Here is a 56,466-nt window from a genome sequence, read left to right as displayed (position 1 = left end):
CGCCGCCCCGCAGGCCGCTATTCCCGTTGCGCCGCCGGCCACCGCCGGGACACCGAGAGCGTCGGCACCGGCCGCGGCCGCACCGGCGACCCCCCCGGCGCCGGCGCCCGTCCCCGCGACGTCCGGGACGATCCGTGAATTCCTGCAGTCGAAGGGTGTCAAGCTCGAGGCGCAAAAACCGCAGAGCTTCAAGGCGCTCGACATCACCTTGCCGCTGCCCGCTCGCTGGACCCAGGTACCCGACCCCAACGTGCCCGACGCGTTCGCGGTCATCGCCGATCGGCGCGGTAGCAGCATCTATTCATCGAACGCCCAGGTGGTGGTGTACAAGCTGGTCGGCGATTTCGACCCGAAAGAGGCGATCACACACGGCTACGTCGACAGTCAGAAGCTTCTGGCGTGGCAGCCCACCAACGCCTCGATGGTCGATTTCGGCGGCTTCCCGTCGTCCATCATTGAGGGCACCTACCGCGACGGGGACATGACGCTGAACACCTCCCGACGCCACGTCATCGCCACGTCGGGGCCCGACAAATACCTCGTCTCGCTGGCGGTGACCACCGATCGTGCGGTCAGCGTCGCCGACGCACCGGCCACCGACGCCATCATCAACGGCTTCCGGGTCACCGCCCCCGGCGCGGCCGCTCCGGCACCCCCCCAATCTCCGGCTGCCTCGCCGGTCGGGCGACCCGCCCAGCCGCCCGCCGTCGCGCCCGCCGCTCCGGCACCCGCTGTGGCTCCGGCCGCCCCGGCACCCGCTGTGGCTCCAGCGCCCGCCACCGCTCCGGTCGCACCGGTCGCACCGGCACCCGCCACGGCCCCGATCGCACCGGCACCCGCCACGGCCCCGTTGGTGCCCCTCGCCCAGACGGCACCTGCGGCACCCGTGGCCCCGGCCCGGCTCCCCGCGCCGACGTCGCTGCCCAACCAGCAGCACACGCCCAGCCTGCTGGCCATGGTGCCGGGCCTGCCCCCGCTGCCGAACTTTTCGTTCCTCCAGCACTGAGTCCACCGGCGCTCGCACCCGCAGAGCCGGATGAGCGGGCCGGTAACCGGGCTCGTATTGTGAGGCCATGCTGATTGCGGGCGTGCTGTGCATGTGTGCGGCGGTGGCCTCGGCGGGGTTCGGCACCTGGTCGCTTGCGCGCAACCGGAATTTCGGCGCCACAGCGCTGGCGCTGCGCGCCATGGCACCCACCCAGTTGGCGGCCGCGGTGATGCTGGGTGCCGGTGGCGTAGTGGCCCTGGCCGCGGTCCCGCACACCGCCGTGGTGGTGCTGATCGTGTGTGTCGCGGGGGCGCTGGGAACGCTGGGCGCGGGCTCATGGCAGAGCGCGCGTTTCGCATTGCGCCAGGAAGCGACGGCGCCGGCGTGCGCGGGCAGCTGCGCCGGCTGCACGCAGTCGTGCCACTGACCTGAAGCGGGGAAGCGCTAGTTCCGGCTGATGTCGATCGGGTGCGTCGCGAGCAGCGAAAGCGGCAGCGGCTGCCGGCGCAGCACATGGCCCCACAAATCTGACCTCGGTCCGACGAGAACGTCGGATGGCAAGGCGGACAAGACAATCCAGTCGTCGCGTTCGATTTCGCCTTCGAGCTGACCGATGGTCCAGCCGGAGTACCCGGCGAAGATCCGCACGCCCTCCACCAGTGGTGCGATCGCGTCGGGGTCGGCGTCCAAATCGACCATCACCACCCGGCCGTCCACATGCCGCAAGCCCGGCACGTCTTGCGGATCGGCACCGACGCGCAACGTTGCCAGGCACAGCGCGGCGTCACGCTTCACCGGGCCACCGATGAACATCGTCTTCGGCTTCGCCGTCAGGTTGGTCCACTGCGGCAGCACGTTGTACACGGCGGTTTCGCTGGCGCGGTTGAGCACGACACCCAACGTGCCGCCATCGTTGTGCTCGACGATGTAGATCACACTGCGCCGAAACGTCGGTTCGAGAAGGTCGGTGTTCGCGAGCAGCAAAGTGCCCGCGCGCACCCGTTGCGCGGCGGGTGCGACATAGTCCTCTGGATCCTCCGGCGGGGGCACCTCCCCATCATCGCATCTGGCCGATCGCGGCCCAGGGCAATCTGAAGGGCGGGCCACGGCGATTTGTACTGTTGTTGGGACACCTCTGAGCGTGCGAGCTTGCCAGCCCCAATTGTGGAAGTCGGTTTCCGTGATCCCAACCCGGATGCAGTCCAGCGCACCCGTCGAAATCTGGCGGTCGGTGCGCGATTTGCCGGACTTCTGGCGGCTGTTGCAGGTGCGGATGGCGAGCCAGTTCGGTGACGGCCTGTTTCAGGCGGCGCTGGCCGGGGCGCTGCTGTTCAACCCGGATCGAGCGGCCGACCCGCTGTCCATCGCGCGCGCCTTCACGGTCTTGTTTTTGCCCTACTCGCTACTGGGGCCGTTCGCTGGCGCCCTGATGGATCGGTGGGACCGGCGGCTCGTCCTCGTCGGCGCCAACGCCGGCCGCTTGATCCTCATCGCCGCGATCGGCACGATCCTGGCGGTCCGGGCCGGCGACCTGCCGCTGTTGCTGGGCGCTTTGTTCGCCAACGGCTTAGCCCGGTTCGTCGGGTCCGGCCTGTCGGCGTCGCTGCCGCATGTGGTGCCGCGCGAGCAGGTGGTGACGATGAACTCGGTGGCTACAGCGGTCGGGGCCATCGCGGCGTTCGTCGGCGCAAACTTCATGCTGGTACCGCGGTTCATCCTCGGCGCCAGCGACACGGGCGCCGCGGCGATCGTCTTCATCACCGCGATTCCCGTGTCGCTCGCGTTGCTGCTGTCGTGGCGGTTCGCCGCGCGGGTGCTGGGCCCCGACGACACCCGGCGCGCGATCCACGGACCCGTTGTCTACGCCGTGGTCACCGGCTGGCTGCACGGCGCGCGCACGGTGGCGCAGCGCCCGACGGTCGGCGCCACCTTGTCCGGCCTGGCCACGCACCGGATGGTGGTCGGCATCAACTCGCTGCTGGTCTTGTTGCTGGTCCATCACATACCCGACTCCGACGGTGGGGGATTCGGCACCGCGCTCCTGTTCTTCGGCGCCGCGGGCCTGGGCGCCTTCCTGGCCAACCTGCTGACACCGCCCGCGATCCGCCGCTGGGGGCGCTATGCCACGGCAAACGGCGCGCTGGCGACCTCGGCGATCATCGAGGTTGCCGGCGCCGAGCTGCTGGTCCCGGTCATGGTGGCCTGCGGCTTTTTGCTCGGCGTGACCGGGCAGATGGTCAAGCTCTGCGCCGACACGGCGATCCAGATGGATGTCGACGACGCTCTTCGAGGGCATGTGTTCGCGGTGCAGGATGCGCTGTTTTGGGTGGCGTTCATCGTCGCGATCACGGCGGCCGGGATATTGATTCCCGACGATGGGCACGCGCCCGCGTTCGCACTGTTCGGCTCGGTGCTCTACCTGGCCGGACTGGCGATGCACAGCTTCATAGGGCGTCGCGGCGAGCAGACGAACGATCGTAAGGTGACGACGTGATTTGTGCGACGCCCGCCGCCGACAGGAGAGGGCCCCGATGACCGGTCCCGTGCCCATGGTCGAAGACCTGCGCGCCGAAAGCGACGCGCTCGACGCGCTGGTCGCCCCGTTGCCGCCCGAACGCTGGGCCGATCCGACGCCCGCGGCCGGCTGGACCGTCGCGCACCAGATCGCGCACCTGCTGTGGACCGACCGGGTCGCCCTGCTCGCGGTCACCGACGAGCCAGGATTCGCCGACGTGCTGGCAGGCGCGGCCGCCGACCCGACGGGCTTCGTCGACAAAGGCGCCGAAGAGCTCGCGGCCACCGCGCCGGCCGAGCTGCTCGCCGACTGGCGCGCCACCCGCGGGCGGCTGCACGACGAGCTGCTCGCGGTCACCGCCGGTCGCAAACTCCCGTGGTTCGGCCCCCCGATGAGCGCGGCGTCGATGGCCACCGCGCGGTTGATGGAGACGTGGGCACACGGTCTCGACGTCGCCGACGCCCTGGGCGTCACGCGGCCCGCGACCGAGCGGTTGCGGTCGATCGCTCATCTGGGGGTGCGCACCCGCGATTACGCCTTCGTGGTCAACAATCTGGAGCCCCCGGCCGAGCCGTTCCTAATCGAGCTTCGCGGACCCGGCGGTGACACCTGGTCCTGGGGACCGCCGGACGCTGAGCAGCGGGTCAGCGGCTCGGCGGAGGACTTCTGCTTCCTCGTCACTCAACGGCGCCCGCTGAACACCCTCGATCTCGCGGCCCAGGGCGCCGACGCGCGGCACTGGTTGCAGATCGCCCAGGCTTTCGCGGGGCCTCCCGGCGCCGGTCGATGAGCGCGCGAGGAGCCGGGCCCCAGCAGCTGAAGCGCCGGTCGGTCAGCGCGCCACGTCTGTCCCATGTGACGCTCGCAGCCTGCGCACCCCTTTTGCCCGCCTCATAGCGACAACATTGCGCACCGCGCTGCGTGTCCACCGAGGGTCCCCAACGTGTCGCTATAAGGCGGGCACAGGCATGTCGACTCTCCGAGAGACGTACGACCGTCTTCAGTGCAAGGGCCCGCCGTAACTCGCCCGGTTCTCGGCCTCCGCTTCTTCTCGCAGCGCGGTAATCGCCAGGTTCAGCCTCTCGGCCAACTCGCCGTGGCCGTATCCGGTCATCACGCCGGGGTGCAACGTCAGTTTGATCAGCCGACCGTCGGAATTCGCCACGGCGTAAACGTCGCCCAGGTCGACGCTGTAGGTCACGGCTTCGGCCTGCGCCACAAGGGCTTCCCACTTGTCCGCCGCTTCGCTGAGTTCCCGAAGAACCGAGTCGACGAGATTCTTGTCGCTGAGATTCGCGCGACTGCCCGAACCCGACACGAGGGACAGTATCGTCGCCCCCTGCGACCAGCGTCAATTCATACGCGGCGGGTTCTCAGCTCAGCTACCGGGCGTCGGCGCGGCGAGCTTGTGATACCAGGCGAGGTGGTAGTTCGCGGACACCGTGTCACCGCTGGCGATGCCTTCGGTGGCGGCGATCAACAGGCACTTGAGCAGCAGCGCCGGATTGACATTCGGATACTGAACCAGGAGCTGATAACGGGCCGTGTCGAGATGCACCCGCAGCACGTCGACCTCCTGATCGACCACAACCGTGCCCGCGGCCGCGGCCCCGGCCAACCGCGCGACGATCTTGGGTAGCTCGGCCCGCGCCCGGGTGACCTGGCTGAGCACTGTTGCCAGATCATCGATGGCAGGCAGCTGGCGCGGTTCCACCGACGATCTTGTCGCGGCGAAGTCAGCCGAGCGGCGCAGCGAATCACCGGGAGTGTAAGTGACGACGCGGGCCGTTTCGCCGACCAGCGCGCCGACCCTGCCACTGCGTCGCTCGGGTTCCAACAGCCGCACTTCTGCCGGAAGGTTGATGCCGGAAGGGATCCAGCCGTGAGCCAGATCGGTGACCAATACCGTCGTTCCGTCGGCGCGGTCAGCGATCGCCCAATTCAGCCGTGGCTCTTGCCGGACCACGAACTCGAGCAGCCGGTTCAGCCTGTCATTGTCGGATCCTGTTGGGGTTACGGTTTTTTCGGTGTGCACCTGCGCCGCCGCCGGCCCGACCGCCGGCGCGTGGTGGCGACCGCTGTCGACGGATTCGTCAACGGGCTCAGGCACACGGTCGGCCGGCGCCGCCTCGACGACGCGCTCCTCCTCGGTGACCACCGGAATGACCTGCGTCTCCTCGAGATGCGACGCATCAGCGGTCCCGGCCACCTCCTCGTCGGGGGTGGCTTCCTGCCCGGGCGCGGCCGGCGCGTCGTCCACGACCGGCTCGTCGTCCACGACCGGCTCGTCCGCAACCGCATGGTGACGGCCGCTTCCGGGTTCGTCGGCCGGATCAGGCGCACGGTCGGCCGGCGCCTCGACGACGGGCTCCTCCTCGGTGACCACCGGAATGACCTGCGTCTCCTCGAGATGCGACACATCGGCTGTCCCGGCCACCTCCTCGTCCGGGGTGGGTTCCTGCTCACGCGCCGGCGGCTCGTTCGGGCGACCGCCCGGGTCGTCCGTGGGGCGGCGACGCCATCTGGGCGGGGCCTGGGGTGGCTCGGCGACGTGATTGACCTCGCGGATTGCCGGTAGCACTTGGGTTGTTTCCAGGTCTGCACCCGAAGGCTCGAGGGCCGGTGGGGGTGCAGCGGGGGTCTGGGCACCACTCTGCACCGTATGCAGGTAGCGAATCGTCGATTCGACTCGACGCACGGCACGTGCGCGGGCTTCCTCGATGACTCGCGCCTCGGCTGACTGCCGCGCAGGGTCGGTCATTCCCGCTCGCTTGAGCATCTTGAGTTGGTCGTTGGCGCCGTTGGCAATTCGCTGCAGGTCCGCCTTGAGATAATCTGCGAGAGTGGCGGTTTCGGCGGTGACGGTCGATAATTCGGCAGGCCACAGCCCGCCTGTCACCCAGGGGGTGCAGTCGATGGGAGAGCTGAAAGCCGGGATCGCCAGCGATTCCCGGGTAGCTCTCCGGAGGCGCTGACGCGCCGTCATTCGACCGAAGATCGCCACTGGCTAAGCGTACCGGCAGCGGGCGAGCGACTTGTGCGGTCAGTGAATTGTGCGCCCGCGAAGGCCTGGGTAGCGTGGGGACATGGCTGAATCTGCACTGCAGCAGCAACTCGACGAGGTGCGCGCCTTGCTCGCCCGCGCGCGAGAGTTGTTCGGCCCCAATCCCGTAGAGCCGCCCACGGGCATCGCTCCCGATCCCAGCGCGGCTAAGCCGTGGCTGCGTTAGGCCGACGGCACGGCTGAGATCCGTGCAGGCCGGCTAGCGCCCGCCGTTGCGGCGACGCAGTTTGTGCGCCAGCAACTTTTCAATGGCCGCATCGAGGTCCCGGAGGGTCGGCACCTCGGCGGAAGGGGTGTGCCCTGCCGCGACGATCTCGTCGCGAATTTCCAGCAACGCCTTGAGGCACGACACATCGGCGGTGAGCACGATGCCCTGCGCCAAGGTCTCAGCGTCGGTTTCCATCGCCTCTTCGCTCAATGCCACGCTGTGCATATATCCGCCGCGGCACGAGCGGACGAGGATGTGCCCACTCGGGTGAACGGTGTCGAAAGCGGGATTCGCGTCGGTCATCGACCGCGGTCGACGATGTCGCCGAACTTGCCTGCAGCCTCCTGCTCGTGCTGTTCCCACATCGTCGCCGATACGGTCAATTGGTCGGCCAAATCGGCGTGGTCAGCAGCCTGCTGCTCATAGCACTGGCGTCGCAGCTCGAGCAGTTCGCGGCCGGCATCGCGAAGTTCGCTAAAGATCGGCCCGAGCGAGTCGAGGCTCTCCTGGATCGCGGCGTGCGACGACGGAACGGTGCGCAAGTACTCCGACGTGTCCTGGTGGTGCGCGGCGGCCTGACGTAAGTGCGCGGGCACCACATGAATCGAATCTGCCATCCGCTGTCTCCTGTTGACGACCGCCGTACGTGCCGGCGAGTTCATTTTTGTCAGGTGGTCGACGACGTTGCCGGCCGGGTAGGTGTCGGTGGTTCAGGCTTAGTCGGCGTGGTCGCGGTCGCGGCCGCCGCCGGCGGATGCTCCCAGCCTAGAAAGCTCGGCCCGCTCACGGTGCCGATGTGCTGAATTTGGCCATCGAGAAGTGCCTTACCAGGGCCGAGGGCAAGGGCGTGACGATCCGTGAACATACCGATGTCGCCAGGAATTACCTGCAGGGCATCGATCGGGTTGACCACCGTCGTTCCCGGTGGGGGAATGGTCATTCCCTGGTGTTGGAAGGCTTCCGCGATCGGCGTTCCGTCGACGGCGGCCTGGATCGCCGCGGCCAGCTGCGGGCTGGCGGCGGTCACGGTTTCCCCGTCGGGCAGGGTCACCGGCGTCGGTCCCGTCGCGGGCTCATCGGATGACACGCTCTGCGGATCGCCGGGGCCGTCCGACGCGTCCTGCGCGCTCGGGTCTTCCTCTTGGGCATCCGGTAGGTCTTCATCGGCCACATCCTGCAGCGTCGGATCGATCCCTTCGCCGTCCCGCAACCCCGAGAGGGGAAGGCCGCCCGGCGCTTCCCAACCCGCCATGGAGGCGGGCATGGTGCCCAGACCCGGGAGCGGCCCGCCCCCGAAGTTGGGCATCGCGGGCGCCATCGGAGTTTCCATCGCCGGCGCGCCGGGGGCGCCCGCCATCGGATCGGACCCCGGGGTGTCTCCGGGCAGCAGTTCGTCATCGTCGGCCAGCAACGAGTCCAGCAGCGGATCCCAGTCGGAGTCCATATCATCGCTCGGTTGATCGGCCGTGCGGGCCGCGGGTGGATCCCCGACGGACGCCGCGGCCCTTGGGTGTTCACCGGGCCGAGTCGCTTCGTTCTTGGACGCGTCGTAGAGCGACGTCCATGCGGCCATCAGCGCCGATTTCGACGTGTCGTCCAGACTGGCGTTCAGGACCACTGTGCGAATGTCTCTGAGCTTGCCGATGAGGAAGCGTTGGAAATCGCGCGCTCCCGCCGGAGTGTCCAGGTCTGATCTCGTCCGCACCGCGACTTCGGTTTCTCGTTGCAACTTGGTGAGCGCTTCTCTGCCGTCGACGGCATTCAGGTGTGCGTTCAAAATGGCCGAAACCACTTGCATGTCCAGTTGTGAGCTCGCCGAGTTCTGCTGTGCGAGAGCGGCTTCGGCGCTGGCGATGGCGTCTGCCGCCGCACCCGATTCGCGATCCGGCGGGGTCGCGGCGCCGAACACGTCAGCATGCTGTTGGCGGATCTTGCGCACGATTGCCTCGAGTCGCTCGGGGCGCGTGGTCGGGGTGGCCACAGCGGAGACTTCGGTCGGCGCCAATCCCGTCTGCCACGCGTTTGGATCGCCGGTGCGGTCTCGGACCGATTTGACCGCGGCGAGCAGATCGTCGTATGCAGACATCAGTCCAGCCGGCAGCGCTGCTGCGGACCCTGTTGCGGGAAGTGGCGCGACCCCTCCATGCCCGGCGACAGTAGTCAGGGGCGTTCCTGCCGACAAGTCAGTGAGCTGCATGGTTGTGGACTAGTTCTGGCTAGCTGCCGCCGGCGGTGTACTGCGCCCGAAGGTTCTCCAACACAGCCCTTTTCGCATGAGCGAGCTCGCGCGCCCTGGTCACAACCGTGGCGATCTCGCGTTGCTTGTCCAGCAGAAACTTCTGAAACTCACGCGCGCCCATGGGCGTATCCACGGCGAGGGCCGCTTGCTGCACCACGGCGTGGTCGATCTGTTCGGCGATGGCGTCCAGCCGGCGGACGCTCTCGCGCGCTGCGGTGTGAGCGGTGGTCAGCACGTCAGTGAGCAGGCGGTCGGCTTCGGACGCGGTACCGTGCTGACTCGCCAGCGCCGATCGCCGTGCCTCAGCGGCCTCTAGGGAGGGCTCGGGTTGTTCCGTCATCGGCTCACCCTTCTCGTGGTGCCCGCGTAGCCGGGCGAAGTCGGCGCGTCATATCGGTCGGCGTATCGCAACGTTGTTGCCCAGTCGGCTAATTCGCACCGACGCGCCCGCGTAGGGCGCCTCGACAACCAGGTTGTTGCCGATGGCGAGCTGGACGTGTCCGGCGTGCGGAAACACCAGATCGCCCGGTCGCACCTGCGAACGGGGCACCGGAACGCCATCGTTGATTTGCTGATATGTGGTGCGGTCCAAGTGAATACCGGCCCGTGCGTAGCTCCACTGAACCAGCCCGGAACAGTCGAACTGATCGGGGCCGGTCGCGCCCCAGACGTAGGGCCGGCCCAGCCGTGACAATGCGGCCCGCACCGCGAGCGCGGCACGGGCGTTCGACAGGCCTAAGCCGAGGCCACGCCCATGCCCGAGCCGGTACCGCAACGCCAGCAGTGCCGCATGGTGTCGTCGAGCGCGCAATCTCGCCGATGCGACGTGGGCCCGTTGCGTACGCAGTCGCGCCGCGCGGCGACGCATAGCCTCTCGATGTGCCAACGGGGTCGACGGGGTCGCCAGGGCATCGGCGCGGGCCGCGTCGAGGACGTTTCGAGTCAGGTCGTGGGCCTGCGCCCGGTCGTGGTGGGCGCCGGCGAGCACATCGGTGACGGCAGCGTCGGTCGCGGCCGTCGACGTGAGGCGTTGCCGGCTGTGGTCGACCACGAGTTGGTAGCCGCCGTGCGCCAATCCGTCGTTCAGACGGGCGGTCCGCCGCAACAGGCTGCGGTAGTGCACGGCGTCCGCATCCAGGGACGGAGGCGTCGTGCTGCCGGCGAAGAGTTGATGTGCGCGGCTCAACGCCTCGACTTCGCTGTGGCTCACTGTGCCCCCTCGGCGCTGTCTTGGCTCGCCTGTTCCTGGCTCGTCGACTCGACCGCCTCGGTGAAGGCACGCACACGGGGGAGTGCGCCCGGCGAAATGACCCCGCGATTGCGGATGTCCCATATCTCCTCGACGTCGACGCCGACCAGCGCGGCGATGATCGTTTCCGGCAACGAGGACTGGGCGCACGCCCGGTCGAAACGCGCGCTCAGACTGGTAGGCATCCGCTTCAGCAGGGCCGTGCGCGTCGCCTCCAGGGCCTGCAGGTGCTCCATCAGCCGATCCGTCGAATCGGCGCCCGCGCTCACCGCCACCCGCCAGGAACTGGCCGCGAGCATCTCCGCCTTCACGCACTGAGCGATCACAGACAGAATATACGTCTCATATTCGTTTGATGTTGTCGCCGGCAGCCGATCGATGACGGATTTGAGGGCGTCGAGCTGAGCTTCGGCATAACCTTCCAGCACTTCGGTGTCGCTGTGGCGGTCGACCACCACCGGCCCGGTGCGCCGCGTCGGCATCGCGGCCGGTGGCTGCGCGGCCATCAGGCGGGCCAATTCGGCGTCCGGATCGGCGGCCACCAGTAGTCGAGAGTAGGTGCCCGGCGGCAGGCCTAGCCCGTTTTCAACCTTCTGAACTGTGCTTTTGTGTGGTTTACGGGCGCCGCGTTCCAGAAAGCTGAGCCCCATGATGCTGACCCCGGTCGCGGCGGCGAGGTCGGCGAGTGACCAGTCCCGCGATTCGCGCAACGCGCGGATAGCCGCGCCGGCCGATTCACGGCTCACCACACGCTCCGGCCATAGGCCGGATAGTACACAGCCGCACACTCGGATATGCGTATATACGTTTTTGTCGACGTTTCCCTTGCATTGCGCCGCGGTCGCCGTATACGCTTTCACCTACGTTTCACGCTCGACAAGGAGACCGACATGGGACACCCCTGCGCAGCCAACCCGGAACTTTGGTTCGGCTATCCCGACGACGACGGTGGTGACGGCGCGGCGAAGGCGCGCGCATACGAGCGGTCGGCCACCGAGGCGCGCCTTCAATGCCTGCGCCGCTGCCCACTGGCGCAACAGCGCCGCTGCGCCCAACACGCCATCGCACACCGCGAGGAGTACGGCGTGTGGGCGGGCGTGAAGCTGCCCGGCGGCCAGTACCGCAAGCGTGACCAGCTCGCTCACGCGCACGATGTTCTCCGGCGTATTGCTTCGGGCGAGATCAACTCCCGCCAGCTGCCCGAGAATGCGGCGCTGCTGGCACGGCACGAGCACGAGGCGATCGCGGTGTCCGCGGTCGTGTTGCACCTGCCGCTGGCCCAGGTCGGGCCTCGTTCGGCTGCCTGAGGCCTCGCCAAAATCCCAGCTCGACAGTTTGTTGAACCAGTCAACGGGGTAGTCGGGGTCGGCAAGACCAGTCTGTCGACCTTGAAGGCGCACCCATGACGTTCGACCTGACCCCGACGGCGGCACAACACGATCTGGCCCGACGAACGCATGAGTTCGCCGAATCCGTAATACGCCCGGTAGCCCTCGACTACGACCAGCGACAGGAGTTCCCCTGGCCGGTGCTCGAGGAGGCGGCCCAGCAAGGCTTCTACAGCCCGCTGTTTTATCGCGACCTGATCGGTGACCCGACCGGCATCTCCTTGCCCATGTTCATGGAGGAACTGTTCTGGGGCTGCGCCGGGATCGGGCTGGCCATCGTCATGCCGGCGTTGGCACTGTCTGCGATCGGACAGGCCGCGTCCCCGGAACAGATGCTGGAGTGGGCACCCGAATGTTTCGGTACGCCAGGTGATCTCAAGCTCGCCGCCCTGGCGATCTCGGAGCCCGAAGGCGGCAGCGATGTGCGCAACCTGCGCACCCACGCGCGCCGCGACGGTGACGACTGGATCATCGACGGCCATAAAATGTGGATCGGTAATGGCGGCATCGCCAATGTGCACGTGGTCAACGCGGTGGTCGACGAGGAACTCGGCCATCGGGGTCAGGCGCTCTTCGTGGTGCCCGGCGGCACGCCCGGGCTGAAGCTGCTGCGAAAGCTCGACAAGCTGGGCTGCCGAGCCTCCCATACCGCCGAGTTGCTCTTCGAAGGTGTGCGGGTACCTCGCGCGAATCTGCTGGGTGGGGAGGAAAAGCTCGAACACAAACTCGCCAAGGCGCGAGAAGTCGTGTCGGGTGGAAAGCGTTCCGGTTCAGCGACGTTGGGCACCTTCGAGCAGACCCGGCCGATGGTTGCCGCCCAGGCAATCGGGATCGCCCGCGCGGCGCTGGAGTACGCGACCGCGTACGCCACCGAGCGTGAGGCTTTCGGCGGGCCCATCATCGACAACCAGGGCATCGCGTTCCCGCTCGCGGAACTGGCCACGCAGATCGACGCAGCTCGGCTGCTCACCTGGCGCGCCTCCTGGATGGCGGCCAACAACGTTCCCTTCGAGCGGGGGGAGGGCTCGATGTCGAAGATGGCCGCCAGCGAGGTAGCGGTCAAGGCCACCGAGCGCGCCATCCAAACCATGGGCGGCTGGGGCTACATCACCGATCACCCGGTGGAAAAGTGGTATCGGGATGCCAAGCTGTACACCATCTTTGAAGGCACCAGCGAGATCCAGCGGATGGTCATCTCCAACGCGCTGGGCGCTGCCGTCGGCACCCCGCCGCTGCATGTGGTGCTCGAGCCGTCCGGGGGACCGTTGAACCGCGTTTTCGGGCGGGGTACCCCATTGCGGTCCCGCGTCGCCGACACCGCGCTGTCGATGCAGGATCGTGTGCCCGAGCCGGTCATGCGGCTGGCGATGAAGGTACTGCGGCCCCCGGGCAAGTGAGTCGGCCGGGTACGGTCGCGGATGACGGACCCGCTAGAGGGCCGTGACGGAGGGTGAACGATGAGCAACCTTGAAGCGGCGCCGGCCGAAGTCGCCTGCGCCGCTTCGCAACACATGGGCACTTCGGCCGCGGTGGAGGTGCTGCATTCGCGAGAAGTTCCCTTGGGTGGCCCGAGGGCGATCCGTGTGCAACGCGCGCTGCCGCAACGAGGGCGTTCGCTGATCGGTGCGTGGTGTTTCATCGACCACTACGGCCCGGTCGCGGCGAGGATGGATGTCCCGCCGCACCCGCATACGGGACTACAAACCGTCAGTTGGTTGTTCAGTGGGGAAGTGGAGCACCGCGACAGCGCCGGCGTTCGTGCGGCCGTTCGGCCCGGCGAGCTGAATCTGATGACCGCGGGCGCCGGCATTTGTCACTCCGAAGTGTCGGTTCACGCGGGGCCTGTCTTGCATGGCGTCCAGCTCTGGGTGGCGCTTCCCGCTTCCGACCGGGACACCGGACGAGAATTTGTCCACTACACGCCCGTTCCGGTCTCGCTACCGGAAGCCGAAGTGCGCGTGTTCCTCGGCGAACTGGCCGGGAGTCGTTCGCCCGCACCGACATTCACTCCGTTACTGGGCGCCCAACTCGACCTCGACGCCGGAGCCAGCCTGGACCTCACCGTCGAGCCCACCTTCGAGCACGGAGTGCTTTGTAATTCGGGCGCCGTCCGCGTGGATGGGTCGCCGCTGGCGATCGCCGACCTGGCATACCTGAGCCCCGGCCGCTCGCAACTGCCTCTGCACAATGGGGGAGAGCGGCCCGCGCGGGTGCTGTTGCTGGGCGGCACCCCGTTCGCCGAAGAATTGGTGATGTGGTGGAACTTCGTCGGACGAAGCCACCAGGACATCGTCAACTACCGCCGACTGTGGGAGGACGGCGACGACCGGTTCGGCGCCGTCCAGGGATACCGGGGCGCGCTCGCCCGATTGCCCGCCCCGCCGCTGCCGACCACTCGGCTGCGGCCTCGACCGATACCCCAACGAAAGGAAAGCGCAAATGACAACCGATAAGACCGGTGCGGAAACCACGGTCAGCCTTCAGGACGGCAAGTACACGATCGCCGTCGAGGGCAAGACGGTGGGCCTAGCCGATTTCGCCGACCGCGGCGACCAGCGCGTCTTCTACCACACCGAAATCGATCCCGCGTACGGCGGACGCGGCCTCGCGACCATCCTTGTCGAGGAAGCGCTCAACGAAGCGCGCGGCGAGGGCAAGCGCATTGTTCCGGTGTGCTCGATGATCGGCACGGTGCTCAAGAAGCACCCCGAATTCGATGACATCACCGACCCGGTCACTCCGGAAATCACGCAGTGGGTGCGGTCTTAGGGGAAAGCTAAAGCTCGACGAGCCCGGCCTTCGGATCATCCGGGCGTCGCGGTGACCATCTTCTCGATCTCATCCACAGACCTGTCCATGAGGTGACTGAAAATGGTGGCGTTCACCGCAGATAAGATTGCGCAATCATCGTTGGAGCAGATTTCGTATTTGGTGTCGACTTGGGATACCTCTACATTCGAGGCAAATCCTTGTTTGGCAAGGTCAGCGCCCAGTGGCCCAGATGCGAGGTCGGTGCGCACGGTTGTGGCCCAGTCCCAGATGAGGTACTTCTCTGTCAGTTCAAAATTCGATAGCTTGGCGACGCCGTTGTGTCGCTGCCCGCGATTGTTAACCGTATCTACTGTCCACCAATTCCCGTCGTCACGAAGATGGACAGAATAGTCGTCGGTCCTGAAGCAAATCAGGCAGTCTGCGCAGTCGGTCGTGACAAATATGTCGCCTCCGCCCATTCCGGGCGCCCAACGAAGCCAATTAGCTGATAAGCGAGAGAAATCTGGCATTACGCGTGCAATCCGTTAGTCGATGGTTGGCTATCAGCTTGGCCCGGGCGGGGGCCCTACACGGAGCGCTTGCCTATCCTTGCGGCGGACCAAAGTACTTTATTGCGAGTGCCTTTGCGAGATTGATGAGTTCCTCGCACGAGTGCTCGGCTTCTCCTTCAACAAAGAGTTGCTCGATACGGTCGCGGTTGCTCCGAATCCACGCCACCGTCTCGTCCGGAGATACAACGTTCGTCTCGTCGTAGTCATCAAGGTACTGTCGGATCAGCGTGGCCCGAAACCAGTTATCTGGTGACTCCGCTAATGCAGTTGGTGCAATAGCGAATCCAAACTGTCCCCTGTCATTAGTCAACTCCAAGCTGATCAGCGGACCGGTGAGAGTCAACGATGCATTGGTCGTTGGGTCGCCGGACGTCGTCGAGTCGGTGACGTGATATCGAGGGTCCAAATACAAGAAGTCCAAATAGTGAAGAAAAAATTCCAGCAAGCTTTTCATTATTTATCTTGCTCCTTCGATTGGCGGCATCAACATATTTTCGCCTATGCGCCGATAGCCATGTGCTTCGAGGTATCGGAGCTCCGCTGCCGTGTATGTATCTGGGGCAACCCTGTGAAAAGGCACCGACAACGTAATCTTATCTCGATTTGCGATTGCGATGTCGAGTACGTGCTGATTGGCGGCCAGTTGCTCTGTGGGCGTGAACGAATTCCACGCGTCGCCAAGGCTGAAGTAGCTGGCGCCGCGGTCGTCTGCGACTTGGAGGTAGGAAGGCCCGCCGCCCGGGGGCCTGAACGGTCCCAGGACGGTTTCACCACTTCCGGTCAGATGTGCTTCGGACATCGCTCGCAGTTCGGGTGTCATGTAGTGGAGCGGGTTGTCCAGGTGGAATTCCGGATGAGCTGGATCAACCACGACGGGCGGTGCGCTGTCGGGCAACGCCGGCACGTGCGGTCCCGCGGGCGCATGCTCGACGGGTATGTCGCCGTGCGCGGCGGGCGGTGCGTGTTCGACCGGGGGTGGCTCGAGGGGGTGAGTGCCCGGGACCGGGTCCCCGGTTAGCGGGGGGTGGGAAGCCAGGTTTCGTTCTGCGACTTGGAAGTGTTCCTCGGCTCCGGCGAGTGCGCGTGGGAAGACGTTGTCGGCCGTGAGACCCTCCAACATCTCGCGGCTGAAAAGCATCTTCACGCCCTGAATGGCCGCCTCGCCGCCAGCCTTGAGCGCTGGAGCCCCGACCGCCAGGGTGACGGCGGTAAAGAGGGGTTCGGAAGTCGCTTCCACCTGCCCGGGATCCGGTGTGCGCATGCCGGTCAACTTGCCGCCGTTGAAGGTGTAGTACGTGCCGGTGGCTTGGTCGAAGAACTCACCGGTGCCGTTCTTGAGCTCGCCGAAGGCCTGTACGGGCTGCCCGTTGACGTTGTAGGTGAACGTGAAATGCCCGTCGGGGCCAACATTTATCGACGCGGGGTCAATGCTGTTGTAGTCGGGAATCTTGCCCAGGTCGTCGAGAGCACGGGCGAGGTCGGCCTTGAGCTTGGGCAGTTTGGCACTGGCCGCCTCGCCCTCCGGCGAACCCGGGCCATGGGTATAGAGGTCGGCCGCGGCTTTACTGAGCGCCTCCTGCGCGGCACGCACCTTGGCCATCTGGTCCACGACGGCCTGGTTGGTGGCTTGGCGAATGTCAGCCAACGCGGCCTGTTGGGCGGGAGATGGTGGGGCGACGCCGTCAGCGTCGGCGCCATGGAGCGGCGCGCCGTCGTACCCCTCGGCGTGCAGGTTATTCAGCGACTTCTGAAGGCTATCGGAGTAGCCGTTGCGAATTGATTGCAGCGCGGCGAGCGCGGATTTGGTGTCGCGCAGGGCGTCATCCTCGCAAGTGTTGATGAGGGCGTGCAGCGCATCGCGTTCCCCCGCACTGAGGCTCTTGTCGTTGTTCAAGATGGCGACGGTCTGGCTGACCAAGTCCGAAATATTCTTCAACTGGGCATCCAAGGTGGCGATGCGCGCAGCCCCGGCCTTCTGCGCATCGGCCAGCGCCGCCGCGATGCTCTCCAGGTCCGCGGCGATCTTGGGCAGCTGCAAGGACTGCGCCCCTAGGGATTTCGTGACCCGCTGAACTTCGTCGGAGTCGTTGATGGGATGGCCCCCATCGTGCTGGTTCCAGGCGGCCTCGAAGCGGGTGCGGGCTTGCTGGAACGCGTTGTCGGCCTCCGCGGTGCATCGTCCCGCGCGATGAAAGGCGCCAGCAAGATTGGAGATCTGCAATGGGCTGCCCGCTTGCAGGCTGGCATTGATCGCCCAGGGGTCGCCACCGGCCTCGGCGATCAGCGCCTGCTCATCTATATACGGAAGTGCCACAGCACCGCTCGTGGCCGCGCGGCGCTTAACGTCAGTCTCCGCGACGGTATTGCGCGCATTTCCAACCCTCCCTGAGCTAGCTCATAAGGGTACTGGCGCCAACGCGCCCGTCAATTCATGACAGATTGCGTATCAGCGAAACATGATCGGCACACCCAGGCGCTGGCCGGCCGAATCGAACGGCCCTCTGATCGCGCTCAGGCGTCAGGCTTGTAGTTGGCTGCGGACCTCCAGTCGTCTGAGCTTGCCCGAGGACGTGCGCGGTAATGATCCGGGCGGCATCAAGACGACATCGGTCGGCGTCACCCCGCACACCGAGATGACCCGCTTGATGACCGCGCTGCGGACCACATCGTGATCCGACCCCACGAATTCGGCGGCGATGAGTAACCGCGACTGGGCGGCACCAGATTTCGAGCCGACCGCAACCACGCCACCGTGCCGCACACCCTCCACTTGCCCGGCCACTTGCTCGATTTCGGTGGGAAAGATGTTGCGGCCGGCAATCGTGATGACCTCTTTGGAGCGACCACAGATGACGAGGGCGCCGTCGACCAGGTAACCGATGTCCCCGGTGCGGAACCACTGCGCACCGCGATCAGGCTCGATGGTCGCATCGCCGAAGTACTTCGTCATCATCGACGATCCGCGGATCTCGACTTCCCCCACGCGATCATCGGAGGCGTGATCGGCCGGGCTTATGCGCAACTCCATACCGGAGATCGGGCGACCCAACAGTGCATACCGTTGGCGTGTACCAGATTCGGTCCGCTCATCGATGCGCAACCCCTCCCCGCAGGCAGGCATCGTCACGGCGCAGGTTGACTCGGCCATCCCGTACGCAGGGGTTGCCGCCGACGCCTGCAATCCAAACGGAGCCATCGCCGCGGCGAATCGCTGAAACCCCTCGCAGTCAACGGGTTCGCCGCCATTGATAACAATTCGCAGCGCCCCCAAGTCAACGTCGGACACCCGGCCCGAGTAGCGACCGAGCATGGAGTAGCCGAAATTGGGCCCGGCGGTGAATGTTGCCGCGCTGGCGGAAAGCCAATCCGCCCAGCGAAGCGGTGCCGCAGAGAACGCACCCGTCGGCGCCTGCCATAGCGGTGTCCCACTCAGAACAGCGGTCAGCAGAAGAGCCAAACCCATGTCGTGGTAGATCGGCAGCCACGAACACGCCCGGTCGGAGGCGCCGTCGAGCTGTAGCCGCTCGATGAGGCCACGCATGTTGTTCAGCACCGCGCCCGGCGCCAAGACCGCCGTCCGGGGATCACCGGTCGAGCCGGCGGTACCCTGCAGAATCGCGGCCTTCGAATCTGATTGAGCCTGAGGCCTATTCGATGCCGGGGTGCGGGCGGCCTCGGCAAGCCCGCAGACCGACAGGGTCGACTCCACATCGCCCAACGTGCGCAGGGTGGCTCCGTGACTGAATACCGTGCTGACTCCAATTCCACGGAACCGGCTCAGTGTGCTGCGCGCCCACTCAGCCGGGTCGGCGCCGCGTCTAGGGCGGGGGAGAATCGATACGGCGGCACCCGCCAGCCACGCTCCCTGAATGGCGGCGACCAGCTCGACGGTGGGTTCGCCAACGAGACCTACGGCGCCAAGGTGATCCTGCTGGAGCAGATGCGTCGCGATGCTTTCGGCCATCCCGTGCACTTCGGGCCAGGGGCGGGTTGTCCAGCGGTCGGTTTCTTTGTCCAGGATGACCAAGTCATGCGGCGATCGCGTCATCGCGTCGCGTACGGCGGACGCGAGAACGTTCATGCGCCGACCCCGGCCCCGATCGCGGCTTGCAGGTCACCCACGGTCGTGCAGGTCAACAGGTCTTCCTCGCTCAATTGCGTGCCGAACCGTTCTTCGATGGCAACCAGACCGGCCGCAAAGGCGACGGAGTCCATTCCCAGGTCCTCTATCAGACGTGTTGTGGCGGTGACGGATTCGAACTTGAGGTCCAGGTCATCGCGAAGGATGCTGACCAACTTATCGTCGACGGTGCCGGGCACAGGGGGATTGGAGGGGGAGGTCATGAACCGCGACCCTACCGGCTTAATTTAGGTAAGGCTACCCTCATCATTAATGTGTGGGTTGCCTCACCGCCGAAGCCGATGCATTGGGTGGCCCTGCTGCCGTCGGCTGGGTGCTGCCTGCCGGCGCCGACGATTGTCCCACAGGCACAACAACTTTGAATCCCGCGCGATCGGCGGCGAATGGCCGGCCAGCTTCATGCTTGCCTCCGCTGAAATGATGGTGCCGTGACAGAACCTTGCGCAGGGTGCGGTTTCGGCTATGACCTGCGCCGAGCCGTAACCGCCGGCGATGACATCCAGGCGTTGGCGGCGGAAGTCGTTGTACTTCTGTCTAACAACGAAATTGATGTGAGGTCCCGCCCACGGCCCGACGTATGGTCGCCGCTGGAATACGCGTGCCATCTGCGTGATGTGCTGCTCGTGCAACGCGAACGGGTGCTGGCAGCCCGGCGGACGAATGGCGTCGACTGTGCGTCCATGGGGCGGGAGGAGCGGGCCGAGCACGACGGCTACAACGCACAGGACCCGACCGAGGTGGCTCGCCAACTTGCCGACGCGGCAACGCTATTCAGCAACGTGCTGGCTCGGTTGTCCGCCGATGACTGGGATCGGACGGTGATCTACCACTATCCAGAGACCCACGAACGGTCGCTGCGTTGGGTCGCGGTACACACCGCGCACGAGCTGCGGCACCACCTTCTCGACATTCGCCGCCAACTGTGACCGGAGCAGGCGGAGCGCACGGAAGCCGCTGGGCCGCCGAATTCACCCGCGCACATTGCCGTCCATGAATGTCGATGCGGTCGCCTTCTCCAAACGATGGGCACAACACTGGAACGCCCACGACGTCGACACCGTCCTCGACGACTTCCATGACGACGTCGTGTTCACGTCCCCCGTGGCCGCCAAGCTCCTGCCGGAAACACAGGGCGTGGTGCGCGGCAAAGCGGCGCTGCGGCGGTACTGGGTTGCCGCCCTTGAACGCATTCCGGACCTCCGGCTCACCGTCGAAGGCGTCTACCAAGGCGTCAACACGATCGTCATCACCTACCGCAACCAGAACGACGACCTCGTCAACGAGGTCTTGATCTTCGACGGCGACGTGATCGTCGAGGGCCACGGGACTTACCGCACCGCCGACTCATAGGGCCGTTGGTTCCCCAACGCAAAAGTCACGACCTCTTGCGAGGTCGTGACTTTTCGTAACACCGCTCAATGTGGGCGAAGGGGGACTTGAACCCCCACGTCCCGAAGGACACTGGCACCTGAAGCCAGCGCGTCTGCCATTCCGCCACTCGCCCGGAAAAACAACCGGTGGACCATACCACTGTAATGGCCCGATTCCCGAACCGCCGCAGCGGGCCGGAAGGCCCTACGGCGCCGGGCATTCACCTGCGGGCATGCGTCTGAGCTGCAGGTACGCGGTTCTCACAATTTCGACAGTGCCGCCGCGCCGCGAAGTGCCGATACCATGCGGAAGTGAACCAGCACGCGTGTGATTCGTTTGCCGCGCACCGGCAATACCTTCAGGCAACTGCGGGCGAACGGTAGGACATGAGTAGCCAACGAGGGCTGGCCGCGCGAATCGAGCGCAAGCTCGAGGCGACGGTGGACAATGCCTTCGCCCGCGTATTCGGCGGATCGATCGTCCCGCAAGAGGTAGAAGCCCTGCTATGCCGTGAAGCGCGTGACGGCATCCAGAAGCTTCACGGAAATCGGCTTTTGGCCCCCAACGAATACATCATTACCCTCGGTATGCACGACTTCGAGACGGTGAGCGCAGATCCGGATCTCACGTCGAGCTCTTTCGCGAGGTACTTGGCTGACTACATCCACGAACAGGGGTGGCAAACGTATGGTGAGGTGGTCGTCCGGTTCGAGCAGTCGTCGAACCTGCGTACCGGTCAGTACCGCGCCCGTGGTGCTGTCAACCCGGATGTCCAGCCCCGCCCGACGGCCGAAGACGCCGTCCGGCCACAATCAAATAACGCGTTCGGCGATGAACGAGGAGTAGCACCAATGACTGACAATTCGAGCTACCGCGGGGATCAGGGGCCGGGGCGCCCCGGCGACGAGTACTACGACGACCGCTACCGGCGTCCCCAGGACGACGACGGGCGCGGTGGCCCGGACCCGCAGGGTGCACCCGACCAGCGTGGGGGATATCCGCCTGAACAGGGCGGCTACCCACCTCAGCAGGGATACCCGCCGCCGCGCCCGCCCGAGCAGGGTGGCTACCAGGAGCAAGGCGGTTACCCCGATCAAGGACAAGGCGGCTACCCGCCCCAACAGGGATACCCGGACCAGCGCGGCTACCCCGACCAAGGCCAGGGCGGCTACCCGCCCCAACAGGGATACCCGGACCAGCGCGGCTACCCCGACCAGGGGCAGGGCGGCTACCCACAGTCGTACGAGCAGCGCCCTCCCGCGCCTACCGGGTACGGGGGCGGCCAAGGCTACGACCAGGGATACCGCCAGGGCGGTGGCTACGGCCCTGCCGGCCAGCCGGGCGGTGGCGCGCCGGGCTACGGCGGCGGATACGGCGACTACGGTCGGGGGCCGGCCCGCCAGGACGAGGGCGGCTACGCCCCACCAGAGCAACGCCCCGGCTACCCCGAGCAGGGCGGCGCGTACGACCAGGGCTACCAGCAGGGCGGCGGATACAGCCGTCAGGACTACGGGTCCCCCGAATACACCCAATACGCCGAGCACGCGCAGGGCGGGACGTACGGCGGGCAGGCCGGCGGCTACCCCGAGGCGGGCAGCCCCGAGTACGACTACGGCCAGCAGCCCGATTACGGCCAGCAGGCGGACTACGGCCAGCCGGCCGACTACGGCCAGCCCGCCGACTACGGCCAACAGGCGGGCGCCTACGGCGGCTACGGCCAGGGCGGCTACGGCGCCGCCGGCACCGCGGTCACCCTTCAGCTCGACGACGGCAGCGGCCGCACCTATCAGTTGCGCGACGGCTCCAACATCGTGGGCCGCGGGCAGGACGCACAGTTCCGGTTGCCCGACACGGGCGTGTCACGGCGTCACCTGGAGATCCGCTGGGACGGACAGGTCGCGCTGCTGTCGGACCTGAACTCCACCAACGGCACCACGGTGAACAACGCCCCGGTCCAGGAGTGGCAGCTGGCCGACGGCGACGTCATCCGTTTGGGCCACTCGGAAATCATCGTCCGGATCCACTAAGTCACTGGGCTCAACGCTGCCGTGCTTCGCCCCGTGTCGACCACCGTCCAAGTATCGTGACGTAGCCGATGTGCTCGGAGTCACGGGCGCCGGGGACACGACGCTAGGACGGAAAGGACGCCAGATGCAGGGATTGGTACTGCAGCTGACGCGCGCCGGATTTTTGATGTTGTTGTGGGTATTCATCTGGTCCGTACTGCGAATCCTGCGGACCGATCTCTACGCGCCGACCGGTGCTGTCATGGTGCGTCGCGGCTTGGCGCTGCGCAGCACGCTGCTGCCGTCGCGTCAGCGCGGGCGTACCGCCCGCTATCTGGTGGTGACCGAAGGCGCGCTGGCGGGCGGGCGCATTACTCTCAGCGGCCAGCCGGTGCTGATCGGACGGGCTGACGACTCCACCCTGGTACTCACCGACGACTACGCCTCAACGCGGCACGCCCGGCTATCTCAGCGCGGCTCGGAGTGGTACGTCGAGGATCTAGGATCGACCAACGGTACTTACCTCGACAGGGCGAAAGTGACGACTGCGGTACGAGTCCCGATAGGAACGCCGATTCGAATCGGCAAAACGGCGATCGAGTTACGCCCGTGACCCGCGCCAGTGACGATGGTGTCGGCTTGGCAGATTTTCCGGCCGGGATCGAGGAGTGGCGCCCGTGACCCTGGTCCTGCGATACGCCGCCCGGAGTGACCGCGGCCTGGTGCGCGCCAACAACGAAGACTCTGTCTATGCCGGCGCCCGGCTGCTCGCTCTGGCCGACGGCATGGGCGGTCACGCCGCCGGCGAGGTGGCGTCCCAGTTGGTGATCGCCGCCCTGGCCCATCTTGATGACGACGAGCCGGGCGGCGACCTGTTGGCCAAGCTCGACAACGCGGTGCGCTCAGGCAACGCGGCCATCGCCGCGCAGGTCGACGCGGAGCCCGAACTCGAGGGGATGGGCACCACTCTTACCGCAATCCTGTTCGCGGGCGACCGAATTGGATTGGTGCACATCGGCGACTCACGTGGTTACTTGCTGCGCGACGGCGAACTGAGTCAGATCACCAAGGACGACACGTTCGTTCAGACCTTGGTCGACGAGGGCCGGATCACCCGGGAAGAGGCCCACAGCCATCCGCAGCGGTCGCTGATCATGCGCGCGCTCACCGGTCACGAGGTCGAGCCGACGTTGACCATGCGAGAAGCGCGTGCCGGCGATCGCTATCTGCTTTGCTCCGACGGGTTGTCGGATCCGGTGAGCGACGAGACCATCCTCGAGGCGTTGCAGATTCCCGATGTCGCCGAGGCCGCCTACCGCCTCATCGAGTTGGCGCTGCGCGGCGGCGGTCCCGATAACGTCACCGTCGTCGTCGCCGACGTCGTCGACTACGACTACGGGCAAACCCAGCCGATTCTGGCCGGCGCGGTGTCGGGCGACGAGGATCAAATGACGCTGCCCAACACCTCGGCTGGCCGCGCGTCGGCGATCAGGCCGCGCGACGAATCCGCCAAACGTGTTGCGCCACAACCGGAGACGACGCACCGGCCGCGCTGGTCCCGCCGACGGATGGTCGTCGTCGCCGCTTTAGCGGTGCTGCTGGTGATCGCGGGCTTCACCGTCGGGTGGTGGGTCATCCAGCGCAACTACTACGTCGCCGAATACAACGGCCGGGTCTCCATCGTGCGGGGGATCCAGGGGACGCTGCTGGGGTTTCCGCTGCAACGGCCGTACCTGGTGGGCTGCGTCAACGCGCGCAACGAACTGTCCCTGGTCAGCTATGGGCAATCCCGCGGCCACTCCAATTGCCAGTTGATGACGCTGCAAGATCTGCGCCGTCCCGGACAGGTCCAGGTCCAAACCGGGCTGCCGGGCGGCAGCCTGGACCAAGCGGAATCGCAGCTGCGCCAACTGATGGCCGAATACCTGCTGCCGATCTGCCCGTCGCCGCGTGCCACCTCCCCGCCCGGTTCCCCACCCACCGGCGGCGGAACACCCGGATCCAGCGCCACCGCATCACCAGCATCACCGACCACCAGCCCCACCAGCAGCAGCCCCCCACCCAGCACAAGCGCCTCCAACGGCCCCGCGAACTCATCACCGGCAGGCCCGACGACCACGTCGCAAACGGTGACCGCACTCCCCGGGCCCCCACTTCAACCGGGCATCGACTGCCGGACGGTGGCATGACAACACAGCTTCAGCCGCCGGTCGCGGTCACGCCTCCACTGCCTACCCGGCGCAATGCCGAGTTGTTGCTGCTGGGCTTCGCCTCGTTGATCACCGTCGCCGCGCTGCTGATCGTTGAGGCCAACCAAACCCGCGACCTGCAGTGGAACGCGATCAACTACGGGCTGGTGTTTCTCGTCGTGTTCGGGTCCGCGCACATGGCCATCCGGCGCTTCGCGCCCTACACCGACCCGCTGCTGTTGCCAATCGTGGCATTACTCAACGGACTTGGCCTGGTGATGATTCACCGGCTCGACCTGGTGACCAATCAGCTCAGCGGCCGCCACCATCCCAGCGCGACCCAGCAGATGCTGTGGACCCTGGTCGGGGTGGTCACCTTTGCCCTGGTGGTCACCTTTCTGAAAGACCATCGGCAACTGGCGCGCTACGGCTACATATGCGGGCTGTTCGGTCTCATCTTCCTGGTGATTCCCGCCCTGTTGCCGGCGTCGCTGTCCGAACAGAACGGTGCCAAGATCTGGATTCGTTTGCCCGGCTTCTCAATTCAGCCCGCCGAATTCTCCAAAATTCTGCTACTGATCTTCTTCTCCGCGGTACTGATCGCCAAACGCGGCCTGTTCACCAGCGTCGGTAAGCACTTCATGGGCTTGACCCTGCCCCGCCCCCGCGACCTCGCACCCCTGCTGGCGGCGTGGGTGATCTCGGTCGGCGTGATGGCCTTCGAAAAGGACCTTGGCACTTCGTTATTGCTGTACACGTCATTTCTGGTAGTGGTCTACCTCGCCACCCAACGATTTAGCTGGGTGGGGATCGGCCTGGTGCTGTTCGCCGCGGGAAGCGTTGTCGCGTATTACATTTTCAGCCACGTCCGGGTCCGTGTGCAGATGTGGTGGGACCCGTTTTCCGATCCCGACGGCAGCGGCTACCAAATTGTGCAGTCGCTGTTCAGCTTTGCCACCGGAGGGATCTTCGGCACCGGGCTCGGCAACGGTCAGCCCGACACCGTGCCGGCCGCGTCGACCGACTTCATCATCGCGGCGTTCGGCGAAGAGCTGGGATTGGTGGGCCTGGCGAGCATCTTGATGCTCTACACGATCGTCATCGTGCGAGGAATGCGCACGGCGATCGCCACCCGCGATAGCTTCGGCAAGCTGCTGGCGGCGGGCCTGGCCTCGACGCTGGCCCTTCAGCTGTTCATCGTCGTCGGCGGGGTAACGCAACTCATTCCGCTGACCGGCTTGACCACCCCGTGGATGTCTTACGGCGGCTCGTCGTTGCTGGCGAACTATGTGCTGTTGGCCATCCTGGCGCGCATCTCGCACAGCGCCCGACGCCCCTTGCGCACCTCCGTGCGTCACGAGCCGCCGATCGCGGCGGCCGGTACCGAGGTGATCGAGAAAGTATGAACGCCTCCCTGCGCCGGATCTCGGTGATCGTGATGGCGTTGATCGTGCTGCTGTTGATCAACGCCACGATGACACAGGTCTTCGCCGCCGACTCGCTGCGCGCCGACCCGCGCAATCAGCGGGTCCTGCTCGATGAGTATTCGCGCCAGCGCGGCCAAATCGTGGCGGGCGGACAGCTGCTGGCCTACTCGGTCGCCACCGATAACCGCTTCCGCTTCCTGCGGGTCTATCCCAACCCCGAGACGTACGCGCCGGTCACCGGGTTCTACTCGTTGCGCTATTCGAGCACCGGTCTGGAACGCGCCGAGGACCCGCTGTTGAACGGCTCCGACGAGCGGCTGTTCGGGCGCCGGCTGGCCGACTTCTTCACCGGCCGCGACCCGCGCGGGGCCAACATCGACACCACGATCAAGCCGCGGGTCCAGCAGGCCGCCTGGGACGGGATGCAGCAGGGCTGCGGCGGTCCGCCGTGCAAGGGTGCCGTCGTTGCCCTCGAACCGTCCACCGGAAAGATCTTGGCGATGGTGTCGTCGCCGTCTTATGACCCCAACCTGCTGTCGTCGCACGATCCCGACGTGCAGGCGAAGGCCTGGCAGCGGTTGCGCGACGATCCCGACAACCCGATGACCAACCGTGCCATCTCGGAGACCTACCCACCCGGTTCCACCTTCAAGGTCGTCACCACCGCGGCCGCGCTGCAGGCCGGCGCCTCCGACACCGAGCAACTGACCGCTGCCCCGTCGATTCCACTGCCGAACAGCACCGCAACTCTGGAGAACTACGGTGGACAGGCGTGTGGCAAGGAGCCGACCGTGTCCTTGCAGCAGGCATTCGCCCTGTCCTGCAACACCGCGTTCGTCCAACTCGGCATCCTCACCGGATCCGACGCGCTGCGTAGCACGGCACACTCATTCGGCCTGGACACCACCCCGAGCGTCATCCCGCTGCAGGTCGCGGAGTCGACCATCGGGATCATCCCGGATGCCGCCGCCCTGGGAATGTCGAGCATCGGACAGAAGGATGTCGCGATGACGCCCCTGCAGAACGCCGAGATCGCAGCGACCATCGCGAACGGCGGGGTGACGATGCAGCCCTATCTGATCGACAGCCTCAAGGGGCCGGACTTGACCACGATCAGCACCACGGCGCCCTATGAGCAGCGGCGCGCCGTGTCGCCGCAGGTCGCCGCTAAGCTAACAGAGCTGATGGTCGGCGCCGAGAAGGTCGCACAGCAGAAAGGGGCCATTCCCGGCGTGCAGATCGCATCCAAGACGGGTACCGCAGAGCATGGCACCGATCCGCGGCACACTCCGCCGCATGCGTGGTATATCGCTTTCGCGCCCGCGCAGACCCCGAAGGTCGCCGTGGCGGTGTTGGTGGAGAATGGCGCCGACCGCCTGTCCGCGACGGGGGGTGCACTCGCCGCGCCGATCGGACGGGCTGTGATCCAGGCCGCGCTACAGGGAGGACCATGAGCCCGCGAGTTGGTGTGACGCTGTCCGGCAGATACCGCCTGCAGCGCCTGATCGCCACCGGCGGCATGGGTCAGGTCTGGGAGGCGGTAGACAGCCGGCTGGGCCGCCGCGTCGCGGTCAAGGTGCTCAAGCAGGAGTTCTCCCAGGACCCCGAGTTCATCGAGCGCTTTCGCGCTGAGGCGCGGACCACGGCGATGCTCAACCACCCGGGGATCGCGGCGGTCCACGACTACGGCGAGAGCCAGCTGGACGGGGAAGGCCGTACCGCCTACCTGGTGATGGAGCTGGTCAACGGCGAGCCGCTGAACTCGGTGCTCAAACGCACCGGTCGGCTGTCGCTGCGGCACGCCCTGGACATGCTCGAGCAGACCGGTCGCGCGCTGCAGGTCGCACACGCCGCCGGCTTGGTCCACCGCGACGTCAAACCGGGCAACATCTTGATCACTCCTACCGGCCAGGTGAAGATCACCGACTTCGGTATCGCCAAGGCCGTCGACGCCGCCCCGGTGACCCAGACCGGAATGGTGATGGGCACCGCCCAATACATCGCCCCCGAACAGGCCCTCGGTCACGACGCCACCCCGTCCAGCGACGTGTACTCGCTAGGAGTTGTTGGCTACGAGGTTGTTTGCGGCAAGCGGCCATTCACCGGTGACGGCGCGCTGACGGTGGCGATGAAGCACATCAAGGAACCTCCGCCGCCGCTGCCCGCGGAGCTGCCGCCCAATGTGCGCGAACTCATCGAGATCACATTGGTCAAGAACCCCGCCATGCGTTACCGCAGCGGAGGGCCGTTCGCCGACGCCGTGGCCGCGGTACGCGCCGGTCGTCGTCCGCCGCGACCCAGCGCGACACCGCCCGCCGGCCGGGCCTCGCCGGCAGCGATCCCGTCCAGCCCGACGACCAGGGCGGCCGCGGTGACCCCTCGAACCGCTACGCCTCGTCGATCCCGCCCGACCACCGGCGGGCACCGCCCGCCCCCGGCCCGACGCACTTTCTCGTCGGGACAGCGGGCGCTGCTGTGGGCCGCCGGGGTGCTCGGCGCGCTGGCGATCATCATCGCGGTCCTCATCGTCATCAATTCCCGGGGGGATCAGCAGCAACAGCCCCCGACGGTCACCGACACCGGCACCCCACCGGCCTCGGCGCCACCAGCGACCAACACCCCCAGCGGTTCTGCGGCCCAACCCGGCATGCGCTTCACCTGGCCGGATGACGACACGATAGGGATGTCTGGATTCCGCAATGGACCGGCCCGACACGGGACATCGCCATGACCACCCCGCAGCACCTGTCTGACCGTTACGAGCTCGGCGAAATCCTCGGCTTCGGAGGTATGTCCGAGGTTCACCTGGCCCGCGACGTCCGCTTGCATCGCGACGTCGCGGTCAAGGTGCTGCGCGCGGATCTGGCCCGCGATCCCAGCTTCTACCTACGCTTCCGGCGCGAGGCGCAAAACGCCGCCGCGCTGAATCACCCGTCCATCGTCGCCGTCTACGACACCGGCGAGGCGGAAACCCCCACCGGGCCGCTGCCCTACATCGTCATGGAGTACGTCGACGGCGTCACGCTGCGCGACATCGTGCACACCGACGGCCCGCTGCCGCCCCGGCGGGCGATCGAGATCATCGCCGACGCGTGCCAGGCGCTGAACTTCAGCCATCAGAACGGCATCATCCACCGCGACGTCAAGCCGGCCAACATCATGATCAGCACCACCAATGCGGTCAAGGTGATGGATTTCGGTATCGCCCGCGCGATCGCCGACAGCGGCAACAGCGTCACCCAGACCGCCGCGGTGATCGGCACCGCGCAGTACCTGTCGCCCGAGCAAGCCCGCGGCGACACCGTTGACGCCCGTTCCGACGTGTATTCGTTGGGTTGCGTTCTTTACGAAATCCTCACGGGCGAACCGCCTTTCGTCGGAGACTCACCGGTCGCGGTTGCCTACCAGCACGTCCGCGAAGACCCCGTCCCGCCGTCGCAGCGCCACGAAGGGATCTCGCCCGACCTCGACGCCGTCGTTCTCAAGGCGCTGGCCAAGAATCCGGAAAACCGCTATCAGACTGCGGCGGAGATGCGGGCCGATCTGGTCCGGGTACACAACGGCGAAAAGCCCGATGCACCCAAGGTTTTCACCGACGCCGACCGCAGCTCGATGCTGTCGTCCAGCCCCGGTAACGCTGGCCCGCCGCGGACCGACCCGCTGCCTCGCCAGGTTCTCGCAGACGCCGGCGAGGACCGCACCGTCGGTTCGGTCGGTCGCTGGATCGTCGCGGTCGCCGCGCTGGCCGTCCTGACGATCGTCGTGGTCATCGCCTTCAACACCTTCGGCGGCGGCGCACGCGACGTTCAGGTGCCCGACGTGCGCGGGCAGGTGTCCGCCGATGCCATTGCGGCGCTGCAAAACCGCGGCTTCAAAACACGCACGCTGCAAAAGCCGGATTCGATCATTCCGCCCGACCACGTCATCGGCACCGACCCCGGCGCCAACGCCTCGATCAACGCCGGCGACGAGATCACCGTCAACGTCTCCACCGGCCCGGAACAGCGCGAGGTCCCCGACGTCTCCTCGTTGAGTTACTCCGACGCGGTCACCAAGCTCAAAGGCGCGGGATTCACCAAGTTCAAGCAGGCCAATTCGCCGTCGACGCCAGAACTGCTGGGCAAGGTGATCGGGACCAACCCCCCGGCCAACCAAACGTCGGCGATCACCAACGTCATCACCGTCATCGTCGGCTCCGGCCCGGAGACCAAGCAGGTTCCCGACATCGCGGGCCAGACGGTGGACATCGCGCAACGGAACCTGACCGTCTACGGCTTCAGCAAAGTGACCCAGGTGCAGGTGGACAGCCCCCGGCCGGCCGGTGAGGTCGTCGGCACCAATCCGCCCAAGGGTCAGATGGTTCCGGTGGACTCGGTGATCGAGCTTCAGGTATCGAAGGGCAATCAGTTCGTCATGCCCGACCTGTCCGGGATGTTCTGGACGGACGCCGAGCCGCGGCTACGGGCGCTGGGCTGGACGGGCATCCTGGACAAGGGCGCCGACGTCGACGCCGGTGGCTCTCAGTCACACCGGGTGGTGTATCAGAACCCGCCGGCCGGCGCCGGGGTGAACCGGGACGGGATCGTCACGCTGAAGTTCGGTCAGTAGCCGCCGGATCGGGCGGGAAGTACGGCCGCACCGCGGCGTGTACGTCATTCTCGAGTCGACGTACCAGGGTGTCATCGCGCACCAACCCGCAGACGGCGAGCCAGTTCGCCAGCATGCGATGGCCGCCCTCGGTCAGGATCGACTCCGGGTGGAACTGCACGCCGTGGATCGGCAATTCGGCGTGGCGCACCCCCATGATCACGCCGCTGTCGGTGTGGGCGGTGACCTCGAGCACCGGCGGCAGCGACTCGGGCAGGATGGTCAGCGAGTGGTAGCGGGTCGCCGTGAAGGGATCCGGAAGTCCTTGCAACACACCGATATTGGTGTGGTAGACGCTGCTGGTTTTGCCGTGCAGCAGTTCGGGAGCCCGGTCGACGGTGGCGCCGAATGCGACGCCGATGGCTTGGTGCCCGAGGCAAACCCCGAGCAGCGGGGTCTTCTCGGCGGCACACGCGCGAACCATCCCGATGGAAGCGCCCGCGCGCTCCGGGGTGCCCGGCCCCGGACTGAGCAGCACGCCGTCGAACTGCCGGGCGGCGGCGGCCTCGTCCGAGAGCCGGGCGTCGTCGTTGCGCCAGACCTCCGCGTCCACGCCCAGCTGCCCGAGGTACTGCACCAGGTTGAACACGAAGCTGTCGTAGTTGTCGACAACCAGGATCCGCATCGTGCCAGGTTACCGTCCGTTGGCAGGTGCGCCGCTGGTCAGTGTGCCTCAGTAACCGATCGGGCCGTTGGGCTGCGCATAATGCAGCCGGTCGGGTTCGAAATGACCGACGACCTGCACATCGGATTTGGCCTCTTCGCGGTAGCCGAGCCCGAAGCGCACCACGTACTGCTTGTAGAGGATCACCAGGGGAGCGGCGGCGAGGGCGGCTTGCATGGCCGCGGAATTACCGATCGCGGTGATCGTGTACGGCGGGCTGTAGGTGCGCCCGTTGAGCAGCAGCGTATTGCCCACACAGCGGGGCATAGAGGTGGCGATGAGCCGCTGGTCTTGCATCTGGATCGCCTCGGCGCCGGCGGTCCACAACGCATTGAGCACGGCCTGGATGTCTTGCTGGTGCACCACGAGGTCGTCGGGCGACGCATCGCGCGGGAACCGGCCGTTGGCGTCGCGTTGCGCATCCTCGAGGGTGACCACCAGACCCGGGCCGTGCACCGGGTTCATATCCGCCTCGCCGGCGAGCTGTGCGGAGCGCCGCAGCATCGCGGCCAGCGCGGCGTCCGACGAGCGCCCGTGCGCCGCATCGATCTTTCCCGCCAGTTCCTCGCGTTGGGCGTTGAGGCGGTTCACCGACGACTGGGTCTCACGGACCAAGTCCACCAGCCGCGGGGCGTCGCTGCCGCGGATCTCGGCGCCGCCGGATACCCCGTGTGTGGCGGCGAGCAGCAATCCGGCCAGCACACAGACCACCGGGACGCCGAAGCGCCACGGCGACTGGCGCGTCGGGGTCATCGAGTCTCCATTTCCTGGTCACCGTCCCAGGTGCGTTAGTCTCGTAGCCAAGCTATGGGTGCAGCTGCCGTGTTCATCGTTGCACCCCGTCCCGCTCACCGTGTTGTTGAGGTAATCCGCGAGGTAATCATGCCCAAGTCCAAGGTCCGTAAGAAGAACGACTTCACCGTCAGCGCGGTCAGCCGCACCCCGGTGAAAGTCAAGGTCGGACCGTCGAGCGTGTGGTTCGTCGCGCTGTTCATCGGCCTCATGCTGATCGGCCTCGTCTGGCTGATGGTTTTTCAATTGGCCGCGGTCGGAACACAGGCGCCGGCCGCCCTCAATTGGATGGCGCAACTGGGTCCCTGGAACTATGCCATCGCGTTCGCTTTCATGATCACCGGTTTGTTGCTCACGATGCGCTGGCACTGAGCGGGACAACCCACGGAATGAATTCATTTTGGGACTGATTTGGCACTGCGCCAGCAACTTTCCGAGCACCCAATCACACGCGTGTGATTTATCCCCACTGTTGATAGAGATTGTGGATAACTGCATCGGCAGTGGTGGGAGGGGTTAACGACCGCATGCAGCAAACACAATGGGAGCCGCACGCGGCGGGAATCGCAGGTTGTGGAGCCGCGGGTGTTCTAATGGCTATCGCCAGTGTGACCCTAATCACAGACCTGCCGGGGCGTGTTCTGGCGGGCGTTGCCGCAGTGGGTCTGATCTTGTTTGCGGGAATGTCTTGGCGCGCGCGCCCGAAACTGGCAATCACGCCCGAAGGGCTGTCGCTGCGCGGCTGGTTTCGGACGCAGGTATTACAGCAATCCGACATCAAGATCATCCGCATCATCGAGTTCCGCCGCTATGGACGCAAAGTGCGGTTGCTGGAGGTCGAAACGGCCGACGACGGCCTGGTGCTGTTCTCCCGCTGGGACCTTGGGACCGACCCGCTTCAGGTGCTCGACGCGCTCACGACAGCCGGCTACGCGGGACGTTCACAGCACTGAGCGGCCCCGAATGGGGGAGCGGTTCAGGAGATGGTGATCGACTCGATGACGACCGGCTCGGAGGGGCGGTCGTTACCGTCGGTGCTCGTCGTCGCGATCGTCTCGACCACCTGCTGCGATTCCGGGTCGGTCACTTCGCCGAAGATCGTGTGGCGCCGGTTCAGGTGCGGCGTCTTATCGACGGTGATGAAGAACTGCGAGCCGTTGGTGCCCGGGCCCGCGTTCGCCATCGCCAGCAAGTAGGGCTTGTCGAATTGCAGCTCGGGATGGAACTCATCGGCGAACTTGTACCCCGGACCGCCGCGGCCGGTCCCGGTCGGGTCGCCGCCCTGGATCATGAAGCCCCGGATCACTCGGTGAAAGACCGCGCCATCGTAGAACGGGCCGGAGGAGCCTCCCGACGCGTTCTGGGTCGAGTACTCCTTGGTGCCCTGCGCCAGGCCGACGAAGTTGGCGACCGTCTTGGGCGCGTGGTTTCCGAACAAGGCGACCTTGATGTCGCCGCGGTTGGTGTGGAGCGTGGCGGTAGCAGTCTGAAAGGGGCTGTTAGTCACGGCACCAAAGTCTGCCACTACGCGTGGGCGGGCCCGCACGCGGTGCCACCCAATCCGAAACCGCTGGCAAAACCCCACGAACACACACCGCGCCCGCCGACGTCCCTATGCTGGCCTTCAGATATCGGGCTCGCTTCACAACAGGCGTCACCAGCGGAACGGAAGGGCGGCAGATGAGCGCGAAGACGGAATCCCGGCTGACCCCGCGGGAGCGACTGGCCCGAGGCCTGACCTATTCGGCGAGGGGGCCGGTGGACGTCACCCGCGGAGTCGTGGGTCTCAGTGCCCAGTCTGCGCAGTCGACGGCCGCGCAGCTGCGTCGTCGGTATCAGGAGGGGCGTCTGGCCCGGGACATCGCGGCGGCCCAAGCAGCCCTCGCCCAGGAGCTGGCCGCCGCACAGGACGTGGTCACCAGCCTGCCCCAAGCGCTGCAGGACGCGCGGCGCGCACGGCGTCGCGGCAAGCGCCCGTGGGTGATTGCGGGAGTAGCCGTGGCGGTCCTTGCCGGCGGCGCCGCGGTGTTCAGCATCGTCCGGCGCTCAGTGCGGGCGAAACCTCAAGAGCCGCAGTCACGGCCGCCCAGTGTGGATGTTCAGCAGCGTCCGTGAGCTCACTGCACGGTGAGGCGCAATCGTTCGCGGCGCCGCACCAGAATGCTCGGCAGCCATTCTCCGACCTCGGCCGCGCCGATCCACGTGGTGCGCTCGAGCAGCATCCGTAACACGATGTGGGCTTCTAGGCGTGCCAGTGCAGCCCCCACGCAGAAGTGCACGCCCTTGCCGAAGCTCACGTGACTTTTGCCCGCGACGCGGTCAAGGCGGAAGTCGTTCGGGGCCTCAAAGTGCGCCGGGTCGCGGTTGGCCGCTCCCCACATCAACAGCAGATGTGAGTCGGCCGGCACCGCGACCCCACCGAGTGTGGTGTCGTGCCACACGTGCCGGTAATGACCCCGAAACGGCGCCTCGAAACGCAGTGTCTCTTCGATGAAAGCGCCTAGTAACTCCGGCCTTTCGCGGAGCCCCTGTTGGATCGCGGGGCGATCGGTGAGGATCCACGCCGCACTACCCAACAGAGAAGCGGTCGACTCGCCGGCCGCGCTGAAGAGAGTGAGCATGATCCCCAGCGCCGGCAGTTGCTCTAGTTCACCCGATGCGTAGCGCGCGGCCAGGTCGGCGATCAGGCCGGATTCACCGTTGGCGCTTGATTTTTCGAAATACTCCATGACATACCCCGATAGTTCCATCGCCGCCATCCCGGCTTGCTCGAGACGCTCGGGAGTCACGATCCCGTCAAGCAGTGTGGTGGTGGCGTAGCCGAGCCTGATGAGGTTGTCGACATCGTCATCGGGGAGACCCAGGAGCTTGCAGACCACCATCATCGGCAGCCGATTGGCGATGCTGCTCATCCATTCGATCTGACCGTCGCGCAGGTTCTGCGTCCACAAGTCGTCGGCGGTCTGGGCGGCAAATTCTTCGATGATCCGGATCCGCCTGGCCGACAGGTGTGGCAACAAAATCTTGCGGTGCATCGCGTGCACGGGGTCATCCGCCGTGGCCAATACGTGCATCGGGGATCCCGGCTGGCCCATATCGAACGGCGTGACGGTGCCGTCCTCGTGAAAGACCATGGTCGCCGTGAGGTTCGACGAAAAATCCTCGACCCGATCGACGGCCTCTTGCACCGCGTCCCAACCGCACACGGCGTAGAAGGCGGAGTCACCGATACGCTGCACCGGCGCCTCGGCCCGCATCCGGTCATACAGCGGGTAGGGATCTTGCATCGCCGCGCTACCGAAGAACCGGGTCGCACTGTCCAAGACCGCCATGCGTTTCAGGCTCGATGCCGCTCACCCCCGGGTCAATGGCGCGCGGCGAAGTTGAGGAGCCCCCGCGGTCAGTGTCGATGGGGGATGGCCGAGTCTAGGCCTCACCAGCAGCACGTTCGTGTGAGAGAAACCGGCTTAAATTTCTCATGCTGCGAGAACTATTTCGGCATCCCGCGGCGTAGGGGAGCATGGGTGGATGCCGCGCGAAGACTGGTTGGTGGGCCGCGATCGCGGTAGCGAAGCCGCCGAGCGGATCTACGCCGCGGCGGCCGACCTCATCGCTCGCCAGGGCTACGAAGCGTTCACGATCGAGGCCTTGGCCACCCGGGTTCACTGCTCGCCCGCGACGATCTACCGGCACGCCGGCGGCAAGGCGACCATCCGCGACGCCGTCGTCGGTATCCACGCGGCTCGCATCGTCGACACCATACGGGAAGCCATCAAGGACCTCCGCGGGCCGGATCGGGTCGTGGCCGCAACGATCCTCGCGCTCGACCGTCTGCGATCCGATCCACTGGCCCAGCTCATGCGGTCGATCCACACGGCGCCGGTCAGCGACTGGGTGATCAGCTCGCCCACCGTGACCGGCCTGGCCGCCGAGATGCTGGGGCCCGGCAACGACGATCCGTTGGCCGGGCAGTGGCTGATCCGCGTCTTCCTCGCGCTATGGGGTTGGCCGCTCAAAGACCCGGCCGCCGAACGCGCCCTGGTGGAACGCTTCCTCGGCTCGTCCTACACACCATGGGCAGAATCAGCGAATTAGGCGGTCCACAGAGGGAGACCAGTTTGTGGAGCCTAGGGGAATCGAACCCCTGACACCCGCCTTGCAAAGGCGGTGCTCTACCAACTGAGCTAAGGCCCCTCATCGTGACTGTGTGGTTGACCGGAGTCATCCGCAGCCACGTGCCAGACCTCGACTCCACGTCGTGACCGCGCCACCGCTACCAATACGGCGATCAGTCCCAGTGGCAGTGCGATTCGTACGCAACGTCTTGACGGGCACATGGTTGTGGGCCTAGGAGGACTCGAACCTCCGACCTCTTCGTTATCAGCGAAGCGCTCTAACCGCCTGAGCTATAGGCCCGTACTCGCGTACGGCCGAGCGACGAGATTACCGCAACAGCCGCCTGACTCCCAAAAGCGCAGCATCCACGCTAGTCGCGATCCGCCAGGGTCACTTCGATGCCGCCGATCAGATCGGTGGTCAGGTTGTAGACGAAGGCGGCGATGGTCGCCATCGCGGTCAGCAGCACGATGTTGACCAGACCGATCAGGACGGCGCCGCCGAAAATCGTGCCGCTGGACACCAGTTCGCCGCTGCTGCCGCTGGTGTTGTTCAGCAAATCACCGACGTTGCTGTTCAACTTCGACCACACACCCATGCCCCCGAGCACGAGGTAGAGGAACGCGACCGCGATCATCCACACGAAGAACAGGGCCACCGAAAGCAGCAGCGACACCTTCAACGTGCTCCACGGATCGACCCGGCGGATCTGCATGCTGGCCCGAACCGGGCCTCGCGTCCGCCGCGACACCTGCACCCGCTCGCGGTTCTCCCGGCTTTCCGTGGTCGCCGGGCGGCCGGCTCCCGACGAGCTCTCCGAGGGCCGCTCCGATGGTGGCTGGCGGTGCGGGCCGCGGGACGGGCCGGACAGATCCGGCAATTCGCTGGCGTAGGCCTCGGCGGGCGAGCCCTCCCCGCGCGACGGCGCGGCCTCTGCATCTTTCGCATGCGACGTGGCGCCGGCTCCCGGCGCCGCGGTACCGGAGATGAAACGGTTCAGCCGGGCCTCCACCCCGCTGGGCGGGCCCGACGGCCGCTTTTCAGTCGGCGGCTCATTCTGGCGGGGCGGCGGCTGCTGAGGCCGGCCGCCGCCGCGCGGCCACGGCGGTCCGTCCCCGGTCTCCTGGGTGCGGCCACCCTGTGCGGGTGGGGCCGCGCGGCGCACGCCGGCGCGCTCGACCGAACTGTCCCCGTTGGGGCCGTCCCCCTTATTGGGGGCGCCCGGCTCGTTCGGTGAAGTCACGCCGACTCCTTAGTTCTCGACCCTGGCCGCCCAGGCGGTGGCAGCCGCGTCATGTCTGGTCGGGCTGAGTCTAATTGCCCGACCCCTCCTCGGGCCGCGCCGAGGCCCGCATCGCCATCCGGCTGAGTCTAATTGCCGACTAACTCTCCGACTCCGCACCACCGTCGATTTCCTCGACGGCTTCGTCCGCGTTTGCTTCCGCATTGCGGGCGATGGCCAACAACGTGTTCTCTTCACCCAGGTTCATCAGACGCACGCCCTTGGTCTGCCGGCCCGCCTTGCGGACCTGGCGCGCCGCGGTGCGGATGACGCCGCCTCCCGAAGTGATCGCGTACAACTCGCTGTCCTCTTCGACGATCAGCGCACCGACAAGCCTGCCGCGCCGACGGTCGTACATCACCGTCAGGACGCCCTTGCCGCCGCGACCCTGCACCGGATATTCCTCGATCGCGGTGCGCTTGGCGTACCCGCCGGAGGTCGCCACCAGCAGGTAGGTGCCCTCACGAACTACGTTGAGCGACAACAGGTAATCGTCGGCGTTGAAGCGCATGCCCTGCACGCCGGAGGTGGCGCGTCCCATTGGGCGCAGCGCCTCATCGGTCGCCGAGAACCTGATGGACTGGCCGTTGGCCGACACCAGCAGCAGGTCGTCCTCCGAGGAACACAGCACCGCACCGACCAGCTCGTCGCTGTCACGCAGGTTGATCGCCACGATTCCGCCCGAACGGTTCGAGTCGAAATCGGTCAGCTTGGTCTTCTTCACCAGCCCGTTGCGGGTGGCCAGCACCAGGTACGGGGCGTCCTCGTAGCCGCGGATCTGGATGACCTGGGCGATCCGCTCCTCGGGCTGGAAGGCCAGCAGGTTGGCGACGTGCTGACCGCGCGCCGTCCGGGACGCTTCCGGCAGTTCGTAGGCCTTGGCGCGGTACACGCGGCCCTGCGTGGTGAAGAACAGGATCCAGTCGTGCGTTGAGCACACGAAGAAGTGCCGCACGATGTCGTCCTGCTTCAGCCCCGCGCCCTGCACACCCTTGCCGCCGCGCTTCTGGCTGCGGTACAGGTCGGTCTTGGTGCGTTTGGCGTAGCCGGTTTCGGTGATGGTGACGACGACGTCCTCGCGGGCGATCAGGTCCTCGTCGTTGACGTCACCGTCGGCCGCGATGATCCGGGTGCGCCGTTCGTCGCCGTGCTTGTCGACGATCTCGGAAAGCTCGTCGTGCACGATCCGGCGCTGCCGCTCGGGCTTGGCCAGGATGTCCTCCAAGTCGGCGATCTCGGCTTCGATCTTGGCCAAGTCGTCGATGATGCGCTGGCGCTCCAGGGCGGCGAGGCGCCGCAGTTGCATGTCCAGAATCGCCTGGGCCTGGATTTCGTCGATATCCAGCAGCTCGATCAGGCCGGCCCGCGCGATCTCCACGGTCTCCGACGCGCGGATCAAGGCGATGACCTCATCCAGCGCATCGAGCGCTTTGACCAGACCGCGCAAGATGTGGGCGCGTTCGTTGGCCTTGCGCAACCGATAGGTGGTGCGCCGGATGATGACGTCGAGTTGGTGATTGACGTAGTGGCGGATCATCTGGTCGAGCCGCAGGGTGCGCGGCACCCCGTCGACGATGGACAGCATGTTGGCGCCGAAGCTGGTCTGCAGCTGGGTGTGCTTGTAGAGGTTGTTCAACACCACCTTGGCGACGGCGTCGCGCTTGATCTCCACGACGATGCGCAAACCCACCCGGTCGCTGGACTGGTCCTCGATGTTGGAGATGCCGGCGAGCTTGCCGTCGCGGACCTGCTCGGCGATCGAGGTGATGAAGTTGTCGTGGTTCACCTGATACGGCAATTCGGTGATGACCAGCGCGGTGCGTCCGCGCGAATCCTCTTCTACCTCAACGACTCCGCGCATCCGGATCGACCCGCGTCCGGTGGTGTACGCGTCATGGATACCCTGCGATCCGACGATCAGGCCGTGGGTGGGGAAGTCGGGGCCTTTGACCCGCTCGCGGACCGCGGCCAGCGTCGCCTCCTCGTCGGCCTCGTGATTGTCCAGGCACCAGTAGACGGCTTCGGCCAACTCGCGCAGGTTGTGCGGCGGGATATTGGTAGCCATCCCGACCGCGATGCCGCCGGAGCCGTTGGCCAGCAGGTTGGGGAACCGGCTGGGAAGCACGGTCGGCTCCTGGACCCGGCCGTCATAGTTGGGGATGAAATCGACTGTCTCCTCGTCGATTTCACGCAACATCTCCATCGCGAGCGGAGTCAGCCGCGCCTCGGTGTAGCGCATCGCGGCCGGCGGGTCGTTGCCCGGCGAACCGAAGTTGCCCTGACCGTCGACCAAGGGATAGCGCAGCGACCACGGCTGCGCCATGCGCACCAACGTGTCGTAGATCGACGAATCGCCGTGCGGGTGATAGTTACCCATCGTCTCGGCCACCGACCGTGCAGACTTGGCGTGTCCGCGGTCGGGCCTGAACCCGGAGTCGAACATCGCATAGAGGACCCTGCGGTGGACCGGCTTGAGGCCGTCGCGCACCTCGGGCAGGGCGCGCCCAACGATCACGCTCATCGCGTAATCGATGTAGCTGCGCTGCATCTCCTGCTGAATGTCGACCGGCTGGATCCGGTCGACGGAGTCGTCATTTGGCGGCAGCGTGGTGTCAGTCATCTAGTCCTCGTGGGTCGGTCAACGGTGGCTGGTCTGATCGCTCAGACGTCGAGGAAGCGAACGTCCTTGGCATTACGGGTGATAAAGCTGCGGCGCGCATCGACGTCCTCGCCCATCAGGATCGAGAACAGTTCGTCGGCGGCTGCGGCGTCGTCCAGCGTGATTTGGCGCAGTACCCGAACGGTGGGGTCCATCGTGGTTTCCCATAGTTCTTTGGCGTCCATTTCACCCAGACCCTTGTAGCGCTGGATCCCGTCTTCGGCGTTGATCCTCTTGCCCGCTGCCCGTCCGGCCTCCAACAAGCCGTCGCGCTCGCGGTCTGAGTAGGCGAATTCGGGCTCGCTGCGCTGCCACTTCAGCTTGTACAGTGGCGGCTGCGCCAAAAACACGTGCCCGTTCTCGATCAGCGGCCGCATGAACCGGAACAGCAGCGTCAGCAACAGTGTCGAGATGTGTTGGCCATCAACGTCCGCGTCGGCCATCAGCACGATCTTGTGATAGCGCAGCTTGGTGAGGTCGAACTCGTCGTGGATGCCGGTGCCCAGGGCGGTGATGATCGCCTGGACTTCGGTGTTCTTCAAAACCCGGTCGATACGCGCTTTTTCGACGTTGATGATCTTGCCGCGCAGCGGCAGGATGGCCTGGAACATCGAGTCGCGCCCACTCTTGGCCGATCCGCCGGCCGAGTCGCCCTCCACCACATACAGTTCCGACTTGCGCGGGTCGGTGGAGCGGCAGTCGGCGAGCTTTCCGGGCAGCCCGCCGAGGTCGGTAGCGCTTTTGCGGCGCACCAACTCTCGTGCCTTCCGCGCGGCGATGCGGGCCTGCGCCGACGACACCGCCTTGTTGACCACAACTTTGGCGTCCGCGGGGTTGGCTTCGAACCAGTGCGTCAGCTGTTCGTTGCACACCTTCTGCACGAACGACTTGACTTCGGTGTTGCCCAGTTTCGTCTTGGTCTGGCCCTCGAACTGCGGTTCACTCACCTTGACCGAGATCACCGCGGCCAGGCCTTCACGGATGTCGTCGCCGGTGAGGTTGGGGTCCTTGTCCTTCAGCAGCTTCTTGTCTTTGGCGTACTTGTTCACCACCGTCGTCAGCGCGCTGCGGAAGCCCTCTTCGTGGGTACCGCCCTCGTGGGTGTTGATGGTGTTGGCGAAGGTATGCACCGATTCGGAGTAGCCGCCGTTCCACTGCATCGCGATTTCGACCTCGTGGCCGGGACCCTTGCCGTCGAAGTCGATGATGCTCTGCTGGATCGGGCTCTTGGTGCGGTTGATGTGCTTGACGAAGTCGACCAGGCCACCGGGGTAGTGGAAGGTGCGGTGCTTAACCTTATGTGGCGCACTCGATTCCGCGGCCTTCTCCTGTGCCGACTTGGGGGCTTCGGCGGTGTCGCTGACAACCTCGTCGACTACCTCCTCCTTGGTCACCCGCTCGTCGGTGAGGTTGATGGTCAAACCCTTGTTCAGAAACGCCATTTCCTGCAACCGGCGCGCCACCGTCTCGAAGTCGTAGTCGGTGGTCTCGAAGATGTCGGAGTCGGCCCAGAATCGGATCGTGGTGCCCGTGCGCTTGGTGGCCTCCCCCTGTTTGAGGGTTCCGGGCACGGCACGGTCGTAATACTGCGACCACTCGTGGCCGTCGCGGGCGATGTCCACTTCGAGCCGCTTTGACAGCGCGTTGACCACCGACACACCGACGCCGTGCAGACCACCACTGACGTTGTAGCCACTGTTCTCCCCGCCGAACTTGCCGCCGGCGTGCAGTTGCGTCATCACCACGTCGACGGTGGGGGCGCCGGTCGCGTGCATCGCCACCGGGATACCGCGGCCGTTGTCGGAGACCTCGACGCTGCCGTCGTCGAGGATGCGGACGTCGACCTTGTCGGCGTAGCCGGCCATCGCCTCGTCGACCGAGTTGTCCACCACCTCCCAGATGAGGTGGTGCAGACCACGCTCACCGGTGGACCCGATGTACATACCCGGGCGTTTGCGGACGGCCTCGAGGCCTTCGAGCACGGTGATCGCTGAAGCGCCGTATTCGTCTTGCGCCTTCTTCTTCTGGGCAGCCACGGTCGGAATGCTCTCCTTGGGGTTTCATGCGGGCGGTTCCAGTCACCGCAACAGTCGCATACTGCCAGTCTAGCGTCATCACCCGTCCGCACCGATTTTCTGGCCGCGTTTCTACCCAGCTAACTGCGCCGTGCGGACGATTTTTTTATTCTGGCCGCGTCCCGACGTGCATCGAGGGGATCCACGTCATTCTGGCCGATTTGAGCGGCCTGTGGATAACAGCCCGTCTGGGGACAGAACGCGCCGCCGAACGCGCTAACCGTAGGTGTCGCGCGGGCCCCTTCCGGCGATGTGGCGCGGCCCCTTGCGCCACGACGGGGCGGCGGGCCCGGTGATTTTCAAGGACGTCACCACCCCGTTGCCGACCGCCGCGGCGATCTTGGCCAACAACTGCGCCTGGATCATCCGCAACTGGGTCGCCCATGCCGTCGATTCGGCGGCCACGTTCAGCACGCCGTCGTTGAGGGCGGTGGGGACCGCATGGTCGGCGATCTGGTGGCCGACCACGGATGTCCAGTTGCCCAGCACGGTGCCCTCGGCGACTTGCGCGGACCACCCGCGCTTTTTCGCCAGATCGCGCGCCACCCTGCCCAGGGGCTGCGGGTCACGGATGTCCGGACCCGGCCCCGACCAGCGGCGCCGCTGGCCCGCCACCCGGCGGGGGGAGGGCGCCACCGCACGGCCGCGACCAGCGTCTTTGCCCTGCGCCCGCGCCGCTGCCCGGGCCTCCTCGAGGGTGCGCCTGACCAGGTCGATCCCGGTCAGCTCGCTCGATGGCCCACTGGAGTCAGCACGCGGATCGTCACCCGTGCCGGTCATGCGCGCATCTCCGATACCCGGCCCGAGTCGCTGTCGCGGAGATCCACATAGACCTGTCGGACGTCCCAATCCGCCGGGATGTCCTCGACGACCGCCGCGGTGACCAGCACCTGCTCGGCCGATTCGGCCACCGTGGCCAGCGCGCGGCGCCGCGCGGCGTCGAGTTCCGCGAATACGTCGTCGAGCAATAGCACGGGATCGCTCTCGTCGGCGCGCAGCAGTTCGTACGCGGCCAGCCGCAGCGCCAACGCGAACGACCACGACTCCCCATGGCTGGCAAAGCCTTTCGCCGGTTGATCACCGAGCCACAACTCCAAGTCGTCGCGGTGCGGACCGACCAAACACATGCCACGCTCCAGCTCCGCATCGCGGCGTGCCGACAACGCCGCCAACAGGGCGGCCTCCAGAAACTCCCGATCACCGCCCGCGATCTCCGCCGCGAGGTCAGCACCCAGACTGGATCGGTAGGTGATGGCGGCCGCGCGTGATCCAGGGGCCAGCAGCTGATAAGCCTTCTCGACTTCTGGAGCCAGCTGGTTCACCAAATCGATACGGGCGGCCATCAATTGGGCACCGTGTTCGGCAAGACGAGCGTCCCACACGTCGAGCGTGTCCAGCGCGCTTCGATCGCCGCGGTACCGCGCGCCCGACACGGATTTCAACAGCGCGGTCCGCTGCCGCAAAGCCTTTTCGTAGTCTGCCCGCACCGCCGCCACCGACGGCCGCCGCACCGTCGCCAAATCGTCGAGGTAACGACGTCGCTCCGACGGATCTCCGCGCACCAACGCCAGGTCCTCGGGAGCGAACAGAACCGCGCGCAGGACGCCGATCACCTCACGCGTGCTACGCACCGGCGAACGATTCAGCCGCGCCTTGTTCGCCCGGCCCGCAGCGATTTCCAGATCGACCGCACATTCCCTACCCTCGTTGACCACGATCGTGGAAACCACGGCGCGGGCGGCGCCAGCGCGGATCAACGGCGCGTCCGTTCCCACCCGGTGTGAACCCAAGGTGCACGAATACCACAGCGCCTCAAGAAGATTCGTCTTCCCGAAACCGTTCGCACCGATGAAGACCGTCCGACCGGGTTGCAATTCGAGGTCGGCGTGTGCCCAGGACCGGAAGTCACGCAGTCCCAAATGCCGGACGTACACCTAGCCAGGCAACCGGACAGGCATCAACAGGTAGACGTAATCGGTCGGCAGCGCGCTGAAGGGCCCCGTGCCGGTCGGGTGGCTGTCGTCGTCCAACGCCGGGCGCAGCAACGCGGGCTTGCCCGGAGTGGTGAAGCCAAACGACACCCGCTCGGAATGAACCGATCCCAGTCCATCGGTCAGGTAAGTCGGGTTGAAGGCAATAGTCAGCGGTTCACCGGCGAAATCGATAGCCAGATCTTCTTCGGCCCGGCCGACGTCGTCGGCACCCGCGGACAGCCGCAGCGATCCCTCGCTGAATTCCATCCGTACCTGAGCTCCGCGGTCGGCGACCAACGCCACCAACTTGATGGCCTCGGTCAATTCCGCCACGTTGATGGTGGCGACCGCGGTGTGCTCGGCCGGCAAGAGTTGGCGGAACTTCGGGAATTCGGCGTCGAGCAGGCGAGTGGTACTGCGCTTGCCGTTCCCGCTGATACCGAGCAGCCCGTCTTTTCCAACGCCCGCACCCGCACCCAGCGACAGACGAACATCAGAACCGTCGGTGCCGGTCCGGGCGGCTTCGGCCAACGTTTTGGCCGGCACCAGGACCGCGGCCTCGATGTCGGGGGAGGCCGCCGACCAAGTCAGCTCGCGAACCGCCAGCCGGAACCTGTCGGTGGCGGCCAAGACCACCGTGTCGCCCGAAATCTCAACCCGGATCCCCGTCAACATGGGCAGCGTGTCGTCGCGACCGGCAGCGATGGCGACCTGACTGATCGCCTCGGCGAACAGATCGGCGGGCAGTGTCCCGGTCTCATCCGGCAGACCCGGCAGCGTCGGGTAATCCTCGACCGCCATCGTCGGCAGCGAAAACCTCGCGTTCCCGCAGTTCAGAGCCACTCGATTGCCGTCGACGTAGAAGTCGATCGGCTTGTTCGGCAGCGCCCGAACGATGTCGGACAACAACCGTCCGGAGACCAAAACACTTCCAGGAGAAGCGATTTCGGCCGCAACCTGTGCTTCCGCGGAAACTTCGTAATCGAACCCGGAGATCGTGAGACCCTCATCGGTCCCGGACAACAGCACACCCGAGAGCACCGGCACCGCGGGTCTGGACGGCAGGTTCTTCGCCACCCACGACACCGCGTCGGCGAAAGACTCCCGCGCCAAACGAAACTTCAAGTCGCTGAGGCCAGCCGTTGTCGTCGCCGCGTCCATAGCGTCCCTTCACCTTCAGCGTTTTCGAATCATTTTGGCTAGCCTCCCCCGCTAGCACGGGGCCCGCCACGATCGCCGGTGACGCGAAGCGCCGACGACGACCGTAACGGCAGTCGAAGAACAACCGTAGATCCTCACGGGCCATCTTGAAAGCTAATCGCAAAGGCCGACAAACCGATCTGACGAAGGCGTCGACGAGGGGTGTGCACCGAACGTCCCCAGGCCTGTATTTCAAAGAAGAACCGATGAAGAGATCTCAGTAACAGTATTAAGGGCTGTGCATTCTGGGGACAGCGTCGTCCCCGCGCAGCTAGCGCGGCGATCGGGATGTGGATCTTGGCGTCGGCGGCTGTGAATCAGATGTTGGTCCGATGGGGACGAATGACGGGTGTGCACGGAACGGCCGGTGCTGCACCGGCGTTTGATTGCTCTGTGCACAGGGCTGCCCACATGCCCTGGGTGTGGCGGGTGTGACGGACGCGCGAGAAGTTTCTCGAAAAAAATTACGCGCAGGTGCCCCGAAACCCGGGATTCAGCGCTTGGAGCGCTGCCGGATGCGAGTGGTGAGCTCCTTGACGTGATCAAAAACCTCACGCCGCTCGGCCATCTCGGACAAAATCTTGCGCTGCGCGTACATGACCGTGGTGTGGTCGCGACCGAACGCCTGCCCGATCTTGGGCAGCGACAGATCGGTGAGCTCACGGCACAGATACATGGCGATCTGGCGTGACTGGGCCAGCGCCCGTGTCTTACCGGGGCCGCGAAGTTCTTCCACGGTGGTATCGAAGTATTCGGCGGTGGCGGCCATGATGGTGGCCGCGCTGATCTGCATCGTACTGGCGTCGGCGATCAAGTCGCGAAGCACGATTTCCGCCAGCGCCTTGTCGATCGGGGTCTTGTTCAGCGAGGCGAACGCGGTCACCCGGATCAGGGCGCCTTCGAGCTCGCGGATGTTGCGTTCGATGCTGCTGGCGATGAGTTCCAGCACGTCGTCGGGGACAGCCAGCCGCTCCATCTGGGCTTTCTTGCGCAAGATGGCGATGCGGGTTTCCAGCTCGGGGGGCTGCACATCGGTGATCAGGCCCCACTCGAACCGCGTTCTGAGCCGGTCTTCCAGGGTCGCCAGCTGCTTGGGCGGCCGGTCCGAGGAGATGACGATCTGCTTGTTGGCGTTGTGCAACGTGTTGAAGGTGTGGAAGAACTCTTCCTGGATACCTTCTTTGCCCTCGATGAATTGAATGTCATCGACCAGCAGCACGTCGACGTCGCGGTAGCTGCGCTTGAAGGCGACCTTGCGGTCGTCGCGGAGCGAGTTGATGAAGTCGTTGGTGAATTCCTCGGTGGAGACGTACTTGACCCGCATCCCAGGGAACAACCGCTGCGCGTAATTACCGGCGGCATGCAACAGGTGGGTCTTGCCGAGACCGGACTCACCCCAGATGAAAAGGGGGTTGTACGCGCGGGCCGGCGCTTCGGCGATGGCCAAGGCGGCGGCGTGCGCGAATCGGTTGGAGGCGCCGATGACGAACGTGTCGAAGGTGTAGCGGCGGTTGAGGCTCGTTCCGGCGGCGACGGCGGGGTCGATGGCATGGGGCCGCTCGGTGAAGTAGTTCGGCCAGCCGGGCTGGGTGCTGTCCACGGTCTCACCGTTTTCGAACGGCTCGCCGGTGCCGCCCGTGGCGTCGTCGCCCGGGAAGGAGCCGTCGGATCCGGGGAACGGTTCGGCCGGTGGGACCAGAGCGTCCTCGACATCGTCGGCCGGGGGAGCGATGCGGACTCCCAGTTGGATCTGTTGTCCGAGCCGGCGGCTGAGCGCATCGGTGATCGGGGCGCGCAGGTGACGTTCGATCTCGTTCTGCACGAAGCTGCTCGGGACCGACAGCAGAGCAAATCCCTCGACGATCGTCAGCGGCCGGACAAGATTCAGCCAAGCTCTTTGCTGGGGGGTGAGGGGTGTGACCAGGGCCGTGCGGTTAGCGGCCAGGCCGTCTGCGCTGGGGTCGCCGTTGAGTTCGGAAACGACCGCATTCCACACCGTCGTAAAGCTTGAACCGGGGTCATCGGTCAACGACGCATCTCCCTGGTTCTCGAAGGTCCCGGGTCGAAGTACAACTCACGCTTGGCGACAAAACAAGCTGTCCACATAGTTATACACAGGTGTGGACAGGATGACCGTATGCGAGCCACAAGCTACCGGCGACGGCTCGCGATCTCCGCGCTGGAAGAAAACCTTGAAAGGTTGTCTAGGCAGCTAGTCGATCCACCATCCTCGCTTCGTTGTCGAGCGCTGCTTAGTCTAAAACGACTTGCGCAGAAGCTAACAGTTTTCTGTGCGGCTGCCAACCGTTCTGCTGCATTCCAATCGGGTTGTTTAGGGTAAGTGGGGCCTGGGTTCGGCTCGTTAGCGTAGTCATGCCGGAGCCGAGTGTGACCGGAACGGAAATCTTTTGCCGGGTCCCCGCGGCTCAGTTGCGGCAAGCCAGGTTTGACCAGGCGAAGGCTCGTCAGTACCCTCAAACAGTCGCCCGAAAGTCGGCGATACGGCTGCGACCCAGAACCACATGGGGACCGCGCCGGCCAGCAGCAGCAAGACCACCTCCGGTCCGAACGCAGACGAGCCCGAAGCGAAGCGTCTGTACGGCCGGATGGCAAACAACGAGGAGAACGTCGTGGCCAAGGGCAAGCGGACCTTCCAGCCGAATAACCGGCGCCGAGCCCGCGTGCATGGCTTCCGCTTGCGGATGCGCACTCGTGCCGGACGCGCGATCGTGTCCGGTCGGCGCCGCAAGGGCCGCCGCGCGTTATCTGCCTGATCGCGGGTCAGGTCTTTCAGCCGTGCTTCCCGCACGCAACCGCATGACGCGGTCAATTGAGTTTGACGCGACGGTGAAGCACGGGATTCGCACGGCGCAGCCCGACATCGTCGTTCACTTCCTGCGGGGAAGTGGCCGCGACGACGCGACGGCGCCACACGTCGGATTGGTTGTCGGCAAGCCCGTCGGGTCGGCCGTGGAACGTCACCGGGTGGCCCGCCGGCTGCGGCATGTGGCCCGCACGATTCTGAGCGAACTCGCGCCGTCCGACCGGATGGTGATCCGCGCGCTGCCCAGCAGCCGGACCGCGTCGTCGGCTCGCTTGGAGCAGGAACTGCGGCGGTGTTTGCGGCGCGTGCCGGCGGCGGGAATCGCACCGTGACGGGACGGTCGCTGGTGGGCACGTTCACCCACACCGTGGGAAGCTCCGCCGCGCGGGGATTGATTTTCCTGATCCAGCTCTATCGGCATATGGTGTCGCCGCTACGTCCGGCGACGTGTCGCTTCGTACCCACGTGCAGCCAGTACGCGGTCGACGCGCTGAACGAGTACGGCTTGATCCGAGGGAGCTGGCTGGCTGCGGCCAGACTCGCCAAGTGCGGCCCATGGCACGAGGGTGGATGGGATCCGATACCGGATCGCCCCGCATGCCAGGTGAATTGCCAAGATGCCAGCGACGTTCGGGCCCTCCGAACGACGCGAGGGGAGAGTGAATCCTTTGTCGTTTGATGTTTTCAGCCTCGACTTCGTCTACTACCCGGTGTCGTGGATCATGTGGGTTTGGTACAAGTTGTTCGCATCGATGCTCGGGCCGTCGAACTTCTTCGCCTGGGCGCTGTCGGTGATGTTCTTGGTGTTCAGCCTGCGCGCGCTGCTTTACAAACCCTTCGTGCGCCAGATCCGCACCACGCGCCAGATGCAGGAACTGCAACCGCAGATCAAGGCGCTGCAGAAGAAGTACGGCAAAGACCGCCAGCGCATGGCGCTCGAGATGCAGAAGCTGCAGCGCGAGCACGGCTTCAACCCGATCCTCGGCTGCCTCCCGATGCTGGCGCAGATCCCGGTGTTCATCGGGCTGTATCACGTGTTGCGCTCGTTCAACCGGACCACCGGCGGCTTCGGGCAGCCGCACCTGTCGGTGGTGCAGAACCGGCTCACCGGAAACTACGTGTTCACCCCGACGGACGTCGGGCACTTCCTGGACGCCAACCTGTTCGGCGCACCGATCGGCGCCTTCATGACACAGCGGACCGGTTTGGACGCATTCACCTTCTTCAGCCGGCCGGCCGTGATCGCCGTCGGCCTACCGGTGATGGTCCTGGCCGGGGTCGCGACGTACTTCAACAGCCGGGCGTCGGTGGCGAGGCAGAGCCCGGAGGCGGCGGCCAACCCTCAGACCGCGATGATGAACAAGCTTGCGCTGTATGTGTTTCCACTGGGCGTAGTCGTCGGTGGGCCGTTCCTTCCGCTCGCGATCATCCTGTACTGGTTCGCGAACAACATCTGGACCTTCGGTCAGCAGCACTACGTCTTCGGGATGATCGAAAAAGAGGACGAAGCCAAGAAGCAGGAAGTGATCGCGCGGCGGGCGGCCAACGCGCCGGCGCCGGGAGCCAAACCGAAGCGGAGCCCGAAGACGGCGCCGCCGGGTGGGAACGGTGCGGAGAAGGCCGACGCCGACGCCGATGAGTCCGGTTCCGCGGAAACGGATCCCGATGTGGCCGACGCGCAACCGACAGAAGCGGACGACGGGCCGAGCAACCGGACCCCGCGTCCCGGGGCACGACCGAAGAAACGCAAACGCTGATACCGCCGGACAAGCTATCGGGGCGACCTTGGCAGGGGGACCCCAACTGGGCTCAGACCCATGGATGAGGGAGAGAAAGACATGACAGACGCAGACACCACCGAGCGCGAGGTTGACACCGACCTCGAGGCGCCAGCCCCGGCCGAGGACGCCGCCCAAGGCGATGCCGAGGAGACCGACGACATGGAGGAGCGGTTGGTCGCCGAGGGCGAGATCGCCGGCGACTACCTCGAGGAGTTGTTGGACCTCTTGGACTTCGACGGCGACATCGACTTGGACGTCGAGGGAAGCCGGGCGGTCGTGAGCATTGACGGCAGTGACGACTTGACCAAGTTGGTCGGCCGCGGCGGTGAGGTGCTGGACGCGCTGCAGGAGCTCACCCGGTTGGCGGTGCACCAGAAGACCGGCGTGCGGAGCCGGTTGATGCTCGACATCGCCAGTTGGCGCCGTCGTCGTCGCGAAGAGTTGGCGGCGTTGGGCGACAAGGTCGCGCGGCGGGTGCTCGAATCGGGGGAGCGCGAAGAGCTGGCGCCGATGACGCCCTTCGAGCGGAAGATCGTGCACGACGCCGTCGCAGCGGTCTCCGGGGTGCACAGCGAGAGCGAGGGCGTCGAGCCCGCGCGCCGCGTGGTCGTTCTGCACGACTGACGCCCCAGAGTTACAGCGGTGTAGTTCGTCTGGTCCGAAGGGCGTCCGAACGTCGAAGGCGCCCGCGCCAACTAGAGGATGTTTCACGTGAAACATGGCGATCCGGTCGAAGCCGCGGGGGAGCCCGCGGGCTCGGACTCAGACGCCTGCTCGGATTCGGCCGCCGCAGTCTTCGGGGAGCGGCTCGCGGTCGCGCGGCAGTACGCCGGACTGCTTGCCGGACCGGGCGTGGAGCGCGGGTTGCTCGGGCCCCGGGAAGTCGACCGCATCTGGGACCGCCACATATTGAACAGCGCCGCCGCCGCCGAACTCATTGCTACGGGCGAGCGCGTCATCGACATCGGCAGCGGGGCCGGCCTGCCCGGCATACCGCTCGCGATCGCGCGCCCCGATCTCGAGGTCGTGTTACTCGAACCCCTCCTGCGCCGCAGCGAATTTCTCAACGAGGTCGTCAACGAACTAGGGTTAGCCGTCGAGGTGGTCCGTGGCCGTGCGGAAGAGCCGGCAGTGCGCAGCCGGTTCGGGGAGAGGGATGCGGCGGTGTCACGAGCGGTTGCGGCGTTGGACAAACTGACGAAGTGGAGCATGCCGCTGCTACGCCCGGGCGGCCGGATGCTGGCCATCAAGGGGGAGCGGGCGTCCGAGGAAGTTGAACAGTACCGGCGTGTGATGGCAGCATCGGGCGCCGCTGATGTCAGGGTGGTGACATGTGGCGCGAACTATTTGCGTCCCCCCGCAACCGTAGTTTCAGCGCGACGCGGACAGCCGCCGCGCCACAAGTCGGTACGGACCGGGAAGGCCGGAACGCGATGACATCTCCAGGAGATGGGCCGGTGCCCCCGCAGGTTTCGGAGGATGTTCCTGGCGCGGGGGAGGCTCCGTCCATGCAGGCGTATGTGGCGGCGCCCCCGCGCGAACCGGCGGCGGTCGCGCCGGCGTCGCAGCCCAATGTTTCACGTGAAACAGCGGCCGAATTCGACACTCCGATCGGGGCGGCAGCCGAACGCGCGATGCGGGTTTTGCACACCACGTATCCGCCCCTGCGCCGGCCGGCCCGCCGCCGAGTCTTTACCGTCGCGAACCAGAAGGGCGGCGTGGGTAAGACGACCACCGCGGTCAACCTCGCCGCCGCCCTCGCGCTGCAAGGACTCAAAATTCTCGTCATCGACCTCGACCCCCAGGGCAACGCGAGCACGGCGCTCGGCATCACCGACCGGAAATCGGGGACGCCGTCGTCGTACGAGGTGTTGCTCGGCGAGGTCCCCGTCCACGACGCCCTGAGGAAGAGCCCGCACAATGAGCGGCTGTTCTGCATTCCCGCGACGATCGACTTGGCGGGCGCTGAGATCGAGCTGGTCAGCATGGTGGCGCGCGAGAACCGGTTGCGCACCGCGCTGGCCGATCTCGACAACCTCGACTTCGATTGCGTCTTCATCGACTGCCCGCCATCGCTCGGGCTGCTGACCATCAACGCGCTCGTCGCCGCGCCGGAAGTCTTGATCCCGATCCAGTGCGAGTACTACGCCCTGGAGGGCGTCTCGCAATTGATGCGCAACATCGAGATGGTGAAGGCTCATCTCAATCCGAAACTCGAGGTGAGCACCGTGGTGCTGACTATGTACGACGGCCGCACCAAGCTCGCGGACCAAGTGGCAGAAGAGGTACGCCGCTTCTTCGGAAGCAAGGTGCTGCGGACGGTGATTCCGCGCAGCGTGAAGGTTTCCGAGGCGCCGGGCTACAGCATGACCATCATCGATTACGACCCCGGTTCGCGCGGGGCGATGAGCTACCTCGACGCGAGCCGCGAACTCGCCGAGCGTGATTGACCACCATCCGTGAAGGGACGACCATGACGCAGCCATTACGCAAAAAGGGCGGCCTCGGCCGCGGCCTGGCTTCGCTTATCCCCACCGGTCCCGCGGAAGGTGATTCCGGACCGGCGACCCTCGGTCCGCGGATGGGGGACGCGGCCGCCGACGTCTTGATCGGGGGACCACCGCCGCAGGACGCATCGCCGATGGGTGCGGTCTACCGCGAAATCGCGCCCGCCGACATCGAACGCAACCCGCGCCAGCCCCGGCAGGTCTTCGACGAGGAAGCACTGGCCGAGCTGGTGCACTCCATCCGCGAGTTCGGGCTCTTACAGCCGATCGTGGTGCGGGCCGTCAAGGATGCGTCCAGCGGTGCGCGCTATCAGATCGTGATGGGGGAGCGGCGCTGGCGCGCGGCCCAAGAGGCTGGCCTGGCGACCATCCCGGCCATCGTGCGCGAGACGGGCGACGACGATCTGTTGCGCGACGCCCTGTTGGAGAACATCCACCGGGTGCAGCTGAACCCCTTGGAGGAGGCGGCCGCCTACCAGCAGCTGCTCGACGAGTTCGGCGTCACCCACGATGAACTGGCGGCCCGCATCGGGCGGTCGCGGCCGTTGATCACCAACATGATCCGGTTGCTCAAGCTGCCGATCGCGGTGCAGCGGCGGGTAGCCGCCGGGGTGCTGTCCGCCGGGCATGCCCGTGCGCTGCTGTCCCTGGACGCCGGCCCGGACGCGCAAGAGGAACTGGCCACCCGCATCGTCGCGGAGGGGCTGTCGGTGCGGGCCACCGAGGAGGCGGTCACGCTGGCCAACCGGGCCGGCGCTACCACGCCGACCGCCCCACGTCGCAAGCCGATCCAGATGCCCGGGCTGCAAGACGTTGCTGACCGCCTCTCGACCGCCTTCGATACGCGGGTGACGGTGAGCCTGGGCAAACGCAAGGGCAAGATTGTCGTGGAGTTCGGCTCGGTGGACGACCTACAGCGAATCATCGACGTCATGTCACCGTCCAAGACGTGAACTAGGACACGGTGTAATTACGTCACTGTGACACTGGGGCGCGTTCGGCGGGAAATCTCCGCGCCCCGGGCGGCATGGGTCGGCGAAACAGTATGGGTAGCAACGACTTTCGGAAATCGACGCTCACGACCACACTGTGTCGGTGATTCGGGGGCGCCCACCCGGGTGGCCAGCTAAAGCTGGCCCGATCGCGACCACCTCTCCTATCCTGGAGGCGTTGTCGGTGCAGATGGCTGCAGTACCGCACAGGAGCAGGAGGCTAGTGTCCGCTCGAATCATGCCGCTGCGGCTCGAGGCCTTCGAGCAGCTTCCCAAGCACGCGCGCCGGTGCGTCTTCTGGGAAGTCGATCCTGCGACCCTCGGCAACCAGGATCACCTCACCGACCCCGAATTCGAAAAAGAAGCGTGGTTGTCGATGGTGATGCTGGAGTGGGGCTCGTGCGGTCAGGTGGCCACTGCGGTTCCTGACGAGCGAAGCCAGGCCGAACCGTCGTGCCTGGGCTATGTGTTCTACGCGCCGCCACGCGCGGTGCCGCGGGCGCAGCGATTTCCGACCGGCCCGGTGTCCGCGGACGCGGTGCTGCTGACGTCGATGGGCATCGAACCCGGCCCGGCCGCCGAGGACCTGCCGCACGGCTTGATCGCCCGGGTCATCGACGAGTTGGTGCGACGCGGCGTGCGGGCGCTCGAAGCGTTCGGCCGCACCCCGGCGGCTTCGGAATTGCAGGATCCGCGACTGGTGGATCCGGATGTACGGGCGGTGTTGGAAGTCGTCGGCGATTGCTCGGTGGACCGCTGCGTGATGGACGCGGAGTTCTTGAAAGACGCGGGTTTCGTTGTGGTGGCGCCACATACGTATTTCCCGCGACTGCGGCTGGAGCTCGACAAGGGTCTCGGATGGAAGGCCGAAGTCGAGGCGGCCCTGGAGCGCCTGCTGGAGAGCGCGCATCTGGAGCAGCCGGTCGGGGCAGGATCTACGGCAGGGAATGCGTTGGGGACCACCCTGGGTGGTTAACGGGTGGCTACGATCCGCCCAGCTGGCTGGTGCGCTCCACCGACAATTCGTGGGCGAGTAACTCGGCGAAAGTGAATGTGCCAGTGGGCCGGTCGTTTTTGCCCAACAGGTAGAGCCGCTTGACCGCGGCGAGGATTCCCTCGGCGATGGCATCGCGGGTCTGGGTGGAGACCAGCATCGCGCGATCGCGCGGGTTCGTGATGTACCCGATGTCGACCTGGACCGTGGGCATCCGGGTCAGACGCAGCAGATCCCACGTCCGGCCGTGCGTGCGGCAATCGCGTAAACCGGTGCGGGCCACCACTTCTCGCTGGATGAAGTCGGCGAGATTGCGGCCGATGGTGGACACCGAACCATGCGAGTTCCCGAAGTGAAAGGAAGCCACCCCGTTGGCCGCGGCGCTGAGCTGATTCTCGCAGCGCAGGCTGATCATCAGGTCCGCGCCGACGTTGTTGGCGGTGGCCGCGCGTTCGGCGTCCAGCGGGCTGCGGTTGACCGGCCGGGACAGGAAGGTCTCCATCCCGATGGCGGTCATGCGCCCCTCGAGTCGGCTCGCCAAGTCCCACAACACATCTGCTTCGCTGACCGGACCCGACGAACCGTGCACGATCAGGCCGTGGTCCGCACCGCCGCGGCCCGGATCGATGATGATCCGTTTGCCCGACAGTTTGGGACCCGAGCGGCGCACCAACTCTTCTTCGCGAAGCGCGTGGGGCGACCCGCCGGTGACCCGTGAACTCAGAAAGTACAAGGACCGCAACGTTTCCGGGCCGCAGATGCCGTCGGCGGACAGCCCGTACTCACGCTGATACGACATCAAAGCGTTGTGCGTCTGCAACCCGAAGTACCCGTCGACCAGCCCGGTGTAAAAGCCCAGATCCTGCAGCCGCGCCTGCAGCGTGGCGACGTCGTCACCGAAGAGCGGGGCACCGAATTGGTGATACAACGTTCGGGCACCGAGGCGGTACGACGCCTCCTTGAGTGCACGGTAGGTGGCCTCGCCAACAATGCCGTCCACGAGCAGTCCGCGATGCTGTTGGAAAGCACGTACCGCCTGGTCAAGTTCGGTGTCGAAGAGTTCCTGGGCCACGTGCCGGCCGGTACTGAGGTCCTCGTCGGAGCCATCCAGTAGGCCTAAGGAGGCCAAGGTGGCCCGGATCTCGGTCACAGCGGCGCTGCGGTCACCACAGCGCAGCGCGTCGCCGTATTCGCGGCGCGGACTCGGCATACCAAGGGCCCTCCGGGACTAACTGACAGGCTCACACATCTGGGCAACAGCTAACCGTATTGTCGCAGACGCTTCGTAAATTCCGGAAAACCCCAGGCTATGCGCGAGGTGCGGTGCGAGGAATCAGATGGCGTCAGCCGAGGCCGGGAACCGCGTCGGAAAGCTCGCGCAGCAGCGCCGCCTTGCCTTTGGCGCCGACGATCCGCTTCACCGGTTGGCCGTCTTTGAACAAGATCATGGTGGGGATGGAGACCACCTGGAAGCTCTGGGCGGTTTCCGGGTTGGCGTCCACGTCGAGCTTGGCCACGGTGAGCTGATCGCTGCGCTCGCCGGCAATCTCCTCGAGGACCGGTGCAACCATCTTGCAGGGCCCACACCATGTCGCCCAAAAGTCAACCAGCACAGGCTTGTTGCTGGACAACACGTCGGTCGAGAACGACGCGTCAGAGACTTCGATTGTGGCCCCGGCCTTTTCGGCGTCGGTCATTGTGGTGCTCCAATCAATGTGTCGGTACTGTCCGGAAATTCGGTGGCATCGCCTTGTGCGGCGGCGCTGGATTCCTCATGGTCGGCGAGCCAGCGTTCGGCGTCGATGGCGGCCGAACAGCCGCTGCCGGCCGCGGTCACGGCCTGGCGGTAGGT

Annotated in this window: 57 protein-coding genes, 3 tRNA genes and 2 pseudogenes (1 of these 62 only partly in view); 31 read left to right on the top strand and 31 right to left on the bottom strand. The window is 66.0% G+C overall.

The genetic code is table 11. The annotated features are described in order from the left end of the window. Together A5775_RS22380 and A5775_RS22375 are read left to right on the top strand one after the other, a co-directional pair. A protein-coding gene (locus A5775_RS22380) for an LpqN/LpqT family lipoprotein (protein ID WP_067257262.1) crosses the window boundary here: on the top strand, positions 1-1,006 show its 3' portion. It extends 191 nt beyond the left edge of the window; the window shows 1,006 of its 1,197 coding nt (coding positions 192-1,197); the start codon falls outside the window, past its left edge; it ends in the stop codon at positions 1,004-1,006. Between the two features lie 67 nt (positions 1,007-1,073). After that, complete coding sequence (locus tag A5775_RS22375) at positions 1,074-1,415, top strand: hypothetical protein (protein WP_067257258.1); 342 nt, start codon at positions 1,074-1,076, stop codon at positions 1,413-1,415. Positions 1,416-1,432: 17 nt separating this feature from the next. Here the strand turns inward: A5775_RS22375 and A5775_RS22370 are convergent, their stop codons facing one another. Continuing rightward, positions 1,433-2,038 (bottom strand): YqgE/AlgH family protein, encoded by a 606-nt coding sequence (locus tag A5775_RS22370; RefSeq protein ID WP_067257256.1) that lies wholly within the window; start codon positions 2,036-2,038, stop codon positions 1,433-1,435. 99 nt (positions 2,039-2,137) lie between these two features. Between A5775_RS22370 and A5775_RS22365 the strand changes: the two are divergent. Together A5775_RS22365 and A5775_RS22360 are read left to right on the top strand one after the other, a co-directional pair. After that, positions 2,138-3,482: pseudogene (locus A5775_RS22365) on the top strand (MFS transporter). Between the two features lie 37 nt (positions 3,483-3,519). After that, a complete protein-coding gene (locus A5775_RS22360; RefSeq protein WP_067257250.1) occupies positions 3,520-4,293 on the top strand; it encodes a TIGR03084 family metal-binding protein in 774 nt (257 codons plus the stop codon). 210 nt (positions 4,294-4,503) lie between these two features. Here A5775_RS22360 and A5775_RS22355 read toward each other — a convergent pair whose 3' ends face one another. Both A5775_RS22355 and A5775_RS22350 read right to left on the bottom strand, forming a co-directional pair. Then, positions 4,504-4,830, bottom strand: a complete 327-nt coding sequence (locus tag A5775_RS22355; protein WP_197512844.1) for a DUF2710 family protein — start codon at positions 4,828-4,830, stop codon at positions 4,504-4,506. A gap of 51 nt (positions 4,831-4,881) precedes the next feature. Beyond that, entirely contained in the window at positions 4,882-6,507 is a 1,626-nt protein-coding gene (locus A5775_RS22350; protein ID WP_067257244.1) for a DUF5631 domain-containing protein, read from the bottom strand. Positions 6,508-6,589: 82 nt separating this feature from the next. Between A5775_RS22350 and A5775_RS25750 the strand changes: the two genes are divergently transcribed. Further along, a complete protein-coding gene (locus A5775_RS25750; protein WP_014378759.1) occupies positions 6,590-6,733 on the top strand; it encodes a hypothetical protein in 144 nt (47 codons plus the stop codon). Positions 6,734-6,766: 33 nt separating this feature from the next. Here the strand turns inward: A5775_RS25750 and A5775_RS22345 are convergent, their stop codons facing one another. The 6 genes from A5775_RS22345 to A5775_RS22320 form a co-directional block, all read right to left on the bottom strand. Then, positions 6,767-7,078 (bottom strand): DUF2694 family protein, encoded by a 312-nt coding sequence (locus A5775_RS22345; protein WP_067257241.1) that lies wholly within the window; start codon positions 7,076-7,078, stop codon positions 6,767-6,769. Further along, entirely contained in the window at positions 7,075-7,392 is a 318-nt protein-coding gene (locus tag A5775_RS22340) for an ESX-1 secretion-associated protein (protein WP_067257237.1), read from the bottom strand. The genes A5775_RS22345 and A5775_RS22340 overlap by 4 nt, the downstream gene beginning before the upstream one ends. 50 nt (positions 7,393-7,442) lie before the next feature. Next, the gene (locus A5775_RS22335) at positions 7,443-8,861 is read right to left on the bottom strand and encodes a DUF4226 domain-containing protein (protein WP_067257234.1); all 1,419 of its coding nucleotides are present in this window, start codon (positions 8,859-8,861) and stop codon (positions 7,443-7,445) included. A 130-nt stretch (positions 8,862-8,991) separates the two neighbouring features. Next, the gene (locus A5775_RS22330; RefSeq protein WP_067257230.1) at positions 8,992-9,354 is read right to left on the bottom strand and encodes a DUF4226 domain-containing protein; all 363 of its coding nucleotides are present in this window, start codon (positions 9,352-9,354) and stop codon (positions 8,992-8,994) included. A gap of 48 nt (positions 9,355-9,402) precedes the next feature. Then, a complete protein-coding gene (locus A5775_RS22325; RefSeq protein WP_067257227.1) occupies positions 9,403-10,224 on the bottom strand; it encodes a C40 family peptidase in 822 nt (273 codons plus the stop codon). Beyond that, complete coding sequence (locus tag A5775_RS22320) at positions 10,221-11,009, bottom strand: helix-turn-helix domain-containing protein (protein ID WP_067257350.1); 789 nt, start codon at positions 11,007-11,009, stop codon at positions 10,221-10,223. The genes A5775_RS22325 and A5775_RS22320 overlap by 4 nt, the downstream gene beginning before the upstream one ends. 144 nt (positions 11,010-11,153) lie before the next feature. Between A5775_RS22320 and A5775_RS22315 the strand changes: the two genes are divergently transcribed. From A5775_RS22315 to A5775_RS22300, 4 genes are all read left to right on the top strand, one after another. Next, the gene (locus A5775_RS22315) at positions 11,154-11,570 is read left to right on the top strand and encodes a WhiB family transcriptional regulator (RefSeq protein ID WP_067257224.1); all 417 of its coding nucleotides are present in this window, start codon (positions 11,154-11,156) and stop codon (positions 11,568-11,570) included. 95 nt (positions 11,571-11,665) lie between these two features. Further along, positions 11,666-13,048: an acyl-CoA dehydrogenase family protein gene (locus A5775_RS22310; protein ID WP_067257221.1), complete on the top strand. Its 1,383-nt coding sequence runs from the start codon at positions 11,666-11,668 to the stop codon at positions 13,046-13,048. A 60-nt stretch (positions 13,049-13,108) separates the two neighbouring features. Next, positions 13,109-14,104, top strand: coding sequence for a pirin family protein (locus A5775_RS22305; protein WP_067257218.1), 996 nt, complete (start codon positions 13,109-13,111; stop codon positions 14,102-14,104). Continuing rightward, positions 14,091-14,420 (top strand): GNAT family N-acetyltransferase, encoded by a 330-nt coding sequence (locus tag A5775_RS22300; protein ID WP_067257215.1) that lies wholly within the window; start codon positions 14,091-14,093, stop codon positions 14,418-14,420. The genes A5775_RS22305 and A5775_RS22300 overlap by 14 nt, the downstream gene beginning before the upstream one ends. Before the next feature lie 35 nt (positions 14,421-14,455). Here A5775_RS22300 and A5775_RS25960 read toward each other — a convergent pair whose 3' ends face one another. The 5 genes from A5775_RS25960 to A5775_RS22275 all read right to left on the bottom strand — a co-directional run bounded on the left by A5775_RS25960 (position 14,456) and on the right by A5775_RS22275 (position 19,318). Next, on the bottom strand, positions 14,456-14,881 hold the full coding sequence (locus A5775_RS25960) for a hypothetical protein (RefSeq protein ID WP_231995251.1): 426 nt from the start codon (positions 14,879-14,881) through the stop codon (positions 14,456-14,458). Between the two features lie 124 nt (positions 14,882-15,005). Beyond that, positions 15,006-15,428 carry a hypothetical protein gene (locus tag A5775_RS22290; protein WP_067257212.1) on the bottom strand — a complete coding sequence of 141 codons (423 nt, stop codon included), beginning with the start codon at positions 15,426-15,428 and terminating at the stop codon, positions 15,006-15,008. A gap of 3 nt (positions 15,429-15,431) precedes the next feature. Further along, entirely contained in the window at positions 15,432-17,288 is a 1,857-nt protein-coding gene (locus A5775_RS22285) for a hypothetical protein (protein WP_067257209.1), read from the bottom strand. Positions 17,289-17,492: 204 nt separating this feature from the next. Further along, positions 17,493-19,055: a long-chain-fatty acid--ACP ligase MbtM gene (gene mbtM, locus A5775_RS22280; RefSeq protein ID WP_067257206.1), complete on the bottom strand. Its 1,563-nt coding sequence runs from the start codon at positions 19,053-19,055 to the stop codon at positions 17,493-17,495. Beyond that, entirely contained in the window at positions 19,052-19,318 is a 267-nt protein-coding gene (locus tag A5775_RS22275) for an acyl carrier protein (protein WP_067257203.1), read from the bottom strand. The genes mbtM and A5775_RS22275 overlap by 4 nt, the downstream gene beginning before the upstream one ends. Positions 19,319-19,582: 264 nt before the next feature. On the opposite strand from A5775_RS22275, the gene A5775_RS22270 reads away from it, so the two are divergent. Together A5775_RS22270 and A5775_RS22265 are read left to right on the top strand one after the other, a co-directional pair. Next, positions 19,583-20,041 carry a DinB family protein gene (locus A5775_RS22270; protein WP_067257343.1) on the top strand — a complete coding sequence of 153 codons (459 nt, stop codon included), beginning with the start codon at positions 19,583-19,585 and terminating at the stop codon, positions 20,039-20,041. A gap of 64 nt (positions 20,042-20,105) precedes the next feature. After that, positions 20,106-20,465: a nuclear transport factor 2 family protein gene (locus tag A5775_RS22265; RefSeq protein ID WP_067257199.1), complete on the top strand. Its 360-nt coding sequence runs from the start codon at positions 20,106-20,108 to the stop codon at positions 20,463-20,465. 71 nt (positions 20,466-20,536) lie between these two features. On the opposite strand, the gene A5775_RS22260 is transcribed toward A5775_RS22265, so the two are convergent. Beyond that, positions 20,537-20,619: transfer RNA gene (locus A5775_RS22260), tRNA-Leu, on the bottom strand. A 253-nt stretch (positions 20,620-20,872) separates the two neighbouring features. Between A5775_RS22260 and A5775_RS22255 the strand changes: the two genes are divergently transcribed. The 7 genes from A5775_RS22255 to pknB all read left to right on the top strand — a co-directional run bounded on the left by A5775_RS22255 (position 20,873) and on the right by pknB (position 30,716). Continuing rightward, the gene (locus A5775_RS22255) at positions 20,873-22,513 is read left to right on the top strand and encodes an FhaA domain-containing protein (RefSeq protein WP_067257195.1); all 1,641 of its coding nucleotides are present in this window, start codon (positions 20,873-20,875) and stop codon (positions 22,511-22,513) included. A 124-nt stretch (positions 22,514-22,637) separates the two neighbouring features. After that, positions 22,638-23,105 (top strand): FHA domain-containing protein, encoded by a 468-nt coding sequence (locus A5775_RS22250; RefSeq protein WP_067257192.1) that lies wholly within the window; start codon positions 22,638-22,640, stop codon positions 23,103-23,105. 64 nt (positions 23,106-23,169) lie between these two features. Further along, on the top strand, positions 23,170-24,681 hold the full coding sequence (locus tag A5775_RS22245) for a PP2C family serine/threonine-protein phosphatase (protein WP_067257341.1): 1,512 nt from the start codon (positions 23,170-23,172) through the stop codon (positions 24,679-24,681). Beyond that, on the top strand, positions 24,678-26,087 hold the full coding sequence (locus tag A5775_RS22240; protein WP_067257189.1) for an FtsW/RodA/SpoVE family cell cycle protein: 1,410 nt from the start codon (positions 24,678-24,680) through the stop codon (positions 26,085-26,087). Before A5775_RS22245 ends, A5775_RS22240 begins: the two co-directional genes overlap by 4 nt. Next, the gene (gene pbpA / locus A5775_RS22235) at positions 26,084-27,562 is read left to right on the top strand and encodes a D,D-transpeptidase PbpA (RefSeq protein WP_067257186.1); all 1,479 of its coding nucleotides are present in this window, start codon (positions 26,084-26,086) and stop codon (positions 27,560-27,562) included. The genes A5775_RS22240 and pbpA overlap by 4 nt, the downstream gene beginning before the upstream one ends. Further along, positions 27,559-28,839 carry a serine/threonine-protein kinase gene (locus A5775_RS22230; RefSeq protein WP_067257183.1) on the top strand — a complete coding sequence of 427 codons (1,281 nt, stop codon included), beginning with the start codon at positions 27,559-27,561 and terminating at the stop codon, positions 28,837-28,839. The genes pbpA and A5775_RS22230 overlap by 4 nt, the downstream gene beginning before the upstream one ends. Further along, positions 28,836-30,716 (top strand): Stk1 family PASTA domain-containing Ser/Thr kinase, encoded by a 1,881-nt coding sequence (gene pknB / locus A5775_RS22225; protein ID WP_067257179.1) that lies wholly within the window; start codon positions 28,836-28,838, stop codon positions 30,714-30,716. The genes A5775_RS22230 and pknB overlap by 4 nt, the downstream gene beginning before the upstream one ends. Here pknB and A5775_RS22220 read toward each other — a convergent pair. Both A5775_RS22220 and A5775_RS22215 read right to left on the bottom strand, forming a co-directional pair. Next, on the bottom strand, positions 30,694-31,380 hold the full coding sequence (locus A5775_RS22220; RefSeq protein WP_067257176.1) for an aminodeoxychorismate/anthranilate synthase component II: 687 nt from the start codon (positions 31,378-31,380) through the stop codon (positions 30,694-30,696). The two genes, pknB and A5775_RS22220, sit on opposite strands and share 23 nt — an antisense overlap. 48 nt (positions 31,381-31,428) lie before the next feature. Next, entirely contained in the window at positions 31,429-32,172 is a 744-nt protein-coding gene (locus A5775_RS22215; RefSeq protein ID WP_067257173.1) for a DUF881 domain-containing protein, read from the bottom strand. A 129-nt stretch (positions 32,173-32,301) separates the two neighbouring features. On the opposite strand from A5775_RS22215, the gene crgA reads away from it, so the two are divergent. Further along, positions 32,302-32,583, top strand: coding sequence for a cell division protein CrgA (gene crgA, locus A5775_RS22210; RefSeq protein ID WP_067257170.1), 282 nt, complete (start codon positions 32,302-32,304; stop codon positions 32,581-32,583). Positions 32,584-32,738: 155 nt separating this feature from the next. Beyond that, positions 32,739-33,164, top strand: a complete 426-nt coding sequence (locus A5775_RS22205) for a PH domain-containing protein (protein WP_067257165.1) — start codon at positions 32,739-32,741, stop codon at positions 33,162-33,164. A 23-nt stretch (positions 33,165-33,187) separates the two neighbouring features. On the opposite strand, the gene A5775_RS22200 is transcribed toward A5775_RS22205, so the two are convergent. Next, positions 33,188-33,736, bottom strand: a complete 549-nt coding sequence (locus tag A5775_RS22200; RefSeq protein WP_067257162.1) for a peptidylprolyl isomerase — start codon at positions 33,734-33,736, stop codon at positions 33,188-33,190. Between the two features lie 155 nt (positions 33,737-33,891). Here A5775_RS22200 and cwsA point away from each other — a divergent pair, with 155 nt between their 5' ends. Then, positions 33,892-34,326: a cell wall synthesis protein CwsA gene (gene cwsA / locus A5775_RS22195; protein WP_067257337.1), complete on the top strand. Its 435-nt coding sequence runs from the start codon at positions 33,892-33,894 to the stop codon at positions 34,324-34,326. Positions 34,327-34,328: 2 nt separating this feature from the next. Here the strand turns inward: cwsA and A5775_RS22190 are convergent, their stop codons facing one another. Continuing rightward, positions 34,329-35,543: a cytochrome P450 gene (locus A5775_RS22190; protein ID WP_067257159.1), complete on the bottom strand. Its 1,215-nt coding sequence runs from the start codon at positions 35,541-35,543 to the stop codon at positions 34,329-34,331. Between the two features lie 196 nt (positions 35,544-35,739). Here A5775_RS22190 and A5775_RS22185 point away from each other — a divergent pair, with 196 nt between their 5' ends. After that, the gene (locus tag A5775_RS22185) at positions 35,740-36,306 is read left to right on the top strand and encodes a TetR/AcrR family transcriptional regulator (protein WP_067257155.1); all 567 of its coding nucleotides are present in this window, start codon (positions 35,740-35,742) and stop codon (positions 36,304-36,306) included. A 26-nt stretch (positions 36,307-36,332) separates the two neighbouring features. Here A5775_RS22185 and A5775_RS22180 read toward each other — a convergent pair. From A5775_RS22180 to dnaA, 9 genes are all read right to left on the bottom strand, one after another. Next, positions 36,333-36,405 (bottom strand) — tRNA-Ala (locus A5775_RS22180). 148 nt (positions 36,406-36,553) lie between these two features. Then, positions 36,554-36,627 (bottom strand) — tRNA-Ile (locus A5775_RS22175). Positions 36,628-36,697: 70 nt separating this feature from the next. Continuing rightward, positions 36,698-37,570, bottom strand: coding sequence for a DUF3566 domain-containing protein (locus tag A5775_RS22170; RefSeq protein ID WP_067257152.1), 873 nt, complete (start codon positions 37,568-37,570; stop codon positions 36,698-36,700). A gap of 139 nt (positions 37,571-37,709) precedes the next feature. Beyond that, positions 37,710-40,229 carry a DNA gyrase subunit A gene (gene gyrA / locus A5775_RS22165; RefSeq protein ID WP_067257149.1) on the bottom strand — a complete coding sequence of 840 codons (2,520 nt, stop codon included), beginning with the start codon at positions 40,227-40,229 and terminating at the stop codon, positions 37,710-37,712. A gap of 41 nt (positions 40,230-40,270) precedes the next feature. After that, positions 40,271-42,304: a DNA topoisomerase (ATP-hydrolyzing) subunit B gene (gene gyrB, locus A5775_RS22160; RefSeq protein WP_067257145.1), complete on the bottom strand. Its 2,034-nt coding sequence runs from the start codon at positions 42,302-42,304 to the stop codon at positions 40,271-40,273. A 255-nt stretch (positions 42,305-42,559) separates the two neighbouring features. Further along, entirely contained in the window at positions 42,560-43,123 is a 564-nt protein-coding gene (locus A5775_RS22155) for a DUF721 family protein (RefSeq protein WP_067257142.1), read from the bottom strand. Continuing rightward, positions 43,120-44,277, bottom strand: coding sequence for a DNA replication/repair protein RecF (gene recF, locus A5775_RS22150; protein WP_067257137.1), 1,158 nt, complete (start codon positions 44,275-44,277; stop codon positions 43,120-43,122). Before recF ends, A5775_RS22155 begins: the two co-directional genes overlap by 4 nt. Beyond that, entirely contained in the window at positions 44,278-45,477 is a 1,200-nt protein-coding gene (gene dnaN, locus A5775_RS22145; RefSeq protein WP_067257133.1) for a DNA polymerase III subunit beta, read from the bottom strand. Positions 45,478-46,009: 532 nt separating this feature from the next. Next, a complete protein-coding gene (dnaA, locus tag A5775_RS22140; RefSeq protein WP_067257130.1) occupies positions 46,010-47,545 on the bottom strand; it encodes a chromosomal replication initiator protein DnaA in 1,536 nt (511 codons plus the stop codon). Between the two features lie 601 nt (positions 47,546-48,146). On the opposite strand from dnaA, the gene rpmH reads away from it, so the two are divergent. From rpmH to A5775_RS22100, 9 genes are all read left to right on the top strand, one after another. Continuing rightward, positions 48,147-48,290, top strand: a complete 144-nt coding sequence (gene rpmH, locus A5775_RS22135; protein ID WP_003874369.1) for a 50S ribosomal protein L34 — start codon at positions 48,147-48,149, stop codon at positions 48,288-48,290. Positions 48,291-48,312: 22 nt separating this feature from the next. Further along, positions 48,313-48,672, top strand: coding sequence for a ribonuclease P protein component (rnpA, locus tag A5775_RS22130; RefSeq protein ID WP_067257127.1), 360 nt, complete (start codon positions 48,313-48,315; stop codon positions 48,670-48,672). Further along, complete coding sequence (gene yidD, locus A5775_RS25165; protein WP_156660818.1) at positions 48,669-49,019, top strand: membrane protein insertion efficiency factor YidD; 351 nt, start codon at positions 48,669-48,671, stop codon at positions 49,017-49,019. The genes rnpA and yidD overlap by 4 nt, the downstream gene beginning before the upstream one ends. Further along, on the top strand, positions 48,958-50,097 hold the full coding sequence (gene yidC / locus A5775_RS22125; RefSeq protein WP_067257125.1) for a membrane protein insertase YidC: 1,140 nt from the start codon (positions 48,958-48,960) through the stop codon (positions 50,095-50,097). Before yidD ends, yidC begins: the two co-directional genes overlap by 62 nt. An 81-nt stretch (positions 50,098-50,178) precedes the next feature. Continuing rightward, positions 50,179-50,745, top strand: a complete 567-nt coding sequence (locus A5775_RS22120) for a R3H domain-containing nucleic acid-binding protein (RefSeq protein ID WP_067257334.1) — start codon at positions 50,179-50,181, stop codon at positions 50,743-50,745. Between the two features lie 78 nt (positions 50,746-50,823). Beyond that, the gene (gene rsmG, locus A5775_RS22115) at positions 50,824-51,558 is read left to right on the top strand and encodes a 16S rRNA (guanine(527)-N(7))-methyltransferase RsmG (protein ID WP_067257123.1); all 735 of its coding nucleotides are present in this window, start codon (positions 50,824-50,826) and stop codon (positions 51,556-51,558) included. Positions 51,559-51,629: 71 nt separating this feature from the next. Beyond that, positions 51,630-52,571: a ParA family protein gene (locus tag A5775_RS22110; protein ID WP_082953133.1), complete on the top strand. Its 942-nt coding sequence runs from the start codon at positions 51,630-51,632 to the stop codon at positions 52,569-52,571. Between the two features lie 23 nt (positions 52,572-52,594). After that, positions 52,595-53,581: a ParB/RepB/Spo0J family partition protein gene (locus A5775_RS22105; protein WP_067257122.1), complete on the top strand. Its 987-nt coding sequence runs from the start codon at positions 52,595-52,597 to the stop codon at positions 53,579-53,581. Positions 53,582-53,843: 262 nt separating this feature from the next. Further along, a complete protein-coding gene (locus A5775_RS22100) occupies positions 53,844-54,596 on the top strand; it encodes an acetyltransferase (protein ID WP_067257121.1) in 753 nt (250 codons plus the stop codon). A 7-nt stretch (positions 54,597-54,603) separates the two neighbouring features. Here the strand turns inward: A5775_RS22100 and A5775_RS22095 are convergent, their stop codons facing one another. The 3 genes and pseudogenes from A5775_RS22095 to A5775_RS25585 form a co-directional block, all read right to left on the bottom strand. After that, positions 54,604-55,824: an N-acetylmuramoyl-L-alanine amidase gene (locus tag A5775_RS22095; protein WP_067257119.1), complete on the bottom strand. Its 1,221-nt coding sequence runs from the start codon at positions 55,822-55,824 to the stop codon at positions 54,604-54,606. 133 nt (positions 55,825-55,957) lie between these two features. Next, a complete protein-coding gene (trxA, locus tag A5775_RS22090; RefSeq protein ID WP_067257117.1) occupies positions 55,958-56,311 on the bottom strand; it encodes a thioredoxin in 354 nt (117 codons plus the stop codon). Beyond that, positions 56,308-56,466: pseudogene (locus tag A5775_RS25585) on the bottom strand (thioredoxin-disulfide reductase); the annotation flags it as partial. The pseudogene A5775_RS25585 and the gene trxA, both read right to left, overlap by 4 nt.

The organism is Mycobacterium sp. 852002-10029_SCH5224772, assembly GCF_001667315.1.
Taxonomy (GTDB): domain Bacteria; phylum Actinomycetota; class Actinomycetes; order Mycobacteriales; family Mycobacteriaceae; genus Mycobacterium.
Note: the sequence above shows the minus strand (reverse complement) of the source record. Positions and strands in the feature narration are given on the sequence as shown.

Coding starts and splice junctions, on each gene's coding strand:
- A5775_RS22375 (WP_067257258.1), top strand. CDS start 1,074: ATGCTGATTGCGGGCGTGCTGTGCATGTGTGCGGCGGTGGCCTCGGCG.
- A5775_RS22360 (WP_067257250.1), top strand. CDS start 3,520: ATGACCGGTCCCGTGCCCATGGTCGAAGACCTGCGCGCCGAAAGCGAC.
- A5775_RS25750 (WP_014378759.1), top strand. CDS start 6,590: ATGGCTGAATCTGCACTGCAGCAGCAACTCGACGAGGTGCGCGCCTTG.
- A5775_RS22345 (WP_067257241.1), bottom strand. CDS start 7,078: ATGACCGACGCGAATCCCGCTTTCGACACCGTTCACCCGAGTGGGCAC.
- A5775_RS22340 (WP_067257237.1), bottom strand. CDS start 7,392: ATGGCAGATTCGATTCATGTGGTGCCCGCGCACTTACGTCAGGCCGCC.
- A5775_RS22335 (WP_067257234.1), bottom strand. CDS start 8,861: ATGTCTGCATACGACGATCTGCTCGCCGCGGTCAAATCGGTCCGAGAC.
- A5775_RS22330 (WP_067257230.1), bottom strand. CDS start 9,354: ATGACGGAACAACCCGAGCCCTCCCTAGAGGCCGCTGAGGCACGGCGA.
- A5775_RS22315 (WP_067257224.1), top strand. CDS start 11,154: ATGGGACACCCCTGCGCAGCCAACCCGGAACTTTGGTTCGGCTATCCC.
- A5775_RS22310 (WP_067257221.1), top strand. CDS start 11,666: ATGACGTTCGACCTGACCCCGACGGCGGCACAACACGATCTGGCCCGA.
- A5775_RS22305 (WP_067257218.1), top strand. CDS start 13,109: ATGAGCAACCTTGAAGCGGCGCCGGCCGAAGTCGCCTGCGCCGCTTCG.
- A5775_RS22300 (WP_067257215.1), top strand. CDS start 14,091: ATGACAACCGATAAGACCGGTGCGGAAACCACGGTCAGCCTTCAGGAC.
- A5775_RS25960 (WP_231995251.1), bottom strand. CDS start 14,881: ATGGGCGGAGGCGACATATTTGTCACGACCGACTGCGCAGACTGCCTG.
- A5775_RS22290 (WP_067257212.1), bottom strand. CDS start 15,428: ATGAAAAGCTTGCTGGAATTTTTTCTTCACTATTTGGACTTCTTGTAT.
- mbtM (WP_067257206.1), bottom strand. CDS start 19,055: ATGAACGTTCTCGCGTCCGCCGTACGCGACGCGATGACGCGATCGCCG.
- A5775_RS22275 (WP_067257203.1), bottom strand. CDS start 19,318: ATGACCTCCCCCTCCAATCCCCCTGTGCCCGGCACCGTCGACGATAAG.
- A5775_RS22265 (WP_067257199.1), top strand. CDS start 20,106: ATGAATGTCGATGCGGTCGCCTTCTCCAAACGATGGGCACAACACTGG.
- A5775_RS22255 (WP_067257195.1), top strand. CDS start 20,873: ATGAGTAGCCAACGAGGGCTGGCCGCGCGAATCGAGCGCAAGCTCGAG.
- A5775_RS22250 (WP_067257192.1), top strand. CDS start 22,638: ATGCAGGGATTGGTACTGCAGCTGACGCGCGCCGGATTTTTGATGTTG.
- A5775_RS22240 (WP_067257189.1), top strand. CDS start 24,678: ATGACAACACAGCTTCAGCCGCCGGTCGCGGTCACGCCTCCACTGCCT.
- pbpA (WP_067257186.1), top strand. CDS start 26,084: ATGAACGCCTCCCTGCGCCGGATCTCGGTGATCGTGATGGCGTTGATC.
- A5775_RS22230 (WP_067257183.1), top strand. CDS start 27,559: ATGAGCCCGCGAGTTGGTGTGACGCTGTCCGGCAGATACCGCCTGCAG.
- pknB (WP_067257179.1), top strand. CDS start 28,836: ATGACCACCCCGCAGCACCTGTCTGACCGTTACGAGCTCGGCGAAATC.
- A5775_RS22220 (WP_067257176.1), bottom strand. CDS start 31,380: ATGCGGATCCTGGTTGTCGACAACTACGACAGCTTCGTGTTCAACCTG.
- A5775_RS22215 (WP_067257173.1), bottom strand. CDS start 32,172: ATGACCCCGACGCGCCAGTCGCCGTGGCGCTTCGGCGTCCCGGTGGTC.
- crgA (WP_067257170.1), top strand. CDS start 32,302: ATGCCCAAGTCCAAGGTCCGTAAGAAGAACGACTTCACCGTCAGCGCG.
- A5775_RS22205 (WP_067257165.1), top strand. CDS start 32,739: ATGCAGCAAACACAATGGGAGCCGCACGCGGCGGGAATCGCAGGTTGT.
- cwsA (WP_067257337.1), top strand. CDS start 33,892: ATGAGCGCGAAGACGGAATCCCGGCTGACCCCGCGGGAGCGACTGGCC.
- A5775_RS22190 (WP_067257159.1), bottom strand. CDS start 35,543: ATGGCGGTCTTGGACAGTGCGACCCGGTTCTTCGGTAGCGCGGCGATG.
- A5775_RS22185 (WP_067257155.1), top strand. CDS start 35,740: ATGCCGCGCGAAGACTGGTTGGTGGGCCGCGATCGCGGTAGCGAAGCC.
- gyrA (WP_067257149.1), bottom strand. CDS start 40,229: ATGACTGACACCACGCTGCCGCCAAATGACGACTCCGTCGACCGGATC.
- A5775_RS22155 (WP_067257142.1), bottom strand. CDS start 43,123: ATGACCGGCACGGGTGACGATCCGCGTGCTGACTCCAGTGGGCCATCG.
- dnaN (WP_067257133.1), bottom strand. CDS start 45,477: ATGGACGCGGCGACGACAACGGCTGGCCTCAGCGACTTGAAGTTTCGT.
- yidC (WP_067257125.1), top strand. CDS start 48,958: ATGCCAGCGACGTTCGGGCCCTCCGAACGACGCGAGGGGAGAGTGAAT.
- A5775_RS22120 (WP_067257334.1), top strand. CDS start 50,179: ATGACAGACGCAGACACCACCGAGCGCGAGGTTGACACCGACCTCGAG.
- rsmG (WP_067257123.1), top strand. CDS start 50,824: ATGTTTCACGTGAAACATGGCGATCCGGTCGAAGCCGCGGGGGAGCCC.
- A5775_RS22110 (WP_082953133.1), top strand. CDS start 51,630: ATGCAGGCGTATGTGGCGGCGCCCCCGCGCGAACCGGCGGCGGTCGCG.
- A5775_RS22105 (WP_067257122.1), top strand. CDS start 52,595: ATGACGCAGCCATTACGCAAAAAGGGCGGCCTCGGCCGCGGCCTGGCT.
- A5775_RS22095 (WP_067257119.1), bottom strand. CDS start 55,824: ATGCCGAGTCCGCGCCGCGAATACGGCGACGCGCTGCGCTGTGGTGAC.
- trxA (WP_067257117.1), bottom strand. CDS start 56,311: ATGACCGACGCCGAAAAGGCCGGGGCCACAATCGAAGTCTCTGACGCG.